This is a genomic window from Pseudoglutamicibacter albus, from assembly GCF_031458175.1.
GTDB classification, from domain to species: domain Bacteria; phylum Actinomycetota; class Actinomycetes; order Actinomycetales; family Micrococcaceae; genus Pseudoglutamicibacter; species Pseudoglutamicibacter albus.
In genome coordinates, this window is sequence record NZ_JAVDXX010000001.1 from 1,095,757 (window position 1) to 1,153,427 (window position 57,671).

44 protein-coding genes and 2 tRNA genes (1 of these 46 running past the window's edge) are annotated in these 57,671 nt (G+C 59.6%); 19 read left to right on the forward strand and 27 right to left on the reverse strand.

Annotated features, from left to right (window positions below; all coding sequences use genetic code 11):
• The first annotated feature begins 50 nt into the window (after nucleotides 1–50).
• From J2S67_RS04825 to J2S67_RS04840, 4 genes are all read left to right on the forward strand, one after another.
• The gene (locus J2S67_RS04825; RefSeq protein ID WP_176744686.1) at nucleotides 51–1,454 is read left to right on the forward strand and encodes a histidine kinase; all 1,404 of its coding nucleotides are present in this window, start codon (nucleotides 51–53) and stop codon (nucleotides 1,452–1,454) included.
• Between the two features lie 88 nt (nucleotides 1,455–1,542).
• Nucleotides 1,543–2,241 carry a response regulator transcription factor gene (locus J2S67_RS04830; RefSeq protein WP_310246798.1) on the forward strand — a complete coding sequence of 233 codons (699 nt, stop codon included), beginning with the start codon at nucleotides 1,543–1,545 and terminating at the stop codon, nucleotides 2,239–2,241.
• 114 nt (nucleotides 2,242–2,355) lie between these two features.
• Nucleotides 2,356–3,132, forward strand: coding sequence for an ABC transporter ATP-binding protein (locus J2S67_RS04835; protein ID WP_035757203.1), 777 nt, complete (start codon nucleotides 2,356–2,358; stop codon nucleotides 3,130–3,132).
• Nucleotides 3,132–5,696 carry an FtsX-like permease family protein gene (locus J2S67_RS04840; protein ID WP_070507014.1) on the forward strand — a complete coding sequence of 855 codons (2,565 nt, stop codon included), beginning with the start codon at nucleotides 3,132–3,134 and terminating at the stop codon, nucleotides 5,694–5,696. Before J2S67_RS04835 ends, J2S67_RS04840 begins: the two co-directional genes overlap by 1 nt.
• Nucleotides 5,697–5,829: 133 nt before the next feature.
• On the opposite strand, the gene metG is transcribed toward J2S67_RS04840, so the two are convergent.
• The 5 genes from metG to J2S67_RS04865 all read right to left on the reverse strand — a co-directional run bounded on the left by metG (nucleotide 5,830) and on the right by J2S67_RS04865 (nucleotide 12,968).
• Entirely contained in the window at nucleotides 5,830–7,392 is a 1,563-nt protein-coding gene (gene metG, locus J2S67_RS04845; protein ID WP_370991803.1) for a methionine--tRNA ligase, read from the reverse strand.
• A 143-nt stretch (nucleotides 7,393–7,535) separates the two neighbouring features.
• The gene (gene serA, locus J2S67_RS04850) at nucleotides 7,536–9,137 is read right to left on the reverse strand and encodes a phosphoglycerate dehydrogenase (RefSeq protein WP_310246805.1); all 1,602 of its coding nucleotides are present in this window, start codon (nucleotides 9,135–9,137) and stop codon (nucleotides 7,536–7,538) included.
• 307 nt (nucleotides 9,138–9,444) lie between these two features.
• Nucleotides 9,445–10,464, reverse strand: a complete 1,020-nt coding sequence (ilvC, locus tag J2S67_RS04855) for a ketol-acid reductoisomerase (RefSeq protein WP_035754776.1) — start codon at nucleotides 10,462–10,464, stop codon at nucleotides 9,445–9,447.
• Nucleotides 10,465–10,579: 115 nt separating this feature from the next.
• The gene (ilvN, locus tag J2S67_RS04860) at nucleotides 10,580–11,098 is read right to left on the reverse strand and encodes an acetolactate synthase small subunit (protein WP_035754647.1); all 519 of its coding nucleotides are present in this window, start codon (nucleotides 11,096–11,098) and stop codon (nucleotides 10,580–10,582) included.
• A gap of 10 nt (nucleotides 11,099–11,108) precedes the next feature.
• The gene (locus J2S67_RS04865) at nucleotides 11,109–12,968 is read right to left on the reverse strand and encodes an acetolactate synthase large subunit (RefSeq protein ID WP_035754645.1); all 1,860 of its coding nucleotides are present in this window, start codon (nucleotides 12,966–12,968) and stop codon (nucleotides 11,109–11,111) included.
• 306 nt (nucleotides 12,969–13,274) lie between these two features.
• On the opposite strand from J2S67_RS04865, the gene ilvD reads away from it, so the two are divergent.
• From ilvD to J2S67_RS04910, 9 genes are all read left to right on the forward strand, one after another.
• Nucleotides 13,275–15,155, forward strand: a complete 1,881-nt coding sequence (gene ilvD / locus J2S67_RS04870; protein WP_070490386.1) for a dihydroxy-acid dehydratase — start codon at nucleotides 13,275–13,277, stop codon at nucleotides 15,153–15,155.
• A gap of 93 nt (nucleotides 15,156–15,248) precedes the next feature.
• Nucleotides 15,249–15,731: a hypothetical protein gene (locus tag J2S67_RS04875; RefSeq protein WP_070490576.1), complete on the forward strand. Its 483-nt coding sequence runs from the start codon at nucleotides 15,249–15,251 to the stop codon at nucleotides 15,729–15,731.
• 207 nt (nucleotides 15,732–15,938) lie between these two features.
• A tRNA-Lys gene (locus tag J2S67_RS04880) sits at nucleotides 15,939–16,014 on the forward strand.
• A gap of 68 nt (nucleotides 16,015–16,082) precedes the next feature.
• Entirely contained in the window at nucleotides 16,083–16,556 is a 474-nt protein-coding gene (gene bcp / locus J2S67_RS04885; RefSeq protein WP_035754639.1) for a thioredoxin-dependent thiol peroxidase, read from the forward strand.
• 33 nt (nucleotides 16,557–16,589) lie between these two features.
• A tRNA-Leu gene (locus J2S67_RS04890) sits at nucleotides 16,590–16,670 on the forward strand.
• Between the two features lie 338 nt (nucleotides 16,671–17,008).
• Nucleotides 17,009–18,532 carry an ABC transporter substrate-binding protein gene (locus J2S67_RS04895; protein ID WP_310246829.1) on the forward strand — a complete coding sequence of 508 codons (1,524 nt, stop codon included), beginning with the start codon at nucleotides 17,009–17,011 and terminating at the stop codon, nucleotides 18,530–18,532.
• Nucleotides 18,533–18,725: 193 nt separating this feature from the next.
• Nucleotides 18,726–20,228 (forward strand): malate:quinone oxidoreductase, encoded by a 1,503-nt coding sequence (locus J2S67_RS04900; RefSeq protein ID WP_052048249.1) that lies wholly within the window; start codon nucleotides 18,726–18,728, stop codon nucleotides 20,226–20,228.
• A 108-nt stretch (nucleotides 20,229–20,336) separates the two neighbouring features.
• Nucleotides 20,337–23,552, forward strand: coding sequence for an efflux RND transporter permease subunit (locus tag J2S67_RS04905; RefSeq protein WP_310246833.1), 3,216 nt, complete (start codon nucleotides 20,337–20,339; stop codon nucleotides 23,550–23,552).
• A complete protein-coding gene (locus J2S67_RS04910; protein ID WP_310246835.1) occupies nucleotides 23,530–24,615 on the forward strand; it encodes a DNA alkylation repair protein in 1,086 nt (361 codons plus the stop codon). The genes J2S67_RS04905 and J2S67_RS04910 overlap by 23 nt, the downstream gene beginning before the upstream one ends.
• A 96-nt stretch (nucleotides 24,616–24,711) precedes the next feature.
• Here J2S67_RS04910 and J2S67_RS04915 read toward each other — a convergent pair whose 3' ends face one another.
• The 5 genes from J2S67_RS04915 to J2S67_RS04935 form a co-directional block, all read right to left on the reverse strand.
• Entirely contained in the window at nucleotides 24,712–26,115 is a 1,404-nt protein-coding gene (locus J2S67_RS04915; protein WP_052048247.1) for an MFS transporter, read from the reverse strand.
• Nucleotides 26,116–26,333: 218 nt separating this feature from the next.
• The gene (locus tag J2S67_RS04920) at nucleotides 26,334–27,284 is read right to left on the reverse strand and encodes a beta-ketoacyl-ACP synthase III (protein ID WP_310246838.1); all 951 of its coding nucleotides are present in this window, start codon (nucleotides 27,282–27,284) and stop codon (nucleotides 26,334–26,336) included.
• Nucleotides 27,285–27,305: 21 nt separating this feature from the next.
• The gene (locus J2S67_RS04925) at nucleotides 27,306–28,583 is read right to left on the reverse strand and encodes an MFS transporter (RefSeq protein WP_070490396.1); all 1,278 of its coding nucleotides are present in this window, start codon (nucleotides 28,581–28,583) and stop codon (nucleotides 27,306–27,308) included.
• Nucleotides 28,584–28,627: 44 nt separating this feature from the next.
• On the reverse strand, nucleotides 28,628–31,786 hold the full coding sequence (locus J2S67_RS04930; protein ID WP_310246842.1) for an SMC family ATPase: 3,159 nt from the start codon (nucleotides 31,784–31,786) through the stop codon (nucleotides 28,628–28,630).
• Nucleotides 31,783–33,129, reverse strand: coding sequence for an exonuclease SbcCD subunit D (locus tag J2S67_RS04935; protein WP_310246845.1), 1,347 nt, complete (start codon nucleotides 33,127–33,129; stop codon nucleotides 31,783–31,785). The genes J2S67_RS04930 and J2S67_RS04935 overlap by 4 nt, the downstream gene beginning before the upstream one ends.
• Nucleotides 33,130–33,188: 59 nt before the next feature.
• Between J2S67_RS04935 and J2S67_RS04940 the strand changes: the two genes are divergently transcribed.
• A complete protein-coding gene (locus J2S67_RS04940) occupies nucleotides 33,189–34,187 on the forward strand; it encodes a hypothetical protein (protein ID WP_310246849.1) in 999 nt (332 codons plus the stop codon).
• 44 nt (nucleotides 34,188–34,231) lie between these two features.
• On the opposite strand, the gene J2S67_RS04945 is transcribed toward J2S67_RS04940, so the two are convergent.
• On the reverse strand, nucleotides 34,232–35,233 hold the full coding sequence (locus tag J2S67_RS04945) for an exonuclease domain-containing protein (RefSeq protein ID WP_035754624.1): 1,002 nt from the start codon (nucleotides 35,231–35,233) through the stop codon (nucleotides 34,232–34,234).
• Nucleotides 35,234–35,311: 78 nt separating this feature from the next.
• Between J2S67_RS04945 and J2S67_RS04950 the strand changes: the two genes are divergently transcribed.
• Complete coding sequence (locus tag J2S67_RS04950; RefSeq protein WP_310246853.1) at nucleotides 35,312–36,064, forward strand: VTT domain-containing protein; 753 nt, start codon at nucleotides 35,312–35,314, stop codon at nucleotides 36,062–36,064.
• Between the two features lie 79 nt (nucleotides 36,065–36,143).
• Here J2S67_RS04950 and J2S67_RS04955 read toward each other — a convergent pair whose 3' ends face one another.
• The 6 genes from J2S67_RS04955 to clpS form a co-directional block, all read right to left on the reverse strand.
• A complete protein-coding gene (locus J2S67_RS04955) occupies nucleotides 36,144–36,809 on the reverse strand; it encodes a non-canonical purine NTP pyrophosphatase (RefSeq protein ID WP_310246855.1) in 666 nt (221 codons plus the stop codon).
• On the reverse strand, nucleotides 36,806–37,549 hold the full coding sequence (gene rph, locus J2S67_RS04960) for a ribonuclease PH (protein ID WP_035754623.1): 744 nt from the start codon (nucleotides 37,547–37,549) through the stop codon (nucleotides 36,806–36,808). Before rph ends, J2S67_RS04955 begins: the two co-directional genes overlap by 4 nt.
• Before the next feature lie 100 nt (nucleotides 37,550–37,649).
• Nucleotides 37,650–38,609, reverse strand: a complete 960-nt coding sequence (locus tag J2S67_RS04965; RefSeq protein ID WP_084590330.1) for an MBL fold metallo-hydrolase — start codon at nucleotides 38,607–38,609, stop codon at nucleotides 37,650–37,652.
• A gap of 14 nt (nucleotides 38,610–38,623) precedes the next feature.
• Nucleotides 38,624–39,529 carry a glutamate racemase gene (gene murI, locus J2S67_RS04970; protein ID WP_370977398.1) on the reverse strand — a complete coding sequence of 302 codons (906 nt, stop codon included), beginning with the start codon at nucleotides 39,527–39,529 and terminating at the stop codon, nucleotides 38,624–38,626.
• Between the two features lie 120 nt (nucleotides 39,530–39,649).
• On the reverse strand, nucleotides 39,650–40,366 hold the full coding sequence (locus tag J2S67_RS04975) for a DUF2017 family protein (protein ID WP_310246858.1): 717 nt from the start codon (nucleotides 40,364–40,366) through the stop codon (nucleotides 39,650–39,652).
• Nucleotides 40,366–40,665 carry an ATP-dependent Clp protease adapter ClpS gene (gene clpS / locus J2S67_RS04980; RefSeq protein WP_035754619.1) on the reverse strand — a complete coding sequence of 100 codons (300 nt, stop codon included), beginning with the start codon at nucleotides 40,663–40,665 and terminating at the stop codon, nucleotides 40,366–40,368. Before clpS ends, J2S67_RS04975 begins: the two co-directional genes overlap by 1 nt.
• Nucleotides 40,666–40,730: 65 nt before the next feature.
• On the opposite strand from clpS, the gene J2S67_RS04985 reads away from it, so the two are divergent.
• Nucleotides 40,731–42,038: a nicotinate phosphoribosyltransferase gene (locus J2S67_RS04985; RefSeq protein ID WP_310246861.1), complete on the forward strand. Its 1,308-nt coding sequence runs from the start codon at nucleotides 40,731–40,733 to the stop codon at nucleotides 42,036–42,038.
• Nucleotides 42,039–42,167: 129 nt separating this feature from the next.
• Here the strand turns inward: J2S67_RS04985 and J2S67_RS04990 are convergent, their stop codons facing one another.
• The 6 genes from J2S67_RS04990 to J2S67_RS05015 all read right to left on the reverse strand — a co-directional run bounded on the left by J2S67_RS04990 (nucleotide 42,168) and on the right by J2S67_RS05015 (nucleotide 50,129).
• Nucleotides 42,168–43,949, reverse strand: coding sequence for a DEAD/DEAH box helicase (locus tag J2S67_RS04990; RefSeq protein ID WP_310246863.1), 1,782 nt, complete (start codon nucleotides 43,947–43,949; stop codon nucleotides 42,168–42,170).
• Between the two features lie 160 nt (nucleotides 43,950–44,109).
• Nucleotides 44,110–44,397 (reverse strand): DUF3039 domain-containing protein, encoded by a 288-nt coding sequence (locus J2S67_RS04995; RefSeq protein WP_035754612.1) that lies wholly within the window; start codon nucleotides 44,395–44,397, stop codon nucleotides 44,110–44,112.
• 53 nt (nucleotides 44,398–44,450) lie between these two features.
• The gene (locus J2S67_RS05000; protein ID WP_310246866.1) at nucleotides 44,451–46,031 is read right to left on the reverse strand and encodes a hypothetical protein; all 1,581 of its coding nucleotides are present in this window, start codon (nucleotides 46,029–46,031) and stop codon (nucleotides 44,451–44,453) included.
• Complete coding sequence (locus J2S67_RS05005) at nucleotides 46,016–46,789, reverse strand: ABC transporter ATP-binding protein (RefSeq protein ID WP_310246869.1); 774 nt, start codon at nucleotides 46,787–46,789, stop codon at nucleotides 46,016–46,018. Before J2S67_RS05005 ends, J2S67_RS05000 begins: the two co-directional genes overlap by 16 nt.
• A gap of 199 nt (nucleotides 46,790–46,988) precedes the next feature.
• Nucleotides 46,989–47,978 (reverse strand): tetratricopeptide repeat protein, encoded by a 990-nt coding sequence (locus J2S67_RS05010; protein WP_310246871.1) that lies wholly within the window; start codon nucleotides 47,976–47,978, stop codon nucleotides 46,989–46,991.
• Between the two features lie 60 nt (nucleotides 47,979–48,038).
• Nucleotides 48,039–50,129 carry a hypothetical protein gene (locus J2S67_RS05015; protein WP_156961760.1) on the reverse strand — a complete coding sequence of 697 codons (2,091 nt, stop codon included), beginning with the start codon at nucleotides 50,127–50,129 and terminating at the stop codon, nucleotides 48,039–48,041.
• A gap of 220 nt (nucleotides 50,130–50,349) precedes the next feature.
• On the opposite strand from J2S67_RS05015, the gene J2S67_RS05020 reads away from it, so the two are divergent.
• Nucleotides 50,350–51,891, forward strand: a complete 1,542-nt coding sequence (locus J2S67_RS05020) for an AI-2E family transporter (RefSeq protein ID WP_052048244.1) — start codon at nucleotides 50,350–50,352, stop codon at nucleotides 51,889–51,891.
• Nucleotides 51,892–52,574: 683 nt separating this feature from the next.
• Complete coding sequence (locus tag J2S67_RS05025) at nucleotides 52,575–53,543, forward strand: IS481 family transposase (RefSeq protein WP_310245531.1); 969 nt, start codon at nucleotides 52,575–52,577, stop codon at nucleotides 53,541–53,543.
• On the opposite strand, the gene J2S67_RS05030 is transcribed toward J2S67_RS05025, so the two are convergent.
• Nucleotides 53,540–54,796 carry an integrase catalytic domain-containing protein gene (locus tag J2S67_RS05030; protein WP_176744705.1) on the reverse strand — a complete coding sequence of 419 codons (1,257 nt, stop codon included), beginning with the start codon at nucleotides 54,794–54,796 and terminating at the stop codon, nucleotides 53,540–53,542. The genes J2S67_RS05025 and J2S67_RS05030 overlap by 4 nt on opposite strands.
• Before the next feature lie 143 nt (nucleotides 54,797–54,939).
• On the opposite strand from J2S67_RS05030, the gene nucS reads away from it, so the two are divergent.
• Nucleotides 54,940–55,635 carry an endonuclease NucS gene (gene nucS, locus J2S67_RS05035; protein ID WP_035754606.1) on the forward strand — a complete coding sequence of 232 codons (696 nt, stop codon included), beginning with the start codon at nucleotides 54,940–54,942 and terminating at the stop codon, nucleotides 55,633–55,635.
• Between the two features lie 72 nt (nucleotides 55,636–55,707).
• On the opposite strand, the gene J2S67_RS05040 is transcribed toward nucS, so the two are convergent.
• The 3 genes in view from J2S67_RS05040 to atpD are tightly spaced (at most 6 nt apart) and all read right to left on the reverse strand, a layout consistent with a single transcriptional unit that may run on beyond the window.
• Nucleotides 55,708–56,151 (reverse strand): DUF2550 family protein, encoded by a 444-nt coding sequence (locus tag J2S67_RS05040; RefSeq protein WP_035754605.1) that lies wholly within the window; start codon nucleotides 56,149–56,151, stop codon nucleotides 55,708–55,710.
• A gap of 6 nt (nucleotides 56,152–56,157) precedes the next feature.
• Nucleotides 56,158–56,433: a F0F1 ATP synthase subunit epsilon gene (locus J2S67_RS05045; RefSeq protein WP_035754603.1), complete on the reverse strand. Its 276-nt coding sequence runs from the start codon at nucleotides 56,431–56,433 to the stop codon at nucleotides 56,158–56,160.
• A 2-nt stretch (nucleotides 56,434–56,435) separates the two neighbouring features.
• A protein-coding gene (gene atpD / locus J2S67_RS05050) for a F0F1 ATP synthase subunit beta (RefSeq protein ID WP_035754601.1) crosses the window boundary here: on the reverse strand, nucleotides 56,436–57,671 show its 3' portion. Its footprint extends 222 nt past the window's final position; the window shows 1,236 of its 1,458 coding nt (coding positions 223–1,458); its start codon lies off the right edge, out of view; the stop codon is at nucleotides 56,436–56,438.

Below are 57,671 nucleotides of genomic sequence, written 5' to 3' on the forward strand. Positions count from 1 at the left end.
CATACCCTGGTCGCAGTCAAAAGTGCCTCTTACTCATTAGAGTGTGGTGTATGGCCCAGACCGCTAACACTCGCCCAGGCAGGATAAGGCGCACGGAAACGTGGATCCGCACACATCCGGTGAGGATCGATATGATGCAAGCCGCCTGCATGGCCCTGTTCGTCAGCTTCATCTTCTGGGCGGCGGGTCCTCTCCCGCTGGGCCCGCACATGCCAGACCCAGAAAGCGGTGAATACCTTCAGGGGGCACCTGCGCTGCCATTCTGGCCGCTATTCCCCTATGCCGTGCGTCGCGCCACCGTACTCCTGGTGGGGCTAGTGTTGTGCGCTGCATGGGCTATTCGCCGCTATAAACCTGGCGCTGCGCTGGTGACCGCGGTGATCGCATGCCTTGTGCAAGTGTGCGTTGTCGCCGACCGGTCCCCCATGCTGATCCTCGTGCCTCCCATTATTTATTCTTCTGCCGCGCACGGGAGCCGTTGGGTCTCGAACACAGCTTTGGTTGCGGGGCTCCTCGGTTCCATTGTGGCAGTCGTGTTCTTCATGACACACGACGTGGAGTATCGGTCTGCCTTGGACTACGCGGCAGCGCTGATTGGGCATTGGCTCGTCGTGGCGGTCGCGTGGCTTCTCGGTCGCCTATCTTTCGAACGGCGCGCACGTTTCGAAGCTGAAAAGCTGCGGATGAAGAGGCTCATCGACGAGCAGATCAGGGAGCGTGAATTCGCTGCAGCGGATGAGCGGCGTCGTATCGCTCGGGAGATGCACGATGTGGTGGCTCATTCGCTCTCGGTCATCGTGACTCAGGCAGACGGCGGCCGATATGCGGCCGTCCAGCGTCCGGAAGTAGCGTGCGAGGTTTTGGAGACGATCTCTCAAACGGGACGTGAAGCGTTGACCGAGATGCGCTCACTATTGGGGGTTTTGAGGGATGAGGGCGATGAGGCCCGCAGAGCCCCCGCCCCTGGTTTTGATCGGCTTGATGAACTCGCCTACACCGCGAGCGCAAGTGGTATTGAGACCTCGATTGAGTGGAAGCACTCCCCTGCCGGTACGTTGCCTCCCGGTGCTGAGTTGGCGGTGTATCGGATTGTTCAAGAGGCGTTGACAAATGTTCGTAAGCACGCGGTTGCGCCTACGCGTACGGATGTTGTTCTGACGTGGATGGCCGGTGGGCTTGCGGTGACGGTGGCGAATGATTCGCTGCCACCGAGAGGTCCTCAGGCCCAAGGTGCTTCTCAGACGCAGGGTGTTGCCAGCGCAGATGCTTCAGATGCCCCGCCTCCGGTGACTGTTGGGGTTGCCGCCGCATTGCCATCGAGTGGACGCGGACAGGTTGGTATGCGCGAGCGGGCTGAGCTGTATGGGGGTAAGGTTGCTTTCTCGGTTTTGCCGGGGGGCTATCAGGTGTATGCGTTCATCCCGTATGCCTCGGATGAGCTTGCTAGTGCGTGAGCACGCCATCCTTGAATCAATAAGTCGTTAGGTATGAAAGTGATTGAGCCGGGCTTGGGCTTGGAAGGTTGTGGGTTTGGAGGGTTCCATGGAGCGGATTAAGGTTGCGCTGGTTGATGATCAGCAGTTGGTGCGTTCTGGTTTTCGAATGTTGATTGATTCGCAGCCTGATTTGTGTGTTATTGCGGAGGCCTCTGATGGTCTTGCGGTGTGCAGGCCGCCGGCAAGTGGAGCCTCCGTTGGTGATGCGGATGTTGTTTTGATGGATATCCGTATGCCTGGAATGGATGGGATTGCCGCGACCACGCAGTTGCTTTCAGATGCGGCTCGGCGTGGTGTGGAGGCCCCGCGGGTTTTGATTCTGACGACGTTTGATTTGGATGAGTACGTTCTTGATGCGATTTCGGCTGGCGCTGCCGGGTTCTTACTCAAGGATGTTCCTCCGGAGGATCTGCTGGAGGCGATCCGCACTGTGTTCCATGGTGGTGCGGTGGTTGCGCCGAGTTCTACTAAGCGGCTTCTGGACCATATGGCGCCTCTTTTGCGTTCTCAGGCTCAACAAGACGGGGCGTCGGCTCAGGACCTTCTGGAGCTTCTGACGGCGCGGGAGGCTGAGGTTTTCAAGCTCATGGCTGAGGGTTTCTCTAACACGGAGATCGCTGAGCAGCTGTGTTTGTCTGAGGCCACCGTCAAGACACACGTGGGCCGCGTTTTGTCCAAGCTTGAGGTCCGTGACCGCGTTCAGGCTGTCGTCCTTGCGTATAAAACAGGCGTCGTGACCCCTTAAGCAGGTCATCTGTTGCCGCTTCGAGGCCATGTCATACCTGAGTATGACATGGCCTTGCGTTTTTCCATCCTGGTGGTCGATGATCACAGATCGCGTGGAAATTACTGTAGAAGCATGACTACACAACCTCCATCATCTGAAGCACACATCGGTTCGCACGCGGCTCAGCCGGCAGTTGCAGCATGGAATCTCACCAAGATCTTTGGTGAGGGCTCTACTCAGGTCACGGCTTTGAACAACGTAACTGTGGGTTTTACCCGCGGTAGGTTCACCGCGATCATGGGCCCTTCGGGTTCGGGTAAGTCCACGTTGATGCACATGCTGGCAACCCTGGATCGCCCTACGAGCGGGGCATTGTCACTGGGTGATACTCGCGTGGACACCATGAATGAAGACGAGCAGACCCGTATGCGCCGCGAGCGCGTGGGTTTCGTGTTCCAGGCGTTCAACCTGGTTCCAACCTTGACGGCCAAGCAGAACATTCTTCTTCCGCTTGAGCTTGCAGAACAAAAGCCGGACATGGCTTGGTTCAACGAGCTCGTTGAGCGTTTGGGTCTGAGCGAACGTTTGAACCACAAGCCACACGAGCTCTCGGGTGGCCAGCAGCAGCGTGTTGCTGTGGCACGTGCATTGCTGTCCCGTCCCGATGTGATCTTCGGTGACGAGCCGACCGGTAACTTGGATTCGGAGTCCGGTAGCGAGGTGCTGACCTTGTTGCAGCGCGCAGCGCACGAATACGGCCAGACCGTAATCATGGTGACGCACGACCCGCAGGCTGCTTCCTACGCTGACCGTGTCTTGTTGCTCTCTGACGGTGTTATTGCCGGCGAGATCAATCACCCGACAGCCCAGGGTGTGGCTGAAGCACTCGCTCAGTTGGGGGCTAAATAATGAATACGATTGCACGCGCGAATGTGCGCGCTTATCTGCGCCGCTATATAGCGGTAATCCTCGCTGTGACGATCGGTGTTGCGTTCCTCAGCGCTGTCATGAACTTCTCGACCTCCTCGAAGGCGAGCCTCGCCAATTCCCAAGGCCAGGTCTATTCACAGTCTGATGTTGTCGTGCAGGTGAAGGATACCGGCAAGTCTCAGGGGGACCCTGAAAAAGCAGCACAGGGGCTGGAGCAAATCGACAAGATTGTGACCTCGAACGGTTCGGTTGCTGATCATGCGATGTATCAGAGCGCAATGATCTTCTCACTCGGCGGAGGCTACGATCCTCTGACCCTCTATGCAGTCAAGGGAGATTGGAGCCTGTTCGGTTTCAAGAAACTCGAAGGCGAATTCCCTGATGGCAAGAGCATCGGTATCTCCAAGGAGATCAAACAGCGCTTCAAGGGTTCTCAGGACTCAAGCGCGCCGGCGCTGACCTTGGGATACTCGCCGGATTCTGACGGGCAGGAGCAGGACCCGGAGGAAGCTAAGCCGCAGAAATACGAGGCCAACGGTGTATTTGAAGACTCTATGATGATCGATGACGTTGGTTTGCCTCTGGTCTTCATGGACTATAAGCAGGCTGAAGCCTCAGGCCTGTTGATGGGCTCTCCCGAGCCGGTGTACCTGCTCAAGCTCACCCCGGGTAGCAACCCGGATGAGATCGTACGGCAGATCAAAACCGCCGTGCAGAAAGCAGGCATCGAAGGCGTCACGGTTGCAACACCGGAGCAGCTGCTCGAGCAGTCGATGGAGAACATCGGCTCCTCCATGGTCTTCGTCACCGTAGCGCTCTTCGCGTTCGTGCTGCTCTCGGCAGTGGTGTGTGTGCTCGTCACATCGAACACGTTCACCGTGGTTTTGGCTCAGCGCACCCGCGAACTTGCGTTGCTTCGCACGATCGGTGCTAACTCGAAGCAGATCAAGTCCATGATGCGCACCGAAGGCCTCCTGGTCGGGTTGATCGGCGGCGTGGTTGGTGTTGCGCTCGGCATCGCGCTGATCGCCGGCGGTGGTTCGATCATGGCTTGGGTTACTAAGTCTTCGACGTTCCAGTTCGCATTCAACTGGTGGTCCCTCCCAGCCGGTATGGTCCTGGCCGTGGTCATGACATGGCTTGCCTCGATCCGCCCGGCAAAGAAGGCTTCCAGCCTCTCCCCGATCGCTGCCCTCCAGCCGCAAGAAACCGTGACGGTCGGTAGCCGTAAGGGCAAGAAACGCATCACCACCGGTGTGCTGCTGATCCTGTTGGGTGCCGTTTTCATCGGCATCGGCATGGCTGGGCCTGCGGTTCTCCCTGTCGAAGATGACGCCGACACTGCCGCGGTGTTCTTCTTGGTCGTCTTCCTAGGGTGCGTGCTGGCCTTCCTCGGCCTGCTCGTTGTCGCGACCTTCCTCGTGCCGTTCCTTGTGGGGCAGGCCGGTAAGCCCTTCGCTGGGAAACCGGCTGGAAAGCTCGCCGGGCTCAACGCGGTACGCCACCCAGCCCGCACAGGTGCGGTCGGCTCCGCACTGATGATCGGTGTGGTGTTGGTTGCGGCATGCCTCACGGGTATGTTCAGCCTCAGGGCCACGATGAACAACATGATCTCCAACCAGTTCCCGATCGATGCCAAAGTCTATTTCGAAGAGGACAAGCTCCCGACGGATAAGACGCTCGAGAACGTTGCCAAGGCTAACGAGGTCGAGGCAGCAGTGTTGGTCAAACCTGCGAAGCTCACGGAAGACCAGATGGCCGAGACCTCCTGCAGCGCCCTCTATGTTGGCGATGTCGAGGCGTTGAAGAAGGTCGTGCCTTCGAACGTGCCGTTGCCTGGGGCAAACGAGTTCGGCCCGGTCGGAAAACTTGAGGAAGCTCTTCCGCTGAAGATCAAGGGCACCACGCTCAAGCCTCACGGTACCGCCTCGAGGGCAGCCGTTCCGTGCATGATCGATATCCAGACCGCTCAGAAGCTCAACATCGAGACGCTTGATGAGCAGACACAGATCTGGGCCAAGCTGGACGAAGACGTCAAGCCGACGACCGCCTCTGAGGTGATCGCCAACGCAGCACACGTAACCCCACAGAACCTTGAACTGGCCGCACAGGAAAAGGAAGCGTACGACGCCACCATCATGACCTTCACGCTGATCGTGGTTGGGCTCTTCGGTGTCGCGGTCCTCATCGCGCTGGTGGGTGTCTCTAACACCCTGACACTCTCGATCCTCGAACGCACCCGCGAGAACGCTTTGCTGCGAGCCCTTGGCCTCACCCGCAAGCAGCTACGCTCAATGCTGTTCCTCGAAGCGTTCCTGATCGCAGGCATCACAGCGCTGGCGGCAGTGATCTTCGGTACCTTGTTCGGCTACTTCGGGTCCACCGCTCTGCTCCGTTTAATGGATGGTGCAGAGTTCACGATCCCGTGGATCCCGCTGTTCATCCTGTGGGTAGCAACCGTGGCGATCACCATGCTGGCAACGGTATTGCCAGCACGCCGCGCGGCCAAGATCACTCCAGTTGAGGGGCTCGCCGTCGAGTAAACGCTCACGAAGCGTTACAGCGGCTAGCTACACAGGCTAGCTACATAAAAGCGGTGGGGCAGGTTTACATTCATGTGAACCTGCCCCACCGCTGTAGTCCAGTTACGCTAGCTAACGCTGTGGTTCCACAGCGTTAGCTAGATTGGGGCTCCTCATAGCGTGGGAAGATCGGTTGCGGCTTCGGCAGCGGCGTGCCCGCCTCGACTGTGCTATCGAACGCCGCGAACGTGCGCATCGCGCCCTGGCGGACACCCAGCACATCCAACATGCGGGTCATCGAATCCGGCATGACCGGCTGAGCGAGCAACGCGACCCGCCGCACCACATCCAAGGTCACAGCCAACACCACCGACATGCGCTGCGGGTCTTCCTTGCGCAAGACCCACGGAGCCATCTCAGCGAAATACGAGTTCGCATCGTGCAGTACCTTCCACTGCTCAGCAAGGGCCAGCGAGAACGCCTGCTTATCGTAATGAGCTCGGGCCGAGTCCAGCAGACCCTTGGCGGAATCCAACAGCTGCGTATCAGCCTCCGTCAGATTCTCAAGTGCTGGCATCTTCCCGTCAAGATTCTTAGCGACCATCGAAAGGGAACGCTGCGCGAGGTTACCGAGGTTATTAGCCAACTCCGCGTTCATGCGGTTCACAATCGCCTCATGCGAATACGAGCCGTCCGCACCGAACGGCACTTCACGCAAGAAGAAGTACCGCATCGCATCCAAGCCATAATTCTCGATGAAGTCAGCCGGACCCACCGTGTTACCGAGAGACTTAGACATCTTCACGCCATTATTGTGCAAGAACCCGTGAATCATGATGCGCTTGGGCAACTCGATGCCAGCAGACATCAAAAACGCAGGCCAATAAATCGCGTGGAAACGGGAAATATCCTTACCGATAATGTGCACGTCGGCTGGCCAGTACTTGCTGAACTTCTCCCCCGCGGTATCTGGGTAGCCCACGCCCGTGACGTAGTTCGTCAACGCATCAACCCACACATACATCACGTGCCCTGGCGCATCCGGAACCGGGATACCCCAGTCGAAGGTCGTGCGCGAAATCGAGAGGTCCTCAAGCCCACGCTCAACGAAACGAATCACCTCGTTGAACCGGGAACCCGGTGCCGCGAACTCCGGCTGCTCCTTATACAGCTCAAGCAACGGCTCAGCGTACTTGGAGAGACGGAAGAAATACGATTCCTCTTCCGTCCAGGTCACCTCAGTTTCCGTCTCGGTCGCGTAGCGGACCCCATCCTCACCTACGTGGGTCTCTTCCTCGTCGTAATAGGCTTCATCGCGTACCGAATACCAGCCCGCATAGTGGCCCAAATAGATATCGCCATTGGCCTCCATGGCCTTCCAGATCGCCTGGGCGGCAGCCTGGTGATCCGCATCAGTGGTGCGGATGAACCGGTCATAAGAAATACCCAAAGCATCCTGCGTGGACTGGAACCGATCCGAGTTCACACGCGCCAACTCCATCGGGGTGATGCCCTGCTTTTGTGCAGTCTGCATCATCTTCTGGCCATGCTCATCAGTGCCCGTGAGGAAGTAGACGTCATAGCCATCCAAACGCTTGAAACGCGCCATCGCGTCAGCCGCCACGAATTCGTAGGCATGCCCGATGTGCGGTTCCCCGTTCGGATACGAGATAGCCGTGGTCATGTAGAACGTTTTATCTTTACCCAGATCAGTCACGCCGCGATTCTATCGAAATGAGGTGTGGGATGGGCGTACATGACACCCATCCCACACTGTTCCTCACACCGTTCCCAGCTCTGCGCCCTGCACCACGCCCTGCACCGTTGCGGTGCCTTGATGCGCCAGAGCCTAGTCAGGTTTTAGTACTCTTCGAGGTCGACCTCGCGAGCAACGCTCGCGCCGATCTGTTCACCGATGGTTTCCAACAGGCCCTCCGGCAGGGCGTCATCAATCGTGACAACCGCGGCGGACTGGCCCTGCTCATCGGCCGGGGCCACCTGCATACCGCCAATGTTGACGTTATGCTCCCCCAAGACGCGACCCAACGCACCCACAACACCCGGGCGGTCCTCATAACGCAGAATCAACATGTGATCCTCGATCGGGATCTCAAGGTTCTGCCCGAACACTGCGGTGAGCTTCTGGATCTGCTTGGGGCCCGTCAACGTACCGGTCACCGACAGCGCAGCTCCGGAGGCCAAAGCACCCGAAACCACGAGCTTATTGCGGTAGTCCTCAGAGACCTCGGTGGTAGTCAAGCGGGTTGCGACACCACGCTGTTCCGCAAGAACAGGCGCGTTGACGTAGGAGACCCCCTGCGAGACAACATCGGTGAAAACACCCTTGAGGGCGGCGAGCTTGAGGCTCGTGACGTCCTTGGAGGCGATCTCACCAGCCACCGTGAGTTCAACCGAGGTCAAACGCTCACCCTGCGCGAGTGCGGAGAAAATACGGCCGAGCTTCTCCGCCAACGGAATACCAGGGCGCACGTCCTGATCGATCACGCCACCGGCAACGTTGACCGCATCCGGAACCAGCTCACCTGTGAGAGCCAAACGGACGGACTTAGCGACAGCCACGCCAGCCTTCTCCTGGGCCTCAGCGGTCGAGGCACCCAAGTGCGGGGTCACCGAAACGTTGGGAAGCTCAATGAACTTGATGCCCTGGGCAGGCTCGGACGTGTAAACATCGATGCCCGCACCGGCGATCTGGCCTTGGGTCAACGCCGTGTAGAGTGCCTCCTCGTCGATGAGGCCGCCACGGGCGACGTTGAAGACGAACGCGGTGTCTTTCATCCGCTCGAACTGTTCGGTTGAGATCATCCCGGTAGTCTCCGGGGTTTTCGGCATGTGGATCGTGATGAAGTCAGCCTGAGCGAGCAGTTCATCGAGCTCCACGAGCGTGACACCCAGCTGCTGTGCACGAGCCGGGGTCACGTAGGGGTCATATGCGACGAGCTTCATACCGAATGCGGCGAGCCGTTCTGCAACAAGCGCACCAATGCGGCCCAAACCGATGATGCCAGCGGTCTTCTCAAAGAGCTCGACACCCGTGAATGCCTTGCGGTTCCACTGCCCCTCTTTCATCGAAGCGTTAGCGGCAGGAATATTGCGGGCCGCAGCGATGATGTGACCCACCGTCAGTTCAGCTGCGGAAATGATGTTAGAGGTCGGCGCGTTGACAACCATCACACCATCCTGGGTGGCCGCCTTGATATCGACGTTGTCCAAGCCGACACCGGCACGCGCAATCACCTTGAGGTTCTTAGCCGCGCTGATCGCCTCCGCGTCCACCTGCGTGGCGGAGCGAACCAAGATCGCATCGACATCAGCGATATCGGCGAGCAAACGGTCACGGTCCGCGCCATCAGTCCTGCGGATCTCAAAATCTGGGCCCAACGCTTCAACGGTTGCGGGCGAAAGTTCTTCTGCAATCAGTACAACAGGCTGAGTCTGAGCCACGAACGTGATCCTCTGTTCGATCGATGGGGTTATGTCACTGGTTTATCAAGCGTGTTTAGCGGGCACTGCGCACTTCCGGCGGAATCCCACTGCACCTAACGCTATCTTCCTCACAGCCAACTGCCACCCAGGTTTCGCTGGTATGACACACAGCACGCTTCATGAAATGCAATATAACGATGCGGTTGCCGGCTTGATCCCGCTCGTGCCCCTGGTGGCGCTTAAACGCGGCGGCGGGAAAAGAACCATGGGTTCTTTTCCCGCCGTGAGGCTCACCGTTCATGCTAGCGAACGGCTGGAGCTGGACTTAGCGAGCGGCAGTGCCCTCGGTGTAGTCCGAATCGGTGTCTTCCATCCAGGAGAACAGCTTGCGCAGCTCGCGGCCGGTCGCCTCGATCGCGTGGCCTTCCTGTTCCTTACGCAGCTTCTGGAACTCGGTGGCGCCGTTGTTCTGGTCATCCATGAAGCGCTTGGCGAAGGTGCCGTCCTGGATGTCCTTCAGAACAGCCTTCATGTTTTCCTTGACCGATGGGTCGATCACGCGTGGACCGGAGACGTAGTCACCGAACTCAGCGGTATCGGAAATCGACCAGCGCTGCTTGGACAAGCCGCCTTCAACCATGAGGTCAACGATCAGCTTGAGCTCATGCAGAACCTCGAAGTATGCGATCTCTGGGGCGTAACCGGCCTCCGTGAGGGTCTCAAAACCGTACTGGACCAGCTGGGAGGCTCCACCGCACAAAACAGCCTGCTCACCGAAGAGGTCAGATTCGGTCTCTTCAGTGAAGGTCGTCTCGATGACACCGGCGCGGGTAGCGCCAATACCCTTAGCCCACGCCAGAGCGATCTCCTTGGCATCGCCAGTCGCATCGTTCTCAACGGCGATCAACGCTGGAACACCACGGCCGGCTTCAAATTCGCGGCGGACAACGTGGCCTGGGCCCTTAGGAGCAACCATGATCACGTTGATGTCCTTGCCCGGCTCGATGTAGCCGTAACGGATGTTGAAACCGTGGGCGAAGACGAGGGTGTCGCCAGCCTTGAGGTTGTCCTTGATGGACTCCTCGTAAACCTTGGCCTGAACCTGATCTGGAACCAAGATCATGATGACATCAGCCTCAGCCGCGGCATCAGCAACGTTGAGGACCTTGAGGCCTTCAGCTTCAGCCTTAGCGCGGGACTTGGAGCCCTCAGCAAGACCAACACGGACATCCACGCCCGAATCACGCAGCGAAAGCGCATGAGCGTGGCCCTGGGAACCGTAACCGATAACAGCTACCTTCTTATCGCTGAGCTTGCTCAGGTCTGCGTCTTCTTCGTAGTACATAGTGGTGCTCACGAAACCATTCCTTACAGTTTGAGTTCTTCTAGGTCTAAAAATTATCTCGGTCACTTATCGGCTGCGATGTGTCGCAACTCGATGCCCCAGATCGATGCCCCATCTAGGCCGAAATCGAGTGCAAAGCCCGATGCGACATCGACTTGCGTCCGCGTGCGATAGCCAACGTTCCAGCCTGCACGATCTCGCGGATACCGAACGGCTCCAAAACATCAAAGAGTGCAGAGATTTTCTCGCCCGAACCGGTTGCCTCAAGCACCACGGTGTCCGGTGAAACATCCACCACACGGGCACGGAAGTAATCCGCGGCCTGCGTCACCTGGGTGCGTGTCTCCGCGTCAGCGTTTACCTTGATCAGCACATGCTCACGCTGCACGGAGTGTGTCTGCTCAAGCTCAACAATCTTGATCACGTTGACGAGCTTATTCAGCTGCTTAGTCACCTGCTCCAATAGCTTCTCATCCGCCTGAACCACTACGGTCATGCGGGAAAGCCCTGGGGTCTCGGTGGGGCCCACAGCCAAAGAATCAATATTGAATGCACGGCGGGCGAAGAGGCCAGCGACGCGAGTCAACGCACCGGGGACGTCCTCGACCAGTACCGATAAAGTATGGCGTGCCATTGATGTAGTCCTATTCCTCTTCCCACTGAGGCGTCATGCCTCGTGCCACCTGAATCTCGTTATTTGAAACACCTGAAGGGACCATCGGCCACACCATGGCGTCCTTGGAGACGATGAAGTCGATCAGCACGGGGCGGTCGTTGATGGACATCGCCTTCTCGATCGCCGCATCAATCTCGTCTTCGGTCTCCACACGGATACCAACGCAACCATAGGCATCCGCCATCTTCACGAAGTCCGGGACACGGATCGAATCCTTACCCGTGTTCAGCTCGGTGTTGGAGTAGCGGCCGTCATAGAACAGCGTCTGCCACTGCCGAACCATGCCGAGTGACGAGTTGTTGATGAGCGCAACCTTGATCGGGATCTTGTTGATCACACACGTCGCCAACTCCTGGTTAGTCATCTGGAAGCAGCCGTCACCGTCGATGGCCCACACAACACGGTCCGGGTTACCGACCTTGGCACCCATCGCCGCTGGGATCGAATAGCCCATAGTGCCCAAGCCTGCGGAGTTCAGCCACTGGCGAGGCCGTTCGTACTTCACGAACTGGGCAGCCCACATCTGGTGCTGGCCAACACCTGCAACATAGATCGCTTCAGGACCAGCAATCTCACCCAGACGCTGGATGATGTGCTGCGGGGCGAGTGCGCCGTCGGTTGTCTTGGTGTAGCCGAGCGGATACGTATCGCGGATGCGGTTGAGGATCTCCCACCACGGCTCAAGATCCGGGGCTTCCCCCTCATTCTTGCGTTCGCGATACGCCTCAGTCAGGTCCGGGAGGATCCTCTTCAGATCCCCCACGATCGGAACATCAGCGTTGCGGTTCTTAGAGATCTCCGCCGGATCCACATCCACGTGGATCACGCGTGCTTCCGGTGCGAAAGAATCCAGCACGCCGGTCACACGGTCATCGAAACGCGCGCCGAGGGTGATCAGCAGGTCCGCCTGCTGAAGCGAGGACACCGCAGCAACTGAACCGTGCATACCCGGCATGCCCAGATGCTGATCGTGGGAGTCCGGGAACGCACCGCGGGCAGTCAGCGTGGTCACCACGGGTGCGCCCACCAGCTCGGCAAGCTCACGCAATTCTTCGGCCGCATCGGCCTTGATCACGCCACCACCGACATAGAACACCGGGCGGATCGAGGAGGCGATGTATTTAGCGGCCTCACGCACCTGCTTGATATGACCCTTAGAGGTCGGCTTATAGCCTGCCATGGCTGGCTGCGGAGGCCACGTGAACGTCATCAGGCCTTCTTGGGCGTCCTTGGTCACATCGACCAGAACCGGGCCGGGACGGCCTGTGGTCGCCAGATAGAAAGCCTTCGCGAGCGTGTCCGGGACATCCTGGGCGTTGGTCACCAGGAACGAATGCTTGGTGATCGGCATCGTGATACCCACGATGTCAGCTTCTTGGAACGCGTCAGTACCGATGACCTTGGAGTTCACCTGACCGGTAATAGCGACCATCGGGACGGAGTCCATATGGGCATCCGCGAGCGCGGTCACTAGGTTGGTTGCACCTGGCCCGGAGGTTGCGATCGCGACACCCGGACGGCCAGTCACCATCGCATAACCCTGAGCCGCGTGCCCAGCCCCCTGTTCGTGGCGCACCAGCACGTGGTTGAGTTCCGGTGCCTCCAACAGCGGGTCATAGGTTGGCAGAATAGCTCCACCCGGAAGACCAAAGACAGACTCAATACCTAGTTCCTGAAGGGAACGCACAATAGCCTGCGCGCCCGTCATCTCAATCGGATCTACGCTCCGATTAGGCCCCATGACGTCCACCGCGTGCCCGCGGGGGTGGTGTGTCTTGCGGGAGTTCTTTCCCGCAGACGCATCGGATGCAGCGTTCGCCTGCCCCATGATGCTGTCCCTTCTCACCGAGTGATGTACTAGTAGCTGTGTTTGGTACTCCCGTGCCGATGCGCAACTGGAAGGTCATCCCGGATGCGCTACTCCCGCTCGCGTTGTATCGCGGCCGGAAAGCGAGGCCGACCATGTGGCCTCAAGCACGTTTCCCAATCGTCTCAATAGTGATCTAGGACATCCAAACCGAGCCCGTAACAATCTCACATACTGGACCACAGACCAGTATGTGAACGCTTCACACGTGCGTCATACGTCTTAAATCAACAGCACCCGCCTCGCTGCGCATGTTTGACTAGAGACATGCCAGCACTTCGTTCACGCACAGTCACCCACGGCCGCAACATGGCAGGAGCCCGCGCACTCATGCGCGCATCCGGTGTCGCCAACCAGGACATCGGCAAGCCGATCATCGCCGTCGCCAACTCCTTCACAGAGTTCGTGCCAGGCCACACCCACCTAGCCCCCGTGGGCCGCATCGTCTCCGAAGCGATCCACAACGCAGGTGCGGTCGCACGCGAATTCAACACGATCGCAGTCGATGACGGGATCGCGATGGGCCACGGCGGAATGCTGTACTCGCTACCAAGCCGCGACATCATCGCCGACAGCGTCGAATACATGGCCAACGCCCACTGCGCAGACGCGCTCGTGTGCATCTCCAACTGCGACAAGATCACACCGGGCATGCTGCTAGCCGCACTGCGCCTCAACATTCCCACCGTCTTCGTATCCGGCGGCCCCATGGAATCAGGCCGCGCCGTATTGACTGACGGGACCGTGAAAAGCCTCGACCTCGTCAACGCGATCGCTGACGCCGTGGACGAATCCGTATCTGATGCCGACATGCTCTCGATCGAAGAGAACGCATGCCCAACCTGCGGTTCCTGCTCCGGCATGTTCACCGCGAACTCGATGAACTGCCTCACCGAAGCGATCGGGCTTGCGCTCCCTGGCAACGGCTCCGTTCTGGCAACCCACACCGCGCGCAAGGAGCTATACGAACGCGCAGGGGCCACCATCGTGGACATCACCAAGCGCTACTACGAAGACGACGACGCTTCCGTTTTGCCGCGCAACATCGCAACCCGCGAAGCCTTCGATAACGCAATGGCACTCGATATCGCGATGGGTGGCTCAACCAACACGATCCTCCACCTGCTTGCCGCAGCACAGGAAGGCGAGGTCGACTACACCCTGCCGGACATCGATAAGAAGTCCCGCGAGGTCCCGTGCCTGGCCAAGGTTGCGCCCAACGTTGCCGGTGAGCGGACCTACTACATGGAGGACGTCCACCGGGCAGGCGGCATCCCTGCCCTGCTCGGGGAGCTCAACCGCGCCGGCATGTTGCACACCAACGTGCATGCCGTACACTCCCCCGACCTCACTAGCTGGCTCGATGAATGGGACATCCGCGGCGGCAAAGCCAGCGAAGAAGCCCAAAAGCTCTGGTATGCAGCCCCGGGTGGCAAGCGTTCCTCGTCCGCGTTCTCGCAGTCCGAAGTGTGGGACAGCCTTGACACCGACGCGGAAAATGGCTGCATCCGCAACGCCGAAAACGCATACTCCGCCGACGGCGGCCTCGCTGTTCTGCACGGCAACATCGCACGCAACGGATGCGTCGTGAAGACCGCCGGCGTGGATGAATCCATCTGGACGTTCTCCGGCCCAGCGGTGGTGTGCGAATCCCAAGACGAGGCCGTCTTCAAGATCTTGTCTAAAGAGATCAAGGAAGGCGACGTAGTTGTCATCCGCTATGAAGGCCCGCGCGGTGGCCCAGGCATGCAGGAAATGCTCTACCCAACCTCGTATCTGAAAGGCCTGGGACTTGGCGCGAAGTGCGCCCTCATCACCGACGGCCGCTTCTCCGGCGGCACTTCGGGCTTGTCTATCGGCCACGTCTCCCCCGAAGCCGCCTCGGGTGGCGAGATCGCGCTCATCCAGGACGGCGACACCATCACGATCGACATCCCCAACCGCTCAATCCAGCTTGAGATCTCAGACGAACAGATGCAGGCCCGCCGCGCTCAACTCGAGGCCGGCCACGGATACCAGCCGCTCAAACGCGACCGCGAGGTCAGCCGCGCGCTACGCGCATACGCGCTCATGGCCACCTCAGCCGACCGCGGAGCCGTGCGCGACATCAGCGCGCTGGAACGCATCGCACGCCCACAAGATCTCTAAACCGCCCAGCTAAGCGCAACCCAAGTGAATGGAGAATGCCCTGCCCCACCGCTTTCCGCCGGTGCGGCAGGGCATTCCCGTATGGTGAAGAACATGGACACAAATGAACCCGTCCCAACCAGCGAACCTGTAGTGCAAGACGAGCTACGCGCCCGCTTGCGCGCAGTGTTCGATGAGCAAATCCCCAACTACGGTTCCTTCAACATCGCATACGCGTTTGGGCTGGCAGGTTCGGGTGGCCCGTGCCTCATAGGGTTCAGGAACCAGCCAATCGAACTCGTGGTTGCACCCATCGACGCCCACACTCTTCAAGCCAGCGAGTCCGCAGTCAGCATCAACCTCACCAACATCAGCGCGGTAGGGATCTACTCCGCAGATTCAGTGGAACTCGAAATGACCACCGGACGCACCTTCCGCGTCACCTGCCCGCCGTACCCGACCGTGCTGCTAGAAGCATCAAGCTCTGGAACCGAACGTACCCCAGCAGTGACCCTGGACCAGTACGGCGAATCAGTCGATTTCGCAGAGTTCATCAACTTCTTCGCCGACGCCGTCGAGGCCGGCACCGCCCCCTAAATGGGCGCCGCGCCGGAGCACGGGAACATAGGACGCGGCACGGCTTCATGAGCCCCAGCAATATGCTGTATCTCACAAAAGCGCTCAACCGTTGGCTCCGATTTGGCGTTTACGAAAACTGACTGTAATGTTGAACAGGTCGCCGCGAGCGATGCCCAGCGATTCAGTAAGAACCGCAAACACAACAAGCATCACAACGCGAGACGGGCGCCTTTAGCTCAATTGGTAGAGCACTTGACTCTTAATCAATAGGTTCCGGGTTCGAGTCCCGGAGGGCGCACCAATATGAAAGGCTGAAACTGTACAACAGTTTCAGCCTTTCGCGTATCAAGCGCGCTTCAAGGAGGATCCATGACCAACCGTCTTGAGCCAGGCCAACCGGCACCCGACTTCACACTCACTGCAGCTGACGGAAGCACCGTGAGCCTTGGTGAGCTCACCAACGGAACCAAAGCCATCGTCTACTTCTACCCGAAAGCGATGACCCCAGGGTGCACAACCCAGGCATGCGATTTCCGTGACTCGCTCGAATCTCTGGCTGCACACGGCTACAAGGTTGTCGGGATCTCCCCCGATCCGGTGGATAAGCTCGCTAAGTTCGTGGAACGCGATCAGCTGAGCTTCCCGCTACTCTCCGATGAAAACCACGCCGTCGCAGAAGCCTACGGCGCGTGGGGCATCAAAAAGAACTACGGCCGCGAATATGAGGGCCTCATCCGCTCGACCATCGTGATCGATGAAAACGGAACCGTAGAACTCGCGCAATACAACGTGCGAGCTAAAGGACACGTTGCTAAACTTCAACGAGATCTGAAACTGGTCTAATATAGATCAGCGGCACCGGCTCAGGTGCCGTCCGCGGGCGTGGCGGAATTGGTAGACGCGCTGGATTTAGGTTCCAGTGTCTTTGACGTGAGGGTTCAAGTCCCTCCGCCCGCACTTTCTGCTTTATGCGTTCATTCGCTTACACATAACATTCATGTAAGCCATCACCCTGGGATGGTGAACAGATGCCACATAGCGCACTCCCCCCACACAACAAAGGTCGCTCCTCGCGTGAGGACCACGCTTCTGCAGGCCCTAGCCGCCGCGCAGTCCTAGGATGGGGGCTTTTCGCGCTCATGGCGGCAGGATGCGCCAACGGTGCCCCCTCACCGGGCAAAAGCAGCCGCACAGAACTCACTTTCCTCGCCGCAGCACCCCCTCGGGTCTGGGATCCGGCGTTTATCCACGATCCACTCGATCAGCGCATCATCCAACAAATCTGCCCGCCGCTAGTGAGCATCAACTCCGCCGACGGCAACCTCACCGGCATCCTAGCGCGCACGGCAAACCTCAACGAGGACGGCACTCGTCTGCGCATCACGCTCGCACACGGCCTGACCTTCTCCGATGGAACAGAACTCGATTCCGCTGCACTCAAAGCCAATTTTGAACGCTGGCAGAAGATCGCTTCCACAGCCGCCACGCCTTCGGCGATCGACACGATCCTCGCCGATTCGGCTTCGGCCCCGCTCATCAAGAGCTATAAAACTCCGGGCAAACACGTACTCGATGTGCACTTCGCCCGCCCATGCTTCGCATTCCCAGACGCGCTAACACACCCCGGACTCGGGGTCCTCTCCCCGGCAGCTTTCGGCAAGGACTCAACCGAACCTGTCGCCACACCTATTGGCGCCGGCGCATACACCCTTGAAGCGAAAGCGACCAAGACCGCACCTCACCGCGAAGAAGCTAACACCACACGCCTGAAGCTACGCGCAGAGTTCCGTAGCGAGCGTGAATCCGCCGCCGCATCGGCTAGTGCAACACACAGCGAGAGCGCGAGCCAAGGCTCCCCAGACTATGGCCGGGACTCCAACCACGACGGCGGGGTGCCGTTGCGTCCAGCACCTGCCGAAGGCAAAGCCCCAGCCACTATCGCGTTCATCCACTCAAGCCTTTCAGCGACACCGGCCCAGTGGCTGGCAAGCAAACACGACAATCCGATGCATGCCGACGTCGTCGACGCGGTGGCAGCGAAAGAACAAAAAGAGATCGCCCAAGCCGGCTTGCGGGTTATGCACCGCGACCCATTCTCCGTGGTCTACCTCGGCTTCAACCACAACGACGAGAACCTCAAACAACGCGCGATGCGCCAAGCGATCGTGCAAAACATCGACGAACGGCAACTGCTCAAAGACCAGTTCCCAGAATCGACCTTAAGTGCTAACGGATACACGCCAGCTTCTCTAGGGGTACAGCCTGAACGCCCCGCGATCCGGGATGAAAAAGCAACCACCGATCTACTCAAGACAGCCAAATACGGCGGAGAAAACATCCCGATCGCCTACCCGACCGGCGTACGCCTCCCCTACTTCCCGCTACCCGAATTGACCGCGCAAGGCATCCAGAAACAACTCGCGGAAGTGCACATCACAACCCAGTTGAAACCCATGCACTGGGACACCGAATTCCTGCCAGCGCTACTCGAGGGAAGACTCACTGGGCTCTTCCTCTTCGGTCTACACGGGCTCTACCGTTCGCCGCACGACATGCTCGCTCGCCTCTTCAGCGGACCCCGGCCCCTGTGCAACGCACGCCTGACTGACATCCCGCACCGTCTCGATGCGGCCCTTGCCATCGCTTCAGCGAGCCAACGCCGCGAGACCTACCGAAACATCGAAACCGACCTCATAGCCGATCTTCCGCTGCACCCGCTACTTTTGCCGGCATCGGCCCTCGGCCTCTCTAGCGACGTCACGAACTACCCCTTGAACCCATACCTTGAAGAGCCACTAGAACTCGTGACAATGCGGTAAAAGCTCGCCGCAGATAGCGCCCGCTAGCTACGCTGGGGCGCCTCTTGCTGAGCTAGGACTAGGCGGGCGCTGAGAAGTTACCGCAGAACGTGGCGCTAGTAACTTTGGGCCCTTAAAAGGCCGCCATACGTTTCACCTATACAGAGCCCGGCGGTACTGTGAGACGTAGACTTATTAAGGTTTACCTACAAACATGTCAGATGGAGTTGCATCCGTGTCTTCGACCAACCAGAAGATCTCCCTCGACGTCGCACTGATCGGCGGCGGCATCATGAGCGCAACGCTCGGAACCTTCCTCAACCATGTGGAGCCGGGGTGGAGCATCGGCGTGTTCGAAAGCCTTGACCGCGCTGGCGCCGAATCCTCCGACCCATGGAACAACGCCGGTACGGGCCACTCCGCACTGTGCGAACTCAACTACTCTCCAGCGGCTGCCGACGGCTCCGTCGACCCGACCAAGGCGCTCGGCATCGCCGAACAGTTCCAGCAGTCCCGCCAGTTCTACGCGTGGCTCGTCGAGCAGGGCATCGTCAAGGACCCATCGAGCTTCATCAACGCGTTGCCGCACGCTTCTTTCGTGATCGGTGAAGACCACAAGCGCTACCTGCAGACCCGCTACGAGACCCTCAAACAGAACGTTCTGTTCCAGGACTTCCAGCACACCACCGACATCGACCAGATCGCCGAGTGGACCCCGCTGGTAGCTGAAGGCCGCACCAACAACAACGTCGCGATGACCCGCTCCGCATCCGGCACCGACGTCAACTTCGGTTCCCTAACCCGCCAGCTACTCGACGCGATGGACGCTAAGAACTCCACCGACGTCTTCTACAACCACAAGGTCACCAACCTCAAGCGCGCAGGCAACGGCTGGGTTGTGACCGTGAAGGACAAGGCTTCCAAGCAGACCCTCGAAGTCAACGCCAAGTTCGTCTTTGTGGGTGCCGGTGGTGGCGCTCTCCCACTGTTGCAGAAGTCCGGTATCGATGAGATCAAGGGCTACGGCGGCTTCCCAGTTTCAGGTGAATTCCTGCGTTGCACCAACGAATCGGTCATCGCCCGCCACGAAGCCAAGGTCTACGGCCAGGCGTCCGTGGGTGCCCCTCCGATGTCCGTTCCACACCTGGACACCCGTTACGTGGACGGCAAGAAGTCCCTCATGTTCGGTCCTTACGGCGGTTTCTCGCCTAAATTCCTCAAGTCCGGTTCTTTCTTCGACCTTCCGTTCTCGGTTCGTGTACACAACCTCGGCACGATGCTCGGTGTCGCGAAGTCCAACTTCGACCTCGTGACCTACCTCGTATCCGAGCTCGCTAAGACCCGCAACCAGCAGATGGAAGCGATGCGCGCCTACTACCCCGCCGCTCAGAAGGGCGACTGGGAGATGATCACCGCGGGCCAGCGCGTCCAGACCATGAAGAAGGGCCCTAACGGCAAGGCGGTCCTCGCATTCGGTACCGAGGTTGTCTCCTCGGCTGACGGCAGCATCGCTGGCCTACTCGGCGCTTCCCCTGGCGCATCCACTGCAGCACCGATCATGGTCAACCTGCTCAAGACCTGCTTCGCTGATAAGTGGGCTGGCTGGGAAGACCAGGTCAAGGAGCTCATTCCATCGCTGGGTCAGAAACTCAACAACAACGCTTCCCTCTACAGCGAGGTCAAGGACCGCACCGATAAGGTCCTGGGGCTGAACTAGGTCTGTCCACTACTCGCTCCAACAACGCATAGGATGGGGGCGTGTCCGTAACGTTTCGTTGCGGGCACGCCCCCATCTCCCTTTTCCGGCCTTACATCAAGGATCCTCATGCACCACCTGGCGAAAGTCTCGCTGCGAAACCGGGCTCTGATCATCTTGATCACACTGTTCGTGAGCACGTTCGGCGTTGTTTCGATGAACCAGTTGAAACAAGAGCTCATGCCATCGGTTGAGTTCCCGATGATCTCCGTGGCAGCGCAGCACCCGGGAGCTTCCCCGCAAGTCATGGACGAACAGGTGGCGCAACCGCTGGAACGCTCACTGCAGGCGGTCGAGGGGCTTGAATCCACCAAATCGACATCCCGGACAGGGCTGACGACCATCCAGCTTTCCCTGGATTACGGGACCAACATGGACCGTGCACGAAACCAGGTTGAACGAGCCATCTCGAACGCCAGCGACATGTTGCCCGAGGGCGTCTCGCCCACCTCTTTCGCAGGGTCTTTCAGCGACTTCCCGGTCGTGTATTACGCCGTCTCCGGTGACGGCTCGCTCTCCGCTGTCGCAGACCGTGTGAGCGCCAACGTCATCCCTGAGATTGAACGTCTCGACGGGGTCCGCCAGGCCCAACTCACGGGCGCTGATTCCCAGTACGTCAAGGTCACCCCTGACAAAAAGAAGATGAAAGATGCGGGCCTGAGCGAGCAAGACCTGCAGAAAGCGATCAGCGAAGTCGGTAGCTCAGTCCCTCTGGGGTCGATTGAAAAAGGTACGTTGAGTCTGCCGGCCGAGACCAACGGTGCCCCAGCGGACCTCGATGCGTGGCGGAAACTCCCCATAGCCGCCGCGGCGCCGCGGGGCTCAGCCCCGCAGGCACCGCAAGACCGCAACCCCAAGGTCTCGTTGCTGGGTGATGTTGCCACAGTCGAGCTTGCGGATGAGGCCAGCTCCTCGATCACCCGCACCAACGGGGAGCTCTCGCTTGCGCTCTCCATCACCAAGACACCCGAGGCTGACACCGTCAGGATCGTCGAGAAGATCAAGGAAACCCTGCCGGGCCTGCTCAAGGACGCCGACGCCGAAGGCGTGGTGATCTTCGATCAAGCCGAACCGATCACCGATGCGGTTTCTGACCTGACAAAGGAAGGCCTGCTTGGCCTCGTCTTCGCGATCCTCGTGATCTTGATCTTCTTGCTTTCTTTCCGGGCAACGCTTGTCACCGCGATCTCGATCCCGCTGTCCTTGCTTGCCACGTTCATCGGCCTGTTCGGTTTCGGTTATTCACTGAACATGCTGACCTTGGGTGCGCTCACCATCTCGATCGGCCGAGTGGTCGATGACGCGATCGTTGTGATCGAAAATATTCGTCGCCACCTCGCCAATGACGCACTCGATGCGCGGACCGAACGCGACGGAACTGTCGTCTCCCGCCGTGAGAGCATCATCCACGCTGTCCGCGAAGTGGCCGGAGCCATCACCGCATCGACGTTGACGACCGTTGCGGTGTTCGCGCCGATCGCTTTCGTATCCGGACTTGCCGGTGAACTGTTCCGTCCGTTCGCCCTCACAGTGAGCATCGCGCTGCTTGCATCCCTGGTGGTCTCGCTCACGATCGTTCCGGTGCTCGCCTACTGGTTCATCTCCGGCGAAAAGACCTCTCGGAACCGCAAGAGCCGCAATACTGATGCCGCCGAGCGTTTACCGGCCCTGCAGCGGGCGTACCGTCCCGTCCTTCGTTCCACGCAGAAGCATCCCGTCATCACGCTCGTGGCATCCGTGGTGTTGCTCGCCGGGTCTATCGCGTTGACTCCGTTCATCAAAACGAACATGTTCGGTGACATGGGTGAGACCTCTTTCGACGCCGAGCTCGCCCTGCCTGCAGGTTCCTCGCTGGATACCACCGAAAAGCAAGCCCGTATGGTCTCCGAGAAGATTGAGGGGGTCGATGGTGTCCGCGACGTCCAGTACACGGTCGGCTCGGGCACCGACCAGCTTTCCGTGATGATGGGCGGGCAAGGCTCGGACACGGCCCAGTTCATTGTGGTGGTCGAAGACTCATCCAAAGTCAATGAAGCGCGCTCCGAGGTCGAAAAGCAGATCGGAGAGCTCGAAGGCCTCGATAAGGACGCCGAGTTCGAGGTCTCCGCCCCAGGAACCGGTGGTGGTTTCAACCAGGACATCACGATCGAGGTGCAAGGCAACACACCTGAAACTCTCGCGGAAGCGACCAAGAAGGTCACGGACACGATGCGGGACATCCCTGAGGTGACCGCGATCAAGAATGACCTCACCACAACCCAGCCGACCGTACGCGTTGACGTGGACCGGAAGAAGGCAGCTGAAAAGGGGTTGAGCGCGCAGCAAGTGGGCGCGTTGCTCAACGGCACCATCGAACCCCTGGAAGCTGGCCGCACCACCCTCGGCTTCCAGACCTACACGATCAAGATCGGTGAAGGTAAGACGATCGCTTCACTCGAGGACCTTGAGAAGCTGAAGATCCCTACCGCAACCGGTGAGGTCACTGTCTCCGACATCGCTAAGGTTTCTCAGCAGGAGAAAGAAACCGTTGTGGTTTCGCGCAACACCGACCGCATTGCGCAAGTCACGATCTCTCCTACGGCCGCCGGCCTCGGCGCTGTATCGGCTGAAGTGAGCCAACGGCTGGACCAAATCGAGTTGCCTGACGGCGCCCACGCAAGCATCGGAGGGGCGGCAACCCAGCAGGAAGATGCGTTCATGCAGCTGGGGATCGCGGTCCTGCTTGCTATCGCGATCGTCTACATCATCATGGTCGCGACCTTCCGCTCGCTCATCCAGCCGTTCATTCTGTTGGTTTCGATTCCGTTCGCGTTCATCGGCTCGTTGCTCGCGTTGTTGATCACGCAGATCCCGTTAGGCCTGCCGTCCTTGATCGGCATGTTGATGCTGGTTGGCATTGTTGTCACCAACGCGATCGTCCTGATCGACCTCATCAACCAGTACCGCGACACCGCCGCACACCGCGCTGAAGGTGAACGCGACGCGATGCCGCTGAACCAGGCGATCGAGCTGGGTGCGTTGCGCAGGTTGCGTCCGATCTTGATGACGGCGATGGCGACGATCGGCGCGATGGTCCCAACCGCTTTCGGTATGACGGGCGGTAGCGGTGGATTCATCTCGCAGCCTCTCGCGGTCGTGGTGATCGGTGGCCTCATCTCATCGACGCTATTGACCTTGATCCTTGTTCCGGTCCTCTACCGGCTCGTTGAAGGCCGCCGCGAACGCAAACGACTCAAACGCGAAAGCAAAATCAAGGACCAGAATGAAGAACTACTTCAACCCTGACACCGCGCGAAGGCTCGGTGCGCAGCTTGGTATCGATGCTGAAGAATACGCCGAGTGGGTCGCTCCACGCATCGAGGGTTTAGAAATCCTGGACCGCGTAACCGTGTTCGCTCAGGGTCTTCGTGAGCGGCTCGCGCGGGACTATACAGACGCGGTCAACGGGCTTCTCAATAAACTGGGGCCCGAACTCGCGGAGGGGGAAGGCTACTTCAACCACGCATTCCACTTGTGGCCGGTGAGCCGATTCATCGAGCTGTACGGAGTGGATGAACCGGAGGTTTCCTTAGACGCGATCGAGGCGCTCACGAGGGCGTTTACCGGCGAGTGGGCAGTGCGTCCCTACCTGGAGCGCTACCCGGAGCTAACGATGGCACGCGTGCATCAATGGGCGGATTCAGATAGCCATAATGTGCGCCGGCTCGCCTCCGAGGGCATCCGCCCGCGCCTTCCGTGGGCGAAGGTGCATAGACCGTTTGTTGCGGACCCCTCCCCGATCCTTCCGGTCTTGGACCGGCTACACGAGGATCCGTCGCTGTTTGTTCGCAAATCCGTCGCTAACAACCTCAACGATATCGGCCGCACGCACCCTGAGTTAGCTCTCGCCACGGCCCAACGCTGGGCAACCAGTGGCGGGCCGCACGCAAAGCGGGTCGTGGAGCAAGGGTTGCGCGGGCTGATCAAGTGCGGCCACCCTGAGGCCTTGGAGCTTGTCGGATTCGCGCCCACTACCGCGATCACCGCAACCCGTCCCGAATTCCCCGACACCGTTGCCGTTGGGGATAAAGCGACCCTTTCAGCGACACTCACCAACACAGGCGGTACCCCCGCCAACGTGCTTGCAGAGTATCGCGTGCACTTCTTGAAAAAGAACCGCACCAGGAAGCCGAGCGTGTTCCGCCTCGGCAAATACACGCTGGCGCCAGGTGAAACCCGTGTGGTAACCAAAACGCACCCGTTTCGGGTCACCAGCACACGCACCTACTACCCGGGCACCCAGGCTTTACGCCTGGTGATCAACGGGCATGAAGGCGAGCTAGTGGATTTCGAACTCATCCAGGCGTAGCTGTGGCGCCCTGGCGGTTGAACCGCCGGGGCGCCACAGTTAGTCAGTATTCAGTTATTTCGTATCCAACTATTGAGTAGTCAGCTATTCAGCGATTTAGTCGCGGAAGCTACGCAACGTGGTGCGGCGGTTCTCTTCGCGCATCTGGTCTGCGCTATCGACGTTGAGGTCGCGGTCCGGGCGGTCCTTGACCATCGTCACAGCAACGAAGGAGATAACCGAGACAATAATCATGTAGACACCGATCATGTTCGGTTCACCGGTGCGGTTGAGGATCATCTGCGAAATCATCGGAGCGAACGCACCACCCAGCACGGTACCGAGCGCGTAACCGATCGAGACGCCCGAGTAGCGAACCGAGGACGGGAACATCTCCGCGTACAGTGCCGCCTGCGGACCGTAGGACAGCCCCAAGCCGACAGTCATGAGCAACACTGCGAGCACGTACATCCACAGATCGTCAACGGTCTTGACTTCCTTGATGATCATCCACATCGGGATAGCCCATACCGCCAAGAGTGCATAGCCGAGCTGGAAGGTGCGTACACGGCCGATCTTGTCGCCAAGCCAGCCCCCGACGAAGGTGAAGGTCAGCCAGCCGAAGGAGCCGACCATCGTCGCGCCAAGGACCGGACCGAGTGGTAGCGGGTTCTCTTCACGCTTGGCGAGGAAGCCGATGAAGAACGCGATAAGCAGGTAGCCGATCGCGTTGTTAGCGATGAAGATGAATGCCGAGAGGAAGACCTCGCGCTTGTTCTGCTTCATGAGCTTGCCCAGCGGAGCAGAGGACTCGGCGCGGCGCTCCTGCAGTTCCTCGAAAACAGGAGACTCAGAGACAGACCGGCGGATCATGTAGCCCACCACAACCAGCAGGATCGAGATCAGGAACGTGATGCGCCAGCCCCACTCAAGGAAGGCCTGCATGCCGAGGATCTGCTGGAGAGCGAAGATCACACCGGTTGCCAGAATCATGCCGATCGGGACACCGATCTGCGGGTAGGCGCCAAAGAGCGACCGGCGGCCCTTAGGCGCGTGCTCAACAGCCATGAGCGCCGCTCCACCCCATTCACCACCGGCGGAGAAGCCCTGGAGAATGCGCAGGAGCATCAGCAGGATCGGAGCAGCAACACCGATAGTCGCATAGGTTGGGACCAAGCCGATCGCAGCGGTGGCGAAGCCCATCATCATGAGGGTCAAGACGAGCATCTTCTTACGCCCGAGCTTGTCGCCGAGGTGTCCGGCAACCACGGCCCCGAGTGGACGGAAGAGGAAGGAAATACCGATCGTGGCAAGCGAGATGACCTGCGTCAAACCTGGGGCATCTTTAGCTAGCGGATCAAAATAGAGGTTCGCGAAGACAAGCGATGCTGCCTGCGCGTAGATGAAGAAGTCGTACCACTCGATCGAGGTTCCGACGAGGGTTCCGGCAAGGACGCGACGTTCTTCCTTGCGCTTGGTCGCGGCATCCAAATGTGCCGTGGGTGCAGATGTTGTGGTCATGATGTCCTTCTTTGGCCACAGCAGACCCTTGTGATGAAGGTAGGGCCTGACTTTTACTATTGCCAACCGAACGATCATTCGGTTGTGACGGTCACCACATCATACACAGATCTAATGCGACACGCGTCACATCACCACGATAGAGAGTGAAACTTTTGCGTCATGCACAAGACATGTTGTAGGCCACGAAAAGCGTTGTCGCTTTCAGCCGCCGCAGTTTAGGCTGGCAACTTGATGACTTGGCCCGCGAAGGTGAACCCGCCGCCGAACCCGAAAAGCAACGTCCGCCCACCGCGCGGAAGCTCGCCGGCGTGCCACGCTTTAGAAAGACCAAGCGGCACGGACGCAGCGGAAGTGTTTCCGGAATTCACAACGTCCTTGATCACAATCTGATCTTTCGCCCCAAGCCCCTTAGCGAGAGGCTCGATGATACGCAGGTTGGCCTGATGGAAAGCCAGCACGTCGATATCATCGATCGTGAGACCAGCCTTCTCGAGCACCTTCTGCGCTTCCTTGACCGCCCCGGTCAGAGCCCAACGCATCACGTTACGGCCGTTCTGGCTGAAGTATTCCGGCTCGCCAGCGATCACAACCGCATCCCCTAGCTCGGGGATCGATCCCCACGCGACCGGGCTGATCTCAGGCTCCTCAGTGCGTTCCAGCACGAAAGCTCCCGCACCATCGGCGGTCAGCACGCACGTTGTGCGGTCGGTGTAGTCCGTGAAGTTAGTCAGCGCTTCAGAACCGATCACGAGCGCCCGCTCAGAAACGCCCGAAGAGACGAACTGATCCGCTACCGCAACCGCATATTCGAAGCCCGAGCACGCGGTGTTGATATCGAGAACACCTGGGCGCTCCAATCCGAGAGCCTCCGCTACACGGGATGCGACGTTCGGAGTGCGGTTCTGGGAGGTTGTGGATGCAACCACGATGAGATCGACAGTCGCGACGTCGGCGTCCTTGAGTGCCATACGTGCCGCCTCGACGGCCATGCTCACCACCGTGTCGTTCTCACCGACCATGCGGCGCTCTTTGATACCGGTGCGGGCCTGGATCCATTCGTCGTTGGTGTCGACGAGTTTTTCGAGATCATGGTTGGACAAAATTTTCTCTGGCTGAAAATGTCCGAGACCAATCACACGGGATCCCAGATAGGTGCGGTTCATCATAGGAGTCACTGTACCAAGTCTCTAACGCTGTTTTTGCTTGTTCAGGACTGTATACGAAAACGCGCATATGAAGACGAGAACCGATGCGCCCAGCGTTGCCACGAGGGCGAGGTGGTGTCCGCCGGCGTCCGTGAGGCGGCCTGCAATCGAGTTTCCTGCCGATGTTCCCAACGTGATCGCTGCCGAGAGCAGAGTCATCACGAATCCCATCCGGTGCGACGGGGTGATGCTGGAGGCGAGCGTGAAGTTCGTGACCAGGATAGGCCCGATAGGAACACCGAGTAAAAGGATCGCAAGGCTCATCGAAAGCGGAGTTTCCGGTAGCCACAGCACGATCACGAGAGGCACGAGAGTGACAGCCCCTGTCAAGAGCCTGGCTGGGTGAGAGAACGTGACAGGCCAGCGCGCTACAGAAAGGGCAGCCAGGCCCGATGTGATGCCCATGACCGCATAGATCAGCCCGCCGGTTCCCGGGTTGCCGGTGTAGTCGGCGAAGTAGGTGAGGATCGTGGCCAGCGAGCCGAAGACGGTCCCGACCCCGAGCATCCCGATCACGGTGATAGCGATGAGCGTAGCGTTGCCTCTCCGCGGTGGCTTCTGGGTGGCCGGCGTAGTTTCCGTAACGGTTGTGCGCGGCTTCTTGAAGCGTGAATAGGCCTCGGTGTGATGGAACGCGAAGGCCGGGATGATCACGATGCACAACGCCATCGCAACATAGATCGGCACCGCTGGGCCGAAGGTTGCCGCGAGGATTCCGACCGATGCGGGGCCGAGTACGAAAGAGAGCTCATCCATCGTGGACTCGTAGCTTTGCGCTGCCTCCAGTGTGCGTAGCTGGTGAAGGTCAGCCCCGTACCTGTTGATCCAACGCACTCGCGTCATGGGCCCGGATGGCGGGATGCTCGCCCCCGCAATCAACGCGATGATCATCAGCTGCGGGGTGAGCGTGACCGGCCCGTCGCTACCGGAGCCGAAGTACAGAACCCCGATGAGGGCGAGAACATGGATAAGACACAGGCCGAGCAGCGTTGGTTTTTGCCCCAGTTTGTCTGAGAGTGCCCCGGAGATGGGCGTGCCGATCGCTGCCCCTACCCCGCCGATCGCGGTCACGAGCCCTGGGGTTGTGAAGTCTTCAGCCGAGGCGACGATGTAGGTCAGGCACGCCATGCCGAGCATCGACATCGGCAAGCGAGCTAACAGCGAGATCGGAAAATAGAGCGCCCCGGCGTCTTGAGCGAGGCGGCGGAAACTCGTAGCTGATTGGGGCGCTTCTTCAGTTGGGCCTTGTACTGGTGTCATATGCCTCTCATGCTAGCCCTTGCCTACACGCGTCCGGCCGTCTTTCAAGTTTGCGGCTGGTCTGCTGTGATGACTTTCACTTGTGAACCCTTCCGGGTCTTATGGACATAGATCTGGTCAGGGATCTGGCTGCGTAACTCTTCGACGTGGGAGACGATGCCGATCATCCGTCCGTCTTGCCGGAGCCGTTCGATGCCGGTCATCGCTTTATCGAGTGTTTCTTTATCGAGTGTCCCGAACCCTTCATCGACGAAAAGCGTCTCGATGGTGATGCCGCCGGTTTCTTCCTGCACGATGTCAGCAAGGCCCAGCGCTAACGCGAGGGATACCAGGAAGGTTTCACCCCCGGAGAGGGTCGCAGTGGGGCGGACCACGCTGTTCCAGGAGTCTTCGACCACGAGGTCGAGGCCCGCTTTCCTGTTACGGCTCTTCGTGTCATCATGCAGGATCCTGTAGCGGCCATCGGAGAGGACGTTGAGCCGCTGGGTCGCCGCCTCAGCTACCGCTTCAAGCCGGGCCGCTAGAATATAGGCGCGAATGCTCATGGACTTGAGGTTCTCACCGCCGGTCCCGTTGAGGGCCGCCGCTATAGCTTTGGCTCGTTGAGCTTGTGCCCCGAGCTCGCCGCGCCGGGAATCTGCATCGCGCAGTTCTGCGCAAGCCTGATCGATCGATTCGCTGACGTGCCGGGCTTCAATGTGGGCGGCGAGCGCTTCATCTTTACGTTCCGCCGCTTGCTGGACTCGCCCGCGCTGTTCGGTCAGCTGTTCTTCCGTTGAGGTGCTCTCGCCGTCTTCGATGCGTTGGATTGCGCGCTGAACGGATTCGAGCGAGCCAAGCGCTTCTGACCGTGCTTCAAGATCGGCATGGGCTTTGATGTCCTTCTTCAGCTGCTCTGCTTCCTCATCTTCGAGGAGGTTTCTCTCTGCTTCTGTGCGGGTGAGTTTGTGATGGGTGAGGTACGTTTCAGCCTTTGTGCGTGCTTCATTCATCTGCTCTTGTGCATCTGTTGTACGGGCATGTAGGTCGATGCAGCGCCGCATGGTGTCAGTGAAACGTGTGAGTGCCGCGCTCAGGGCCTCGAGGCTCTCCCACTCCCCTTGCTGTGCGAGCTGTTTGTGGCGACGCCGCTCATCCTCTTGGCTTGCTTCTTCGAGGGTTTGCCGGCTCGCGGCGGCTTCGGTTTGTGCGTGTTTGAGTCGGCTGCGAGCTTCGTCAACGGCTTTTTCAGCTGAAGTGACGGCGGTCTCTGCCCGCTCGATTGCGTCTTCTTGCTCACGCGCCGATTCCAGCTTGTTCGCCAGCTCCGCGATGGATTCTTGGGCTTGCTTCAGGCTCAATCCGCCGGCTTGGGTTCGGGCCGCACTGAGCGACTCGTAGCTGTCACGCGCGTGGTCTTGTGCCGCGCTGTTCTCACGCTCGGCACGCTTTCTGGCCTGCTGGGCTTCTTCGATGTCGTGTTCGGTGACGGTTGGGATGGGTGTGGTTGGATCCGAGTCGGTGGTCTCCGTTTCATTGGTCGCGGTCTGTGTATGGGTGGCTGGGGAGGGATGCTCGGTCGCGCCGCACACGCTACACGGCTCACCTGGTGTGAGATCTTGGGCAAGGCTCGCCACGAGGTACGCCTCACGCTGGGAGTAGAGGTCATGTTCGTGTTGCCGGGCAGCGTCGAGTGAGGTTTGGGTTTCGTCGCTGCGTTCACGCGCCGCCTTGTGGGCTGCCTCGGCGTCTTCGACAGCCCGGGCCGCTTGTGCTTGCTTGGTGAGCTTGTGGAGACGTTCTTCCAGCTGGGACGCGCCTTGTTCCGGCTTCTGGCACGCTTGAACTTGTTCGAGTGCCCGCTCATAGCTGGTGTGTGCTTGTGTGAGGGTCTCGTTTGCCTGCTCAACGTGGGCTTGACGCTTTTCGCTCTCGGCCTGGGCGCGGTGAAGTGTAGCCGCAGATGCTTTGCATGCTTCCTGGCTTGTGATGAGTTCCCGCTGCCGTGTGCGCGCTTGAGCAATGGCTTCTTCCCACGCGGTGAACTCGTGCACAGGTTGTGAGAGCGCGAGGCCCGCGGCATGAGTTTCAGATGCATCATTGCCTCTGGTCAGTTCCCGGTATGGGTAGGCGTGTTCGGGGTGGTCCACCGGAAGCGTACGAGGTAGTTCCAAGCGAGCTTGCTCGAATGCGTCGCTGAGTTTCGCAACCGTGCTGGCCGCGTTCGCTTCTGCCTCCATGAAGCGCTGGGCTTCACGTGCGCGCTCATGGAGTACTAAGGCCTGCCGTTTCTTCTCGGCTTCTGCCTCTCCGGCCTCTAGTTCGGCGCGGGCCTGCCGGTAGTTTTCATATTCGCGGGCGTCCCGCGCCACGGATTCCAGGCGGGCGAGCTTATCTTTCGCATCCCCGTAGTGCTGTGTTGCCGTTTGGTGAGCCTCGCTGCGCCGCTGGATGAGCTGCGATGCCGCCTCGGTCAGGCCTTCAGCCCACCCGAGATCATCGCTTGCGCCTTCCAGATCCGCTGGTTCAAGACAAAAGCGCACGGCGAGCTCTTCAAAGTCTTCGATGCAGCGTTCATAGGCTTCTTGAGTGTCCCGGGTTTGGGCTTCGAGATGTTTGGAATGTTCGTTCGCGGTTTTCTGCAGGTTCTCGTAGAGGGACACATCGAACAGGGTTGAGAGCAGTGCGTCGCGTTCATTCGTGCTGCTTTTGAGGAACTGGGCGAACTCCCCTTGTGGTAGCAGTGCCACGCGAGTGAATTGGTCGAGGGTGAGGCCTAAGAGGCCTTGTGCGCCGTCAAGGAAGACGTTGACGTCAGCAGGTTTGGCGCCGCGGCTGACCCAGTGGCCATCCACCAGCTCTTCGACGTAGGCTTTCGCGTTCTCTGCGGTGGTTCCAGTGCCGCGTTTCTTCGGTCGGTTCCATGCCGGGGAACGTTTGACTCGATAGCGTTGCGCATCAATTGAGAATTCGAGTTCTACGGAAGCGGCGAGGGATGCGGGAGCGTAGCTGCTTCTGACGGGCGGGTTGGTTCCCAGTTCGCTTCTGGCGCCGGGAAGCTTCCCGTAGAGGGCGAAGCACACGGCGTCGAGAATGGTGGTTTTCCCGGCCCCGGTGTCCCCTTGCAGCAAGAACAGGCCGGTTCCGGAGAGCGCATCGAAGTCGATGGTTTCGGTTCCGGCGTACGGGCCGAAGGCAGTCATCGTGAGGGTGTGGAGTTTCATGCCCGGCCCTTCTGCGCGTCCGCCCCGCTGTGGGACTGTTCTACCTGTCTCTGCCCATCTAGCTGTCTCCGCCCATCTACCTGCCTCTGCCCAACGCCTAATTGTTGGGCACCTGCTTGTTCAACACGTGCCTGCTCGATGAGTTCTTCGATGAGTTTCGTCTCTTCTTCATTCGGGCTGCGCTCGCGCACGAATTCGAGGAACCCTTCGGCGATCTGTTGCGGATTCTCCGCCTTTTTCATCCGTGCCCGGTAGGTTTCAGCGCCGTGGGAGGTTGCACGGTTTTCGTGTTGGAGCACCAAGGTCTTAGGGAAACGTTCCCGCAGCCGTTCCATGGGGCGCTCTGGGCGCTGGGCATCTGTCAGCGTGATCTGGCAATACGCTTGCTCGGCCCAGGCGTGTTCTTCTTTGGTGAGAAGCTCCTCGATAGGTCCTCTAAGGATCGCGAGCGGCACCGCTGGCGGCCACGCAACCCAGGATGCGCTCACATCCTCACCCGGGTTGATCTCCACGATCCACCCGCCTTTTTCTTGATGCGCTTCAGAGAAGGAATAGGGCAGCGGCGAGCCACTATATTTCACGTTCGGTAGGGGGCTTTGCGGACCGTGCAGATGCCCCAAGGCCGTGTAGTCACTCCAAGCGAAAAGCCCGGCTGAAACCTGATCCAGTTGCCCCACAGACAATACTGCTTCCGAATCGGTGGGCATGCCGCCGGCCGCGAAGAGGTGCGCCATGATGACCGTCCTGACCGGAACTTCCCCGGCTTGGCTTTCGCGTTGCTGGGCAACCTCGCGGATTCTCGCTACCGCGGCGGCAACCACATCGTGATGAGTGAGTTTCTCAACCCCCAATTGCGCTGCGACAACCCGCGGTTCAAGGTACGGAAGCCCATACACATCAACGTGCTGAACCACCTCGCCGCCCGCACCATGAACCCCGTTCTCGGCGTCGCTGCTAACCGTTACCCTTCCGCCGTTGCCACTGCGTTGCGTGAAGCGGATAGGGACGATGCTGTCCTCCAGGCTCGTGCGGAAGTGCACGCCAGCAGCGGACATGAAGCGGCTACCGAAAGACATCCTGCGCGCCGAGTCATGATTCCCGCTCGTCACCACCACGCTGATACCCAGGCACACGAGTTCTTCAAGTGTGTCTTCAAACATCGTGACCGCTCGTTCAGGCGGGACCGTGCGGTCATACACATCACCGGCGATCAAGACCGCATCGACCGCGTGCTCACGGGCGGCATCGACCACATCACCCAACGCCTTACGTTGAGCCGATTCGAGGGACTCACCGTGAAAATTACGGCCCAAATGCCAGTCCGATGTGTGCAGGAACTTCATGGCTTCACCCTACCCAGCACCCCTGAGATTTTGATGACGAACACCGCTAGGCTGGAGGCATGAGCAATTCTCCCGCAGACTCCGCACCCACACCTCGCCCATCCGACCCTGCAGGATACGCCGGGCTCGTCTACGCTGTGCTCAGTGCCGCGGCAGAGGTTGAACGCACCGACACCACCGAGGTCCATCAACTCGGACCCGAAACGATGCTGATGCTCTCGATCGGAGACGGCCTCATGGAAGCCCTCGAATGGGCCCACGACGGGGTGGCATCCGATGAGCCGGCATGCATCTGGCTCGGTGCACTGCGTTGGATCCGCGCAGTTGACCGTGAACTACCGGATGGCGCTCCGGTCCCTCCGGCGCGCCCGTTCACGGACCACATGCTCGCGCTCGGCGTCCAGGAAGGCGGGGACCCGCAGAACATCGTTGGGTTGCGCTCCCCCGAGATGAGTCTTCCGCATCGCCCGTTTAACCGTCCCGCCGCAAGCGTTCCCGAGCTCGCCGCAACAGACGGTCCCGGCGTCCTGGCACGCGCCATTGCACTCGGAGTGGTCCCTTATCTGCCCATCGAGCAGACCCGTTCCTTCGCAACAGCCGCCGCAGCCCTCTCCCACGGCTCCCCACAGGCCCACGCCGCGTGCGCGGATGCCGCGGAACTGATCGTCCGCGCCACCCACCAGATGCCCCAAGACGCCGGAGAAAACTCGTTCATCCAGGCACTCGAGCGCGCCGCCGAAGTTGGCGAACACACCCAGCAACCAGACCGCAGCGCCCAACAGCTAGACCACCATGCCCAACGGCCAGACCACAACAACGACGGTGTTGCGCGCTCGAACCTCACCTTGGCTGCCGGTGTAGCCCTCAACGCGTTAGGCACAGATGCAAGTGAGGCGCACGCTACCGACGTAGGGACCGCGCTCGCCGATGAAGGCTACCTCCAGGCCGGCATGTTCGCCGCCGCTCTCATCGCCGCCGTGACCGGCAAGTCAGGCACCCGCCACCACTACCCGCTCATCGAGGAATACTCGAAGAAGCTCGCAGAACTCATGTTCTGAGCCTGCGCTGGGCCTGGCTAGCGCAGCGTGTTCACTGGCCTGTATCAAACACCCAAAGGCCAGTGGCCGCCAACGGCTTGGAGGAACTCCGCCTCGGACATCACCGAGATGTCTTGCCCCATGTCGCGGCGCGCCAATGCATGGCGTGCCTTGCGCGTCATGCGGCCTGATGTGAGGTCTTCGGCAACGAAACCGTCGCCAACAACCAGAACACTCGTGGTGGTAGACACCCTGTCAGCTGTTTGAGCGCCCACCGCGGCGGCGCGCTCTTTCGCCTCGTTCCGGGGAATACCGAGCTCGCCAGTAAACACCACGCGTTGACCGAAGAGCGGATTCGCAGGGTCTGCGTCGTGATTCGGTTCAGGGTTAGGGCCTTCAACCGGCCACGGAGCATCCAGCTGTTGCGGAACAGCGTGCCCGGCAACCCGCCATCCGCGCGCGTCACGCAACGCTTTGCACTCAGGGTCCCCCGGCTTGAAGCTCGCCATCGTCGAGACCTGCAAGCCAGCCTGTTCCACAGCCTCGGTCATCGTGCTGGCACCGAGCCTGCGGGCCGCATCGACCCCGATGGCCGCGCACGCGCGCGCATCCGCCAACGCATCGTGATGTGAGGTCAAGTCGAAGCCCGCGGCATGTGCTGCAAAAGGCAAGGAATAAGACATCAAGTCATAGACCTTACGGGCCAACTGGACCGTGCAGGCATACACCAACTTCTGCGCACCAACACCACACGCCTGCAGACCGGCGCGGATCACGCCGATATCGAAAGCCGCATTATGCGCCAGGACAAGGTCACCGCCGATGAACTCGGCAATCTCAGGATAGGCGTCTGCAAAACGCGGCGCCGTTTCAACCTGCTCGGGATGGATCCCGTGGATCGAGACGTTGCGGGGATCAAAATGATCAAAACCCGCAGGCGGCTGTAGCAACGACGCATAGGTATCGACCACTGCCCCATCACGGACCCTCACGAGCCCCACGGCGCACGCAGAACCACGAAAACCGTTAGCGGTCTCAAAGTCAATTGCTACAAAATCCACAGCCACGTGAGCTTATTCTACCCCGATGCGGATCATATAAGCCCCGATGCGGCTCCTCACGGATAGCCACGTAGAATTCTTCTCATGCTGAGCAATCTATTCACTGGTTTGGTCTCGCCTGAGGCCGTGACCAACGTCGTTAATGTCGGTGCCGCGTTCCTACCTGACTGGTTGAACCCTGACGTTTTCTTGCGTGATTCAGGGTTAGGCCCGTGGGTCATCGCGCTGGTCGTCGGCATCATCTTCGCTGAGACCGGTTTATTGCTAGGTTTCTTCCTACCGGGTGACTCCATGCTGTTCACCGCGGGCATGCTGATGGCAACCGGGGCGATCGAAACCCCACTATGGGTTGCGATCCCCGCGATCATCATCGCCGCGATCGTGGGTAACCAACTCGGTTTCTATATCGGCGAGAAAACCGGCCCAGCCCTCTACAGCCGCGACGATTCCAAGGTCTTCAAACGCGAGCACGTGGTCAAGGCGCACGACTTCTTTGAACGCCACGGCGGCAAAGCCCTGATTCTGGCGCGTTTCGTTCCGATTGTTCGCACCTTCGTTCCGGTGATCATCGGTGTTGCCGGCATGAACAAAGCCAAGTTCTTCCTCTACAACGTGATCGGCGCCGTCTTGTGGGGCGGCGGCGTGACCCTGCTGGGTGCGTGGCTGGGCCGTTTCGATTGGGTCGGCAAGAACATCGACATCATCTTCATCGCGATCGTTTTGCTCTCCATCACCCCGATCATCTTCGAGGCCGTGCGTCACCGCATCAACTCGAAAAAGAACAAGCCAGCCGCCCCACGGGAAGCGGTAGAAGAAACTCATCAAACGAAAAACTAAACAACCGAGAAACTAAACGGCGGGCGGATTGCGTATCAACGCAATCCGCCCGTCGCTGTTTTCCGTCAGCTATTTTCCGTTAGCTGTTAGAGCAGGCAGCGATAATCGAGGGCAAGAGCGCCTCGATTGCTTTCTTGCGGTGGCTGATGCTGTTCTTCTGCTCTGGGGTGTGTTCGGCGAGTGACTTGCTGGAGCCCAGCGGTTGCACGATGGGGTCGTATCCGAAGCCGCCCTCACCTTGGGGCTCGGTCAAGAGGGTTCCTTCGAGCTCCCCGCGTTCCACGACTTCGTAGCCGTCGGGGCTTGCCACTGCGGCAGCACACACGAAGCAAGCGCGCCGCTGTATCGGGTCGGTGATGTCGGCCATCTGCGCTAGCAACAAGCGGTTATTAGCTTCATCGTCGCCGTGCACCCCTGCCCAGCGTGCAGAGAGGAAACCTGGGGATCCGCCCATGACGTCTACGGCCAGGCCAGAGTCGTCGGCGATCGCGATCAGCCCGGTCTCTCGGGCCACGGTGCGGGCCTTGAGCAGCGCGTTGCCTTCGAAAGTCACGTCACTTTCGACCACATCGGCAGCGCCCGCGGTTGCCGCATCAATGACCTGGGTGTCTACATCGAGGCCTTCGACCTTGCCGCGCAACAGTTCGCGTAGCTCCGCTAGCTTTCCCTGATTATGGGATGCCAGCACGATCCGCGGGGCTGTTTCCTCGTTGGGGTTCACAGTTTCGGTAGGGTTTGCGTTCATCGTTGCCATCCCAGTGTCTCGCATTGCATTGCGGCTAGCTCTGCCGCTCCCGTCACTGCCAAATCCAGCAGTGCATCGAGCTCTGAACGGTTGAATGGCGCCCCCTCGGCGGTACCTTGTACCTCAACGAAATCGCCCGAGCCGCGAACCACAACGTTCATGTCCGTCTCCGCGCGGACGTCCTCAACGTAAGGCAAATCCAGAACAGGGGTTCCGTCGATGATGCCCACCGAGACTGCCGCGACGGTATCGGTCAACACCTGCGCGTCCTGATCGACCAGGCCTTCTTGGCGTGCCCATTCGACTGCGTCGGCGAGTGCGACGAATGCGCCGGTGATGGCGGCGGTGCGGGTGCCGCCGTCGGCTTGAAGTACATCGCAATCGAGCACGATGGTGTTTTCACCGAGCTGTTTGGTGTCTATCACGGAGCGAAGGGATCGGCCGATGAGCCGGGAAATTTCGTGGGTTCGGCCCCCGATTTTCCCTTTGACGGATTCACGCTGATTGCGGGTGTTGGTTGCCCGCGGCAACATCGCGTATTCAGCGGTAACCCAGCCGCGCCCTTCTCCTTTGAGCCAGCGGGGTACGCCCTCGGTGAAGGAAGCGGTGCACAGAACCCGGGTATTACCGAATTCGATGAGAGCTGAGCCTTCAGCGTTTTTTGACCATGCCCGGGTGATGGTGACGGGGCGCAGCTGGTCTGCTCGGCGACCATCGGCGCGTGTGTTAGTTATGCCCATGCGGTCATCGTATCCGTTCTTTGGTCGGTTCACGGTGTTTTGTAATCGGCTTGTTATGTGTTGGTGCGGCAAGGGTCGCCTGCATTTATGGCGAGGGATTTTATGGCGATGGATCGTGTGGCCCCGGTTGGACAGGGTTTTCGCGGGTTCCGCGGTGGCCTGGGATGGGCCGGTGCCGCACGCCGGCCTCTTGAAGTGCGCGTGCTAGGGATTCTGGGACGCGGGACATGGTTGCAGTGCGTGGGTCGCCGATGCGTTCGCCTGAACGTACGCCGTAGGTTACCCCTGAGACGGCCACCGCGAGTTCGCCACTGTATTCGGCGCGGGCTTCTTCTAAGACGGTGGTGTGGTCGGTCCAAACGGGGATGTGGGTGAGCAGGAGCCGCTGGACTGCGGCTGCTTTCGCTGCCTCCCCGGCTCGCTTTCCGGTCAGGTGGACTCCCTTGATGTGGTCGTCGCGTCCTTCTTGGAATGCGGCCTCACACAAGAAGAGGTCGGCATCACGGGCGGCTTCGACGAGTTCGGGGCATTCGTCCGTATCTCCTGAATAGGTCAATACGGAGTGGATTTGCCGGCCTTCGAGGATCTCGTGTCCTTCAATGCGGAACGCATAGGCCTCATCGACGGGATGGACCACCGGATACGGTGTTACGGTCAGCGGCCCTATCGTGACGGCTTCGTATGCAACCCAATCCCGGAAGTCGAAGTCTTCACGCATACCCGGATCACGCGGTAGGCCGTAGGCATCTGCCATGCGGTCGGCGGTATCGGCTGGGCCATAGACCCGCACGCGGTCCCTGCCCCAGCCTTCTGGGTCCCAGTGCACTGCAACGTGTAACCCGCACAGATCCATGCAGTGGTCTGGATGCAGATGGGATATCAGGACCGCGTCGATGTCTTTGAGGTCCATGTAGCGTTGCAGTACGCCAAGGGATCCGGACCCGAAATCCAGTAGCACGCGCCACGGGCGGGTTCCGTCGTGTGCGGTCAGCAGATAGCACGATGCAGGCGAGCCGGGGCCTGGGAATGATCCCGTGGAGCCGATGATCGTCAGTTTCATGTCATGAGCTCCGATTAAGTGTTGTCGGGATATCGCGGGATCATGTGGGTTACACCCGTCACCTCGGGTCCGAGGAATCGTTGAGCCATGACCGAGAAATGCTCGGTGTCACCGGTAGCCATGAACGTGTGGCGCGCGCTCGCCTCGGGCGGGGCGATGAGGCCTGCCTCGGTGAGGGAACGGAACACGTCTTTCGCGGTCTCGTCCGCTGAGGACACCAGGCTCACGTCCTCCCCCATGACGTAAGAGATCACGCCCGTGAGCAACGGGTAGTGCGTGCACCCCAGCACGAGCGAATCCACGCCATATTCTTTGAGCGGCTGCAGATAGCTCTGGGCAACATCCAATAGTTCCTCGCCTGAGGTTTCGCCGCGTTCAACGAACTCCACAAAACGAGGGCACGCAGCCGCACGCACCTCAATATGCGGGGCGGCCGCGAACGCATCCTCATAGGCTCGTGAGCGTACCGTGGCTTGCGTACCAATCACACCGATGCGGCCCGTACGGGTTGCACGCACCGCCGCACGCACGGCCGGCTTGATCACTTCAACCACCGGGATGCCGTAACCCACCGTGTAACGCTCGCGTGCATCGTGCAAAACAGCGGCCGAGGCTGTGTTGCATGCGATCACCAAAAGCTTGACACCGGCCTCGACCAGCTGGTCCATGATGTCGAGCGCATTCGCGCGCACCTGCGCAAGCTGCAACGGCCCATACGGGCCGCGCCCGGTATCCCCCACATAGAGGATGGACTCCTGTGGAAGCTGATCGATGATCGCGCGAGCCACCGTGAGCCCGCCAACCCCGGAATCGAACACGCCGATCGGCGCCAACGTGGGATCACTCGCTGAAGCTTCTCCACGCAACGCACGAGTCACCGTAGCCGCGGCGTTGTTTTCTGTTGCGACGCTGCCTTCCACTGAGGCGTTTTCTGCTGAGGCGCTATCCGCTCGGGCGCTATCTGCTAAGGCAGAGTTCAATGCCGGTTTCATGGTCTCCGTTATGCACATAGAAAATGAGGTGCTTGATGCGTATCTAGGCTAAGCCTTTCCACGCAACAACGCATGCATGAGTGAGTCTTGCAGCCACGAGGTGAAGCCGTAAAGCATAACCATGCCTTGGTCCGGGTCATCGGACACTCCTTGTTCCATGGCTTCCTGCACGCGATCAGCGTCCTGTTGATCCTCGATGCCCAGGCGGGCTGCCAATACAAGCCGCATGACGTTGAGTGTCGAGGCCACCTGCCCCGCTTTCTCATGCGGAATCAAAAATGGGTCTTTCATCACAGCACGCGCAAGCCACTTCAAGCCTTCCCTTTGACGAGCGATGAGCCCCGGCTCGGTGCGTGCACGCATCGCTGCATCCGCACCGTCAAGGGCGCCCACCGCGTCATCGGTATGGATCGAACGCGGCAAGATAGCCAAAAGCGCTGGGTCGTGAGGGTCATCCAACGTAGCCGACCCGCCTAGCAGCGAGGCCCCCGCGTCCGCTATGTCGTTACTGAGCCCCAGTTCTTCCCACCAGCGGTCTGCCCCGTCGGCTGTTACATCTGTAGGTTCTTCTACGGTGTTTGAGGCTTTCCTTGAAGCGGCGTCCGTTGTGCCCGATGCGGCCTTCAGACCCGCATCGACGTGTTCGGCTTCACGCCCGGCAAGCAACTGGTCGATGTCGCGAGCCAGCATCACCAACAGCTGGGCCTCTGCGTAGTCAAGTTCAGTTGAATAGCCTTTTCGTGTAGCTCTGAAAGGACGTGCCATCAGGCGTCGCCTCCGCGCATCGTGGCCTGCAAACCGAAACCGTGCATCGCTTCAACATCGGCTTCGATCTTTTCCCGCGGCCCGCGAGCCACCACGGCCTTGCCCGAATGGTGCACTTCAAGCATGAGTTTCTGTGCAACCGAATCCGAATAGCCGAAGTACGTGCGGAACACGTAGGAAACATAGGACATCAAATTGACCGGGTCATCCCACACAACAAGCTCGAAAGGGCGCGAGGCAGCGGGTGCGAACGCGTTGTCCTTCTCCACTTGATAACTCACAGAGGTTGCGGCAGCCATACGACACATTGTAGTGGTGGGACCCGAGTGCCGCCTCAGAGGGCTTGACATATTAGGCTGGGGACATGTCAACGAGCACGTCACTGATGACCGACCGCTACGAGCTGACCATGATCGAGGCCGCGATGGCCTCCGGTACAGCAAACCGTAAGAGTGTATTTGAAGTTTTCGCACGCCGCCTCCCGGAAGGGCGCCGCTACGGCCTTTTGGCCGGTACCGGACGGTTCCTTGAGGGGCTTGAAAACTTCCGTTTCACCACCGAAGACCTCGATTACCTCTCGGATAACAAAGTGGTTGGCGAAGCGATGCTCAACTGGCTCGCCGATTTCCGTTTCTCCGGCAATATCACCGGCTACGCCGAAGGTGAGATCTATTTCCCGAACTCCCCGATCATGCAGGTCGAGGCCACGTTCGCTGAAGCGGTGATCCTGGAAACCTATCTGCTCTCAGTGCTCAACTATGACACCGCGGTCGCCTCAGCGGCATCCCGCATGATCGCTGTAGCGGGCGGACGGCCATGCATTGAGATGGGATCGCGGCGGGCCAACGAAGAGTCCGCGATCGCGGCGGCACGCGCGGCCGCCATCGCAGGCTTTGCTAGCACCTCCAACCTTGAAGCGGGCCGCCGCTACGGTCTCACAACCGCGGGCACGGCCGCGCATTCCTTCACCCTGCTGCACGATTCTGAGCGTGAGGCGTTCAAAGCCCAGATTGATTCGATGGGCGTTGACACGACCCTGCTCGTGGATACCTACGATGTGGAGCAGGCCGTGCGCACCGCCGTTGAGGTAGCAGGGCCCCAGCTTGGTGGTGTGCGCTTGGACTCAGGTGATTTGCTGTCCCAGGCGGTATGGGTGCGGGAGCTTCTCGATGATCTCGGCAACCCGAATACCAAGATCATCGTGACCTCGGACCTCAACGAGTACGCGATCGCAGCGCTACGTTCTGCCCCAGTGGATGGTTACGGGGTCGGAACCCAGCTCGTGACCGGCTCGGGTGCACCGACCGCCTCCATGGTGTACAAGCTGGTTGCGCGTCAGGGCAATGACGGCCAGTGGGTTCCGGTCGCGAAATCGGCATCCGGTAAGAAGTCGGTGGGTGGTAAGAAGTATGCTTACCGCCAGATCAATGAACGCGGCCGCGCAACCGCTGAGCTGATCGGTGTGAACCGGGTTCCTTCCGGGGCCACCGATAGCGACCGCCCGCTGCAGATCCCACTCGTGGTGAACGGCGAAATCCAGGATGGTTTGACCGGAGCTGCAGGTGTCGAGGCTGCGATCGAGCGGCGTAAAGCTTCGATCGAAGAAATGCCGGGGCGTGCACGCCAGCTGATGCGTGGCGAACCCGTGGTCCCAACGCTGATCGAGGACTAAGATCACAGAAACGAAGCACACACAACCGGCGGCGCCCAGGGCATAGATCGCATATCTGTTCTGGGCGCCGCCGCTGTTGTTAGGCGCCGTCCACGGTTAGGCGCCGTCCACGGCGTTTATTTTCGGCCCTTATTTTTGGCCGACAAACCATTTCTGTAGCGTCGAGATGCGGTTACGTAACTGCTTTTCGGAAGCCTGCGCCACCGGCGGGCCACCACTAATGGCGCGTAGCTTGTTGTGGATCTGACCGTGCGGAATACCCGTCTTATTCGCATACGCCGCAACAGACTTAGCGAGTTGGGTACGCAAATCCATGAGCTGGCGGTGATCCACGACTCCCTGTGTTTGTTCTCCCGGCGTTTGTTGCTGTGCCGCGGTCTTCCGCTTGCTCAGGTGCTTGGCCTGCCGCTGACGCAACAGCTCACCGACCTGTTCGGCATCCAGTAGGCCCGGGATGCCAAGGAAGTCAAGTTCCTCTTCGGAACCCACGCCCGCGCCTAGCCCGAACTCACCGCCGTCGTAGAGAACACGGTCGAAGCTCGCATCCGATTCAAGGGCCTGGAAGGTGCCATGAGTGAGCTCACTTGATGCGCGCTCTTCACGGTTGGCTTGAGCCAGTTCCGCCTCGACTTCCTGCACTGTCTGGTCTTCACCGCTACTTGGCCGGTCCAGTGCGTGATCGCGCTCTACCTCCATCTCGTTGGCAAGATGCGTCAAAACAGGCACCGAGGGCAAGAAGACGCTCGCGACCTCGCCGCGCTTGCGGGAACGCACGAAGCGCCCGATCGCCTGAGCAAAGAACAGTGGTGTGGACGTGGAGGTCGCATAAACGCCGACTGCCAAACGCGGCACGTCAACACCCTCAGACACCATGCGCACGGCGACCATCCATCGTTTCGTGTTCTCTGTGAAGTCCTCGATGTGTTGCGAGGCCCCGGCATCATCGGAGAGCACAACCGTGGTCTTCTCGCCTGTGATGCGATCCAGGATCGCCGCATACGCACGCGCGCTATCTTGGTCGGTTGCGATCACCAACCCGCCGGCATCCGGAACGCTTCGACGCACCTCAGTCAAACGCTGATCCGCTGCGCGAAGAACCTTCGGGATCCACTCACCCTCAGGGTTCAAAGCGGTACGCCACGCGGACTGTGTGATGTCTTTGGTCGCGGCCTCCCCCAACTGGGCTTCCATCTCTTCACCTGTTGAGGTGCGCCACCGCATCGAACCGGAATAGGCCATAAACATGACAGGGCGAACAACGTGGTCCTTGAGCGCCTCACCATAACCGTAGGTGTAGTCGGCTTTCGAACGGCGGATGCCCTCTTCGTCTTCTACATACTCAACGAACGGGATCTGCGCCGTATCCGAACGGAACGGCGTACCCGTAAGCGATAGCCTGCGCACCGCAGGCTCGAAAGCCTCCCGGATACCGTCGCCCCAGCTCAACGCGTCGCCTGCGTGGTGGACCTCGTCCAGGATCACGAGCGTCTTCCCGGCCTCAGTGCGTGCTCGATGCAGCAGCGGCTTGTTCGCAACCTGCGCGTATGTCACGGCAACGCCGATGAAGCCGCGGCCGTGGCGGCCATCGGAGTTCTTGAAGTTCGGGTCAATGGAGAGCCCGATGCGGGCGGCGGCGTCAGCCCACTGCGTCTTCAGGTGCTCGGTCGGCGCTACAACAGTGATGCGGTTGATGGTGCCGCGCTCAACCAGGGTCTTGGCTACACGCAACGCGAACGTTGTTTTACCTGCGCCTGGGGTTGCAACTGCAAGGAAGTCCTTCTCTGGGCTGTTGAAGAACGCTTCAAGAGCCTCTGCCTGCCACTGCCGCAGCTTAGGAGCTGTGCCCCACGCGGCTCGTTCCGGATACGCCGGTGGCATGTCCTCGCCCACGGAAAACAGGGCATCGGACATAAAGGCATCACTCCACAATCATTCTTCAACCATCAGAAACAGAGCACCGGTTTCTATGCGGAAACGGGCGCAACAAAACAAGCATCGCGTGCAACGAACACGGCTTGGAAACAGCGCGACAGTGAACCGCTGGGTCAACCGGCGCAGATGCTGGGCTAGCTTAGTCGCCCATCATCGAATCATAGACTTCCTTGCAGTCCGGGCACACCGGGAACTTCTGCGGGTCACGGCCTGGGACCCAAACCTTGCCGCACAAAGCGATCACCGGTTCACCCGTGAGGGCGGACTCCATGATTTTGTCTTTCTGCACGTAGTGCGCAAAACGTTCATGGTCCCCTGGTTCCGACAACTGCTCTTGCAGCTGCCGGTCCATCACAGCAGTGCCGCCAGGTGAGGCGGTGTCAGGTGAGGCCGGATCGTTGGCATAGGGATCGTTGAGAGAACTCATGCGACCCATTCTATGCCGCCTTCGCCCGAGCGCACACGAGGAAAGATGATTGATCACGCGTGGCGGATCACGGTCTGCATCAGTTCAGGCGTCGAACGGTCATACCATTTCCCGCCTAGCCAGATACCTACTACACAGATCACCAGACCCCACACGATGTCGAACGCGGCGGTTACCGCGAGCGGAACCACGCGCGCCTCGTTCCACGCCATGAGGTAGAAGACCATGGTAGGCGCGAGCAGAATGGCTACCGCGACGAGGTAGAGGGTCTGGGTAATGAATATCCGCATACCGGCGCCCTGTGGCGTTTGGAACGGGGAGTCCCCGGGCTGTGGAACCGCATAAATCCAGCGTGCCGATACCAGCGCGGACAGCCCCAATGAAACACCGAGTGCTGCCAGCGAAGCCAGTAGCGAATCAGGAATCATTTCGACGCGGTCCAGAATCAGCAACGGAACCACCGCGGATAGTCCGACTGCTATGAATGAGAGCGGTAGCACCGCAACTACACGGCCCAGCCGGTCCTGCCAGCCACGCACCCCGGTGAGAACATGTGTATGGAACGCCGTTGAGTCATAAGAAATATCGGCAGAAATACTGAACCCCATGAGCGCGCCAACCATAATGCCGGCGAGGTGGCCACCGAAAGCAGCCTCCGGTTGGAACAGTGGCATGAATATGCCGATCACCACGATGAGGACCGGCACCATGATCAAAGAGGCCGAATAGCGGGCGTCCTTAAGCCAATAGATCAGCGCGCGGCCGGCAATCGCACCCCACGGAGTTGCCGGCATGCGCCCGATCCAGCCCAGCCCCTTCACGTCTTTCGATGCGGCCGTATGCGGAGGAGACACCGCGGCCTTCTTGACGATGCGAACATAGAGAACCCAGCACACCACAAGGCTCACAAAACCGATCGCGCCACTGATCACGCCGTGGACCATGTTCCCCGATGCAAAGGCCCACACAGCACCAAAGAACGCACCGAACGGCGAATATGAGCTCACGGTAGCTAACGTGCTTAGAACGTTCACAATCAGGTGGTGATCCGTCTCCGGACCCAACGTGGCCATCATCGGCCCCATGAACATGACCGGGAGGAACAAGACCACAGTCCCTAATTCACGCACACCACGCTTGACACCCACCGTGCTAAACCACGTCATGAACGTACGCCCAAAAAGCTGCGCCGCCAACGCTGAGAACAGCCCGGCAACAATCCCCCACGCGAGCAAGTCAGCGTTGAACTTAAAGGAGAAGGCAGCGATCAGCATGAAGATCAACGTTGCCACGCCAGGGACTCCGATGAAACCGGCGAGTAACAACCCTGGAGCGAGCTTTCCGGCGCTGATGGGGAACAACGCAAAGCGTTGCGGCTCCATCGCCCCGTCCATGCCGGTGAAGAACGCGGGCACAACAGTCCAACCCAGCACTACCAGAGCGCTCAGAGTCACCACGATCATCTGGGCAAAAGGCGCATCTTCCGGGGTCATCGCCGCCAACGCCAACGCACCGATCACCAGCAGGAACCCCATGTACAGCCCACCCAGGATCACGCCAAAGAGTTGCCATTTATTGCGGATAAGGCCGTTAATGAACAGCCTCCACCGCAGCTTGATCAGCTGTGCAACCAAGACAACCCTTCCTGCTCGCCGCGGCCACCCACCAAGTCAACAAAGCGGTCTTCAAGGGTCATACCGTCGCATACGTCCTGCACCGTCCCAGCAGCTTTGAGCCGCCCCTGCGCGATCACCGCAACATGCGTGCACATCCGCTCAACCATCGCCATGACGTGGCTCGAAATCAGGACCGTACCGCCCTGCTCAACATAGTTGTTCAAGATGTCACGAATATTGGCACTCGAAACAGGATCCACGGCCTCGAAAGGCTCATCCAAAACCAAAACCTGCGGCGCCTGAATCATCGCACACGCGAGCGCGATCTTCTTATGCATACCCGCGGAATAATCCACAACCTGCTTATCAGCCGCGTCTTGTAGGTCCATGACCCGCAAGAGATCCTCAACGCGCGCGTTAACCACCTCGGCATCCATGCCACGCAAACGTCCCGTGTATGTGATCAGCTGACGGCCCGAAAGCCGATCAAAAAGCCGCATACCATCAGCCAGAACGCCCAGCTTCTTCTTCGCTACGAGTGGTTCCTTCCACACATCGACGCCGTGAACATACGCATGTCCGGTATCCGGGCGTAGCAAGCCGGTCAGCATCGATAGCGTTGTGGTCTTGCCTGCCCCGTTAGGCCCCACCAAGCCATAGAACGATCCACGCGGAACGTCGAAGGCGAACGGGTAGACCGCGACCTTATCCCCGAAACTCTTACCTAGCCCACGGAAACTCACCGCCGCCGAGGACGGATCCGCTAAACCTTGCATCTGATAACTTCCTTGCGTCTGATGTGATGTTGTTTCATGACCTTTATGCGTAGGCCCCACCCCACGCTCATGGTTATGCGAAGGTTCGCCTGCAATATGCGTCATATAAAAATCGAACCATGCGATTTAATGCAGATCAAGAGCCACACTAGAATGTGTGGCTCTTGACACATTTTCTCCGGTTACTTCACCGGTCCAACTAGAACAAGCTCATCGCCAGCTTGCGGCGACCAGCGGCAACGCGTGGATCGTTCTGCCCCACCGCGCTGAACAACTCAACCAAGTGCACCCGTGCCGCCTCACGGTCATCACCGCGATGCGCTCCGATGAAACGAATCAGACGTAAGAAGGCATCATCCACGTGCCCGCCCACGACGTCAAGATCAGCGACATCGATCTGGGCATGAACATCATCCGGGTTGGAAGCCGCAGCATCACGGACCACCTGCGCATCGAAACCAGAGACCCGCTTCAACAAATCAACCCGATGCACACCGGCCTCAGCCTCCGCATCAGCCGGGTTCTCCTCCACGGCACGCTCATACAAAGCCCGCGCCGCATCATATTCCCCTTGCGCAACCAGCGCATCAGCCTCAGCGAACCGGCCACCAGCCGCTTCGGCGCCAGCCGTGTTAATAGGTGCGACCGTGGAAGCCATCCCCTGCTGAACCGCAACCTGCTGCAACTCCTGAAGTGTTGCCGCCATCTGTTCGGAATCAACGGGGCCTGCGAAGAGCGGCATCGGTCGGCCGCCTAAGACCGCAAGCAGCATCGGCACCTGCTGAATCTGCAAGGCCTGAGCCACACGCGGATGCTCATCGACATCCACAACACCCAGAACGAACTTACCCGCCTGAGCCTCAACCGCATCATCCACAACCCGGACCACGGAGTCGGCGGCTTCAGAGCGCGCCGAATACGCGACCAAGAACGCCGGGACCCGCGTGCTGAGCTGCGCGAACTCCTGCAGCGACTCTTCCGTAACCATCGTGGCCCACTGGCCCAGCGAGGCTTCCATGTCCGATGCCTCAGTAGCCTGGCCTGGAGTTTGCTGGCCTAGCGATGATAAGTCCACAGCACCTGCCGAGGACGCTGGAGCGGCGAACTCAGCTTGGCTTCCGGAAGCACCCACACTCGCATTCGGGTTGTGCGCCTGCCCAGGCTGTGCATCAAATGATGAAGAATCCATCGACACTGCGTGCCTCATCCTCTCAGTCGCGCCCCGCGGGTTCCTCGGGGCGCACGGTCGCTACTTCAGCTCTACACCAACAGGGACATACGACATACCAACGACCTCGGCTGGTTTGCCGTCCTTGATGTTGATGACCACAGGAATCGTGAGGCGAGCCTCGACCGGCTTGTCAGTCTCTTCCTTGCCAACAAACTCGCGGATGAAGCCGGCGAGCTTCGTCTTACCGCCGTCCTTCTCCGGGGTCATCCTCATGGTTTCGGTGACCAAACCGGAGACCATGACACTGCCATCCGGCATCTTCAAAGCGTTAGCAGACTTCGCGTTGACCTTGTAATCGGTCGTGAACTTACCCTTGCCGTCGCCCTCGTAGCTCTTCTTGGTCTCCGAGTTTGCTTTACGCAGCTGATCGACCATCGGGGACTTAGCGAACTTCTTCGCAGCGCCGGACTTCGCATCACCCAGTGCAGAAGAGAACTGTTTCAAGGCATCTTCAGGTGACATCGGGCCACCCTTCTTACCTCCCCCAGAAACTGCGCGGACCTCCGGGTCCCCCACAGCGATACCCGGGAACGTTGCCCCCTCGACCATCGGGACTGCGGACACAACCTTGTACTGAGAACGGGCATTCGCCTGCTTGAGGGTCACAATGACCGGCAGGTCCTTGTTGCTACCCGTGGTCACAGCCATGACGGTTCGAGGGAAGCCACGGTCTACCGGAACAGCGGCGGTCACAACCTTCTTCGAAATCGGCGGAACAAGATTGTCGTTGAGCTTGACCTTCTTCTTCAACGCGCTGTAAAGATCCTGGCGCAGGTTCAGAGCGTCTGCCTCAAAACGTGATTCGAGCTTCTTCGCGTCACGCTTCTTATCGCCCTCAGCAGCAACGTCGCTGACATCACTCATGATGCGCTCTAGCTGGGTTGTGACCAGGATCGAATAGGCTTCCTCTTCTTCAGCCTTAGCGGTGGCCTCCTCAGACTTCTCGGCCGAGGTGTCCGCCCACGCGACCTGAGACGGGAGCGCAAGGCCGAGGGCCGCCCCCACAGCAATCAGGCCCTTCCAGGCACGAGAGCGCCGACCCTCACGTTGGCCAAGGCTCTTAGTTGTAGCAGGTTCAGCAACAGAGCGGAATCGTGGATCTTCTTCAGGGTTCACGTCATCGCCCTCCTGCCAGTTGCGCTCATCGTCTCCCCATGATTGTTCGCCGTGAGCCGGTGCGGCAGACCCGCCGTCGTAATAGTCGTCATCGTCGTCGCGGCGGTCCTGGTCGTTACCGTCATGTTCCTCAGAATCAGCGGGAGCAACCACGCCGTGCCTGCGGCTTGCAACGATCGTGTCATCCGACTGCGGAACATATGGATCGCTGCCGCCAAAGTTAGGCAACTCGTATTCAGCCGTATCGCCGGCACCTTCAAAGGAGTCACCGTCGTATCCAGCATCTGCCCCCGGCTGGCCGTCTGGATGCCCAGCGGCGGCGCCAGCACCGACACCGGCACCGATACCTGCGCCAGCGGCGCGGCCGGTGTGGTTAGCCCGCCGGTCAGCGTCCTCTCCGCGACGAGCCGCTGCGGCACGGCGCGGAGAATCAGCAACGCGACGGCCACCGCGCCGCTTCGGACGAGACATCGCCAGAATCAGGGCAAGACCAAACAAGATGACAGCGGCAACAAACCACGGGGTCGCTTTAGCCCACTTGGCTGACATCTCAGCCTCCGGGTTATCCCACGTCACCACAAGATCCTTCGGCGCAGGTTCAGTCCCGTCCTTAATGACCAGCAGCGCGACAGGACCGTGAATCTCCTCAGGCCAGGCCACATCCCACCGGCCTTCTTGCTCAGACTCTGAAATCCAGAGGTCAGAGCCCTGAGGATTAGGAGCCTTTGCATCGCCCTTCTTGTGCTCGACCTTGAACGTGCGCGAACCGGTGTCCACAGATTCGATCACGTTCATCGCAGAGGACCCCGCCCACTCCTGGATGTCCCAAGGGCGTGCGACTGCGACCGTGAACTTGCCTTCTTCCCCCAGTTTGACCTCTGGGTTGGAATCCGGCGCCAAATGAATCTCTGAGGAAATCATGGTGATCGGCGCATCCGGGGTATTGTCCGGGATCTCAGCGCTGAGGCGATCCTGCGGAGACCACCAGGTCATGTGTCCGATACCGATAATGAGGCACACCACGCCTATCACCAGGGCAGCCGTGCTAATAATTTTGCGCACTATAGGTCAATCATCCTCGTATCAGCCGCGGCGCACAGCACCGCAGTTCGGTCAAGTCACAATCGCGGGCGATGCCGCGTCTACTAAGAGTCTAACGAGTAGACCCTCGTCTTTCCCGTAATTCGCTCCAAACTTAGGTAGTCTAGCCGACATGACTGCGCGTTCAGATGAGCCCAACGCCTCGGAGCTTGATGGCCAAACCTCCAGGCCTCCGGGCATGCAACCCGAAGACCTCCCCGATGAGATACGCCTCGGCGGTGACCTACCTAGCGACCCGGACTCTAGCGACACGCCGGCATCATCTGACAGCGAGGATCCCGACGTAACGGCGGAACACAGCAAGGCTGAGCCCTCCACCGGCCAAACCGGGCGGCCTGAACCGGAGAAGGACACGCTCGCGGTGCGAGCGCCCGATATCGACGCAACAAACTCGCTCAACCCCGGCCCCATACCAGCCCCTACCCCTGCCCCCGCGGCGTCTGCACGGTTCCGCAAGTTTGTTCCGCACTGGCTAGGCCGCGCGCTCACCACCACGGATAGACCCTTACCCTATGATCCCGGGTCCCCGCAGGCCGCCAGCGGTGGATCCGATGCCTCCAGCAATTCTGAAGCGGACGAATCCTCCAGCTCGGCGCTTGGAACAGCGAAAAGTTCGCCAGACAGCCCCGCACTCCAGACCCCCGTGAAGTCCGGTTTCGGTCTTGCAGTAGGTGTAGCGCTTGCCGTCATGGCGTGGCTGATACTGGCGGAGCTATCTCAGCTTTTGACGTGGATCGCGCTGGCATTGTTCATCGCTTTAGGCATGGACCCCATCGTGCGCTTCTTCGTATCCCGCGGGTGGCGGCGCTGGGTCGGTGTGCTCGTGGTCGTGCTCGTACTTCTCGCGTTCGTGGCTGGCTTCTTGAGTTTGCTGATCCCCGCGCTCATCACCCAGATCTCTGAGCTAACTCGACGCGCGCCCGCGATCCTTGATGACGTCACCGCCAAACCGATGGTTCAGAAACTGGATGCTCAGTTCCACCTCATCGACAAAGTCGGTGAAGAAGTCAGGTCCATCATCAACAGCCCTGACACCCTAGCGAATGTGATCAACGCCGGTAACTTTGTGGGTGAGTTCTTCTTCGGCACACTCATCGTGTTCGTTCTGGCAACCTATTTCTTGGCTTCGTTGCCACAACTGAAACTGTTTGTCTTCTCTTTCGCGCCGGCTTCCAGCAGACAGCGGGTCGCCGTGTTGTCAGAGAACATCACGCGTTCGGTAGGCAACTACGTCATGGGGCAAGCAACAGTCGCCATTGTCAACGCTTGCTTCTCGTTCATCCTGATGACGATCTTCGGGATCCCCTATTCGCTGCTACTTGCACTGTGTGTTGCCATGCTCGCATTCATCCCGCTCGTAGGCGGCGTGGCCGCGGGAACCTTAGTCGTAATCGTCTCTCTATTCTCGCTCAGCTGGCAGTCCACACTGCTATACGCGATCCTCTACATCGTCTACCTGCAGGTAGAGGCCTACTTCATCTCACCTAGGATCATGTCGCGTGCCGTCAAGGTTCCAGGCGCTGTGGTGGTGATCGCTGTGATCGCCGGTGGTGCGCTCTTCGGCGTTTTGGGGGCGCTCATGGCAATCCCGGTCGCTGCTGCCGCCATCACGCTGATCAAGGAAGTCTTCTTCCGCAGGCAAGACGCCCGCTAACCCAGATCGGGCCCTCCAGTGCAGCTACCGTCTCGGGTTCGCTAGCGCGGCCTCAACGACGCGGCGCGTGGTTCTCCCAGCATCTGCTATGCCAGTGGCGCCTGTCTGCTTGGGCGTCCGCGTCCGATCGTGAACCGTCCGCTCTCCACGCCACAATGTGTGCGATGCCCGGTGGTATCAGCTGATCACAGCCCGGGCAACGGTAATGTTTACTCGCGCCATAGCCTGGTACTGCGCGCACATGCCATAGCCCGTCGCTGAAGTCCTGTAACGGTTCGTGGCCGTAGTGAAGCCAGCCACTACTTGTATCTAAGTCCCATGCACGGGTCCGTACAGGGCGAGCGCCTCTGGGGGCGGCTGAGGAACGCGAGCCCGAGCTCCTGCGGCTTGCGCCACGAGCCTGCGGAGCTCTGCGGTTTTTACGTCCCACGCTGTTCTCCCCTCTTGGCCTAATCCTTGTGTGGCCCGACAATCTGCTACTACCCTACCGAGCCGCTCGCTCACCTGACCGGACGTAGTGCCTCATGTCAAGTTGATCGCGTAGCCCTAGTCGTGCCTCACAGAGATTGATTGCGTAGCCCTGCTTAGGTGTAGTTCCTCGGGAGGTTGTGAACGTTCGCGGTAGGTGAAGACCTCCGGGCAGTATGGGGTTACCACAACTCCTGCCTGACCCGGAGGTCTTCATGTCTCACCCTAATGCACCCTTGACTGCTGAGGGTCGCCGGCGTCTTGCCGTGCTTATCGTCGAGGAAGGCTGGACGATTCGTCGAGCCGCCGAACGTTTCCAAGTCTCACCGGCTACCGCATCGAAATGGGCCAAACGCTACCTCGTCGGCGCCCCACTGACGGATCGGTCCTGCAGGCCACGTCGCTGTCCTAACCGGTTGTCTGTTCGCCGAGAACGCCGGATTATTGCGCTGCGGTTCACCCGCCAGTGGGGCCCACACCGGATCAGTTACCACTTGGGTATCCCACGGTCCACGGTTGGTAGAGTCTTGGCCCGGTACCAGATGCCGTTACTGGCCCATATCGATCGAGGAACAGGACTGCCCATCAGGACACCGCACATCGCGCGGTATGAGAAACAAGCCCCAGGTGAGCTGGTGCATGTTGATATCAAGAAACTTGGGCGGATCCCCGATGGTGGTGGCCACCGTATGCTTGGACCCGAGGCGCGCAAGAACGGTGGGTATGGAAAACACGGCAGGGGCTATGCCTTCTTACATCACGCCATCGATGACTATTCGAGACTCGCGTATTCAGAGATCCTTACCGATGAGAAGAAACAGACCGCGGCCGGGTTCTGGCAACGCGCTCAGGAGTTTTTCGCTCAAGCTGGGATCACCGTACAGGCAGTGATGACCGATAACGGCGCCTGCTACCGCTCACGCCTGTTCAACAACACGCTCGGGACAAAGATTAAACACCAGTTCACCAAGCCCTACCGGCCTCAGACCAACGGCAAAGTCGAACGCTTCAACCGTACTCTGACCCAAGAATGGGCCTACGCTAAGACCTATTACAGTGACGAAGCCCGAGCAGCGACCTACGAAGCCTGGCTACATCACTATAATCACCACCGACCCCACACCGGAATCGGAGGCCAAACCCCCGCCCAACGCGTTCACAACCTCACGGGGAACTACACTTAGGCAGTATGGAGTTTCACCCCACCGGTTTGTCGTTTCCGTCGGTTCTGTTTCGCGTCTTCGACCTCAGCTGTGAGGACCTCAGTCTTCCAACTGGCTTTGGTGATGAGCATGTCCTGATACCGGACAATGTCACGCGTGAGTTCGACCGGGTTGAGCTTCGCGTACTGCGCCCGCAGCGCTCGTTCTTGAGCTACAGAGAGCAGCCCAGAGTCGAGCAGACGCTGGTACGGGGTCTTCGGGTCGTCATACACGCGCCGTCTACGCCCCTGCCCGTCCACGCTCCAACCGACAGGTTTCTTGGTGGGGGTGAAGAAGTTCATCTTCAGCATCACTGCCTGCCATAACAGTGTCAGCACGTCCCGCTCATCTGGGGTGTCGTAACGGTAGTAGAAACCGTATTTACGGACAATATGGTTGTTCTTTGACTCGACGAGGGCTTGATCATTCTTCTTGTAAGGCCTGGCTCTTGTGAAGAAGATCTTCCGGTCACCTGCCCACTCGATCACTTGGTCGTTGATGAACTCCGACCCGTTATCGCAGTCGAGCCCAGCAATATCAAACGGTAACGCAGCTTCCATGCGGGTGAGGGCGGCGAGCATGTGTACACGTGCGTTATTCCGTAACACTTCCAGGTGGGTCCATCCCGTCTGCACACAAGTGGCGGTCAAAGTTCTGGCGAATTCACCTTTCAGTGTGGGGCCGCAGTGCGCGACCGTGTCACACTCCAGAAAGCCGGGCTCATGCTCTGCCTCGTCGCCGGCTTTCCGGATCATGATCGAGGTGCGTAACAGCGCGCCAGAACGGGTGGCAGAGATCCCTTTCAACTCCAGTGACTGCCGGTGCTCTCGTAAATATCGGTCGATCGTCGCGGCAGACATCTCAAGCAGTTCGGCACGTACCGCAGGCGTGTAGTCGTGTTCACCGTGGCTGAGTTCGCCATGTGCTTCAAGCCGGCTGATCCATTCGGGGAGCATCTGACACATGTATTTCCCGCACGGGTACATCATGACCCGCCACAGCCACACCAGCACCCGTTTCGAGGCTGCCGAGTACTTCGTCGGGCGATGCCGACGACGATCAACTTTCGTCACATTCTTCACGCCCAGGTGTGGGCTGGTGAGATACCGTCTGGCTGATACTCGGGACAGCCCGGTGGTTGCGCAGAACTGATCCAGAATCACAGACTTCTCGGACCTCGTCGCGGTTTTGTAGGCCCGTTTGAGTTGTTTGGTGACTTCGATACGTGTCGACATTGAGACCACACCCTTGTTCATACTTGTTCAGCGTAGGAGTACGCGCTCAAAGTATGTGAGGCACGACTGTAGCTACGCGATCAATATATGTAAGGTACGCCGCCGGATGGAGACAAACACCCACGGGGGCTAAACTATCCACGATGCGACTTCTGATTGCTACATGCGCTGTTGATTACACGGGGCGGCTGAACGCCCACCTACCTAAAGCCAAGCGGCTCATCATGGTCAAAGCCGATGGCTCAGTGTTGATCCATAACGACGGCGGATCGTATAAGCCGCTGAACTGGATGAGCGCGCCTGTTCACACGCATGTGAGCGAACCTGATGAGGTGGATGCCGCAGAAGGTGTTGAGGCGATGTGGATTGTCCGCAACGCCAAGACCGGGGATGCGCTCACGATTCGCATCTACGAGGTGTTCGCCGATGACACGCATGAGTTTGGTGTGGATCCGGGGCTGATCAAGGATGGTGTTGAGGCTGATCTGCAGCGCCTCTTAGCCGAGCAGATCCATCTCATCGGCGACGGCGCGGCCCTGGTGCGCCGTGAGTACATGACCGCTATCGGGCCTGTCGATATTCTCGCGCGGGACGCTGACGGCGGCTATGTGGCGATCGAGCTGAAGCGTCGCGGTGAGATCGATGGTGTTGAGCAGTTGACGCGGTATCTTGAGCTGATGAACCGCGATCCCCATCTGGCGCCTGTCCGCGGGATCTTTGCCGCCCAGCTGATCAAACCTCAGGCCCGCACTCTCGCTGAGGACCGCGATATCGAATGTTTGGTCTTGGATTACGATGCGATGCGCGGCGTCGATGACGTCGAGTCGCGTCTGTTCTGAGCTCAGGTTCGCATAATCCCTCGTATAAAGCCGAGTGCGACCGTTCCGGCCCACTGTCGGCGGCCTTCTGTACTAATTTGATGGCGATTGACGCCAGGTCCCCATACCGGCAACCGGTCCGGCTTCAACCCATGAGGCGAGGCCGGTGTAGTCGCCATAGCTCATCGCAAGATTGATCTGTTGCTCGCGGTTTTTGATCTCGACCACAACCCAGTCGGAGGGGAACCGTCCAGGCACCGTCTCGGACGGTTCCCACCCGAGCACTTGAATGTCCGGCCGTTGCAGCTTCAGCACTGGGATGGGGCTGACAGAAAAGAGGCGTAGAACATCGAGTCGATGGTCGCCGTATCTGCAGATGACGCGCGTCCAGCGCTCCTGCTCGTTGTGTAATGCACCTTTAAACGTGCCGAGGGTACGCCGCAACTGGTTGCGGCGTACCCTCATAGCAACGAAGTAGGCGCCGATCAGCACAAGAACGAGTACTCCAAGCAGGAGCAAGCCCTGTGCGATCGACATGGTGAATCAGGCTTCGGTCGAATCCACGAGCGACGCACGGTCAGCAACGATGGTCACTCGGTTCGAGTCGACCGAGAAGAAACCCCCAGCGGCCTGAATGTGGATGCGAGCGCCATCGACGGGCTCTACCTCCACGTCGCCGCTGGCCAGCAGAGCCATCAGTGGCGAGTGGAATGGCATGACACCGATCTCACCTTCCACCGTGGTTGCTTTCACGAAACGTGCCTCACCGGACCACACGTGGCGGTCTGCTGCGACAACTTCCACATCCAACGTAGCCATAATTACTTAGTGGCCTTCTCGATCTCGTGTGCCTGACGCTGTACGTCTTCCATGTCACCACAGTTGAAGAACGCCTGCTCTGGCAGGTGGTCGACGTCGCCGTCTGCGATCGCCTTGAAGCCTTCGATGGTGTCCTTGATTGGAACCGTCGAACCTTCAACACCGGTGAACTGCAGAGCGGTGTAGGTGTTCTGGGAGAGGAACTGCTGGATACGACGTGCGCGTGCAACGACGATCTTGTCTTCTTCCGAGAGCTCGTCAACACCGAGGATCGCGATGATGTCCTGGAGTTCCTTGTTCTTCTGCAGGATCTGCTTGACGCGGACAGCCGTGTCGTAGTGATCCTTACCCACGTACTGTGGGTCCAGAATGCGGGAGGTCGAGGTCAACGGATCCACAGCTGGGTACAGACCACGCGAGGCGATCTCACGGGAGAGCTCAGTGGTTGCATCCAAGTGCGCGAACGTGGTTGCTGGCGCCGGGTCGGTGTAGTCATCCGCAGGGACGTAAATCGCCTGCATCGAGGTAATCGAGTGACCACGGGTCGAGGTAATGCGTTCCTGCAGCAGACCCATCTCGTCAGCGAGGTTCGGCTGGTAACCCACTGCGGAAGGCATACGGCCCAGAAGGGTCGAAACCTCGGAACCTGCCTGGGTGAAGCGGAAGATGTTGTCGATGAAGAGCAGAACGTCCTGGTTCTGCACGTCACGGAAGTATTCCGCCATGGTCAGGCCGGTCAGTGCAACACGCAGACGCGTGCCTGGTGGCTCGTCCATCTGGCCGAATACCAGTGCCGTGTCCTTAAGAACGCCGGCTTCTTCCATTTCAACCCAGAGGTCGTTACCTTCACGGGTGCGCTCACCAACGCCGGCGAATACCGAGGTACCACCGAAGTTGCGGGCAACACGGGTAATCATTTCCTGGATCAGAACGGTCTTACCAACACCAGCGCCACCGAACAGACCAATCTTTCCACCCTTGATGTAAGGGGTCAGAAGGTCAATAACCTTAATACCGGTTTCCAGCATCTCGGTTGCACCTTCAAGCTCTGCGAAGTGCGGAGGCTTGCGGTGGATCGGCCAGTGGGCGTCGGCCTTGATTTCGTCTTGGTCAACGTCGAGGGATTCACCCAGAACGTTGAAGATGTGGCCCTTGACACCGTCGCCAACTGGCACGGAGATCGGAGCTCCGGTGTCCTGTACGGTGGTGCCGCGAACCAGGCCGTCGGTGGTCTGCAG

What these genes read in the sequence shown, in the direction of transcription:
- J2S67_RS04825 (WP_176744686.1), top strand. Translation starts at nt 51, where the DNA reads ATGGCCCAGACCGCTAACACTCGCCCAGGCAGGATAAGGCGCACGGAA.
- J2S67_RS04830 (WP_310246798.1), top strand. Translation starts at nt 1,543, where the DNA reads ATGGAGCGGATTAAGGTTGCGCTGGTTGATGATCAGCAGTTGGTGCGT.
- J2S67_RS04835 (WP_035757203.1), top strand. Translation starts at nt 2,356, where the DNA reads ATGACTACACAACCTCCATCATCTGAAGCACACATCGGTTCGCACGCG.
- J2S67_RS04840 (WP_070507014.1), top strand. Translation starts at nt 3,132, where the DNA reads ATGAATACGATTGCACGCGCGAATGTGCGCGCTTATCTGCGCCGCTAT.
- ilvC (WP_035754776.1), bottom strand. Translation starts at nt 10,464, where the DNA reads ATGTACTACGAAGAAGACGCAGACCTGAGCAAGCTCAGCGATAAGAAG.
- ilvN (WP_035754647.1), bottom strand. Translation starts at nt 11,098, where the DNA reads ATGGCACGCCATACTTTATCGGTACTGGTCGAGGACGTCCCCGGTGCG.
- J2S67_RS04865 (WP_035754645.1), bottom strand. Translation starts at nt 12,968, where the DNA reads ATGGGGCAGGCGAACGCTGCATCCGATGCGTCTGCGGGAAAGAACTCC.
- ilvD (WP_070490386.1), top strand. Translation starts at nt 13,275, where the DNA reads ATGCCAGCACTTCGTTCACGCACAGTCACCCACGGCCGCAACATGGCA.
- J2S67_RS04875 (WP_070490576.1), top strand. Translation starts at nt 15,249, where the DNA reads ATGGACACAAATGAACCCGTCCCAACCAGCGAACCTGTAGTGCAAGAC.
- bcp (WP_035754639.1), top strand. Translation starts at nt 16,083, where the DNA reads ATGACCAACCGTCTTGAGCCAGGCCAACCGGCACCCGACTTCACACTC.
- J2S67_RS04900 (WP_052048249.1), top strand. Translation starts at nt 18,726, where the DNA reads ATGTCAGATGGAGTTGCATCCGTGTCTTCGACCAACCAGAAGATCTCC.
- J2S67_RS04905 (WP_310246833.1), top strand. Translation starts at nt 20,337, where the DNA reads ATGCACCACCTGGCGAAAGTCTCGCTGCGAAACCGGGCTCTGATCATC.
- J2S67_RS04910 (WP_310246835.1), top strand. Translation starts at nt 23,530, where the DNA reads ATGAAGAACTACTTCAACCCTGACACCGCGCGAAGGCTCGGTGCGCAG.
- J2S67_RS04915 (WP_052048247.1), bottom strand. Translation starts at nt 26,115, where the DNA reads ATGACCACAACATCTGCACCCACGGCACATTTGGATGCCGCGACCAAG.
- J2S67_RS04920 (WP_310246838.1), bottom strand. Translation starts at nt 27,284, where the DNA reads ATGATGAACCGCACCTATCTGGGATCCCGTGTGATTGGTCTCGGACAT.
- J2S67_RS04925 (WP_070490396.1), bottom strand. Translation starts at nt 28,583, where the DNA reads ATGACACCAGTACAAGGCCCAACTGAAGAAGCGCCCCAATCAGCTACG.
- J2S67_RS04930 (WP_310246842.1), bottom strand. Translation starts at nt 31,786, where the DNA reads ATGAAACTCCACACCCTCACGATGACTGCCTTCGGCCCGTACGCCGGA.
- J2S67_RS04935 (WP_310246845.1), bottom strand. Translation starts at nt 33,129, where the DNA reads ATGAAGTTCCTGCACACATCGGACTGGCATTTGGGCCGTAATTTTCAC.
- J2S67_RS04940 (WP_310246849.1), top strand. Translation starts at nt 33,189, where the DNA reads ATGAGCAATTCTCCCGCAGACTCCGCACCCACACCTCGCCCATCCGAC.
- J2S67_RS04950 (WP_310246853.1), top strand. Translation starts at nt 35,312, where the DNA reads ATGCTGAGCAATCTATTCACTGGTTTGGTCTCGCCTGAGGCCGTGACC.
- J2S67_RS04955 (WP_310246855.1), bottom strand. Translation starts at nt 36,809, where the DNA reads ATGAACGCAAACCCTACCGAAACTGTGAACCCCAACGAGGAAACAGCC.
- rph (WP_035754623.1), bottom strand. Translation starts at nt 37,549, where the DNA reads ATGGGCATAACTAACACACGCGCCGATGGTCGCCGAGCAGACCAGCTG.
- J2S67_RS04965 (WP_084590330.1), bottom strand. Translation starts at nt 38,609, where the DNA reads ATGAAACTGACGATCATCGGCTCCACGGGATCATTCCCAGGCCCCGGC.
- J2S67_RS04975 (WP_310246858.1), bottom strand. Translation starts at nt 40,366, where the DNA reads ATGGCACGTCCTTTCAGAGCTACACGAAAAGGCTATTCAACTGAACTT.
- clpS (WP_035754619.1), bottom strand. Translation starts at nt 40,665, where the DNA reads ATGGCTGCCGCAACCTCTGTGAGTTATCAAGTGGAGAAGGACAACGCG.
- J2S67_RS04985 (WP_310246861.1), top strand. Translation starts at nt 40,731, where the DNA reads ATGTCAACGAGCACGTCACTGATGACCGACCGCTACGAGCTGACCATG.
- J2S67_RS04990 (WP_310246863.1), bottom strand. Translation starts at nt 43,949, where the DNA reads ATGTCCGATGCCCTGTTTTCCGTGGGCGAGGACATGCCACCGGCGTAT.
- J2S67_RS04995 (WP_035754612.1), bottom strand. Translation starts at nt 44,397, where the DNA reads ATGAGTTCTCTCAACGATCCCTATGCCAACGATCCGGCCTCACCTGAC.
- J2S67_RS05005 (WP_310246869.1), bottom strand. Translation starts at nt 46,789, where the DNA reads ATGCAAGGTTTAGCGGATCCGTCCTCGGCGGCGGTGAGTTTCCGTGGG.
- J2S67_RS05010 (WP_310246871.1), bottom strand. Translation starts at nt 47,978, where the DNA reads ATGGATTCTTCATCATTTGATGCACAGCCTGGGCAGGCGCACAACCCG.
- J2S67_RS05015 (WP_156961760.1), bottom strand. Translation starts at nt 50,129, where the DNA reads ATGACCTGGTGGTCTCCGCAGGATCGCCTCAGCGCTGAGATCCCGGAC.
- J2S67_RS05020 (WP_052048244.1), top strand. Translation starts at nt 50,350, where the DNA reads ATGACTGCGCGTTCAGATGAGCCCAACGCCTCGGAGCTTGATGGCCAA.
- J2S67_RS05025 (WP_310245531.1), top strand. Translation starts at nt 52,575, where the DNA reads ATGTCTCACCCTAATGCACCCTTGACTGCTGAGGGTCGCCGGCGTCTT.
- J2S67_RS05030 (WP_176744705.1), bottom strand. Translation starts at nt 54,796, where the DNA reads ATGTCGACACGTATCGAAGTCACCAAACAACTCAAACGGGCCTACAAA.
- nucS (WP_035754606.1), top strand. Translation starts at nt 54,940, where the DNA reads ATGCGACTTCTGATTGCTACATGCGCTGTTGATTACACGGGGCGGCTG.
- J2S67_RS05040 (WP_035754605.1), bottom strand. Translation starts at nt 56,151, where the DNA reads ATGTCGATCGCACAGGGCTTGCTCCTGCTTGGAGTACTCGTTCTTGTG.
- J2S67_RS05045 (WP_035754603.1), bottom strand. Translation starts at nt 56,433, where the DNA reads ATGGCTACGTTGGATGTGGAAGTTGTCGCAGCAGACCGCCACGTGTGG.